Here is a 54,765-nt window from a genome sequence, read left to right as displayed (position 1 = left end):
ATGAACCTGGCAAGCCCCGACGACGCCGAGCGCGTGGAGGCGCATCTGCGCGCCGTCGGCCTGCCGACGCGGCTGGAGCAGGTTCCCGGTGCGCTTCCTGGCGCCGCGGCGCTGCTGTCCTATATTGCGCAGGACAAGAAGGTCTCGCGCGGAAGCCTCACCTTCATTCTCACGCGCGGCATCGGCCGGGCCTTCATCGCCCGCGACGTGCCCGCATCGCAAGTGCTCGCCTTTCTTGAGGAGTGTCGCCCGCAATGAACGCGGAGATCGTGATCACCGCTGGCGCCGTCCTGGTGCTGATCGTCCTGTCCTTCCTGTTCTCCGGCACGGAGACGGGCATGACCGCCATTTCGCGCGCCCGCCTGCACACGCTGGAGCGCGCCGGCGACAGCCGTGCCGGCGTCGTCGCGCAGCTGGTGGAGCGGCGCAACCGGCTGGTGGGCGCGCTCCTCATCGGCAACAACCTGGTCAACATCCTTTCCTCCGCGCTGGCCACCAGCCTGTTTCTGACGCTGTTCGGCGAGGCGGGCGTCTTCTACGCCACCCTGATGATGACGGTCCTGCTTGTCATCTTCGCAGAGATCCTGCCCAAGTCGCTGGCGCTGTCGCGGCCGGAACGCTTCTCGCTGTTCGTCTCGCCCTTCGCGCGGCTGGTGGTTCTGCTCTTCGGCGCGCTGTCTTCGGCGGCAAACGCCATCGTGCGCCTGCTGCTTGCCATTTTCGGCGTCAACCTGTCGCGCGACACCTTCCAGCTCTCGGCCCACGAGGAGCTGCGCGGCACCGTCGAGGTGCTGCACCGCGAGGGCGCCGTGGTCAAGCAGGACCGCGACCGCATGGGCGGCCTTCTGGACCTGCACGAGCTGGAAGTCTCCGACGTGATGATCCACCGCACCAACATGCGCTCCATCAACGCCGACGACCCGCCGGAAGTGGTGGTGCGCGAGATCCTCAAGAGCCCCTATACCCGCCTGCCCCTGTGGCGCGGCACGACGGAGAACATCGTCGGCGTCGTCCACGCCAAGGACCTTCTGCGCGCCCTCTACGACGTCGACCACGACGCCAGCCGCATCGACATCATGAAGGTGGCCTCCAAGCCCTGGTTCGTGCCCGACACCACGACGCTTCAGGACCAGCTCAACGCCTTCCTGCGCCGCAAGGCGCACATTGCCATCGTCGTCGACGAATATGGCGAGGTGGAAGGGCTGGTGACCCTGGAAGACATCATCGAGGAGATCGTCGGAGACATCGCCGACGAACACGACGTGGAGATGCAGGGCGTGAAGCAGGAGGCCGACGGCTCGGTGGTGGTGGAAGGCTCGGTGCCCATCCGGGACCTCAACCGCGCGCTCGACTGGGACCTGCCGGACGACGAAGCGACGACCATTGCCGGTCTCGTCATCCACGAGACCCAGACCATTCCCGAGGAGAAGCAGGCTTTCACCTTCTTCGGCAAGCGCTTCATCATCATGAAGCGGGAGAAGAACCGCATCACCCGCATCCGCATCAAGCCGGCGGTGGAGGAGGAGGCGGCGAGCCCCCGTCAATGACCGGGGTTGTGACGATCCGCGCCGCCTTTCGCCTCTGATCGGCGGATGCCGGCGGGGCACGGCGCAGCCTTCACCAACGGATGGGCTCTCCCGGCGCCGCCGGCTCGACGGCCAGCGCGTGCACACCGGCCCGCAGTTCCTCGGCCAGCGCCGCGTTCACCGCGCGGTGCCGCTCCAGCCGGCTCATCCCGGCGAAGGCGGCGCTGACGATGCGCACGCGGAAATGCGTCTCCCCCGCGCCGTCAAAGGTTTCCTCGCGCCCGCCCTCGCGATGGTGATGGCCGGCATGCAGGTGGCTTTCGTTGATGACGGCAAGCCGTTCGGGCGAGAAGGCTTGCCGGAGCTTGGTTTCGATGGCGGACTGTATGGACAATCGGGCCTCCTGGCACCATATGGGTGAGTTCCGGCATGAGCCTTTTTGGCATAATGGCTGTCAGGGACGGGTCAACCATAATCTCCGAGATATGCGGGAGAACCAGGACCTGCAGACCTCGTGCATCCGGTGCGGGAGCATTCTTCTGGGACCTGCCATCGCGCCGGTTCTCGGGATTGTGGGTCTCGTGGTGCAGACATTGTCTTGGAAAGAGCCGCTCCGTCCATGTCGATGCCACCCCACGCCGGAGCAGCCCTTTCCCAAGCGCTTGGGTTTTGCTATATTGAATTAGGTGCATGCCGACCGTTCATCGCTTCGATGGCCTGCGCGTGGTCATCTATCCGAACGATCATCGCCCCGCGCACGTTCACCTCAAGGGAGCGGACGGAGAGGCGGTGTTCGTCCTGAATTGTCCCGATGGGCCGCCTGAATTGCGTGAGAGTTTCGGATTCAACCGGTCCGAAGTGGGGCGCCTCAAAGAGGCTGTTGCGGCTGTCCTGGGCACCTTGTGCGAGGAATGGAGCAAAATCCATGGCCGTTACTGAACGAGAATTCGAGCGAGCCGAGGCGCGCATGCAGGCGCACCGAGATGCTGGCTATGCCGTTGCCGCCCGCTATGAAAAGCGCGCCGCGCGTATCCTGGTGAGCCTCAACACCGGCGTTCAGATCGCCGTGCCCGTACACCTGGTCGAGGGACTGTCCGATGCAACGGCGGAGGAATTGTCCGAGATCGAGATCAGCCCGAGCGGTCTTGGCCTGCACTGGCCAAAGCTGGATGCAGACGTATATGTGCCGGGCCTCTTGCAGGGCGTCTTCGGCTCGAAACGCTGGATGGCTCAGCAGATGGGCACCCTCGGTGGCCGCTCACGCAGCGCGGCAAAGGTTGCTGCATCGCGGAAGAACGGACGCAGCGGCGGGAGACCGCGCAAGACGATGAATGAATAAGGGGGTCCGGAGTGGCCGCAAGGATAAGGTTTGTCCTCCTGCACCTCCCGCGAACGTTGGAAACCGCCCCCAGACCGCCGCTAGGTCCATTCCCCGCAAAAAGTCAATTCTTGTTTCGCAGCGCTCAACCGCGATAATCCCCTCTGATTTGCCGTTGCAAGGTCAGGAATGAAACCGAACTCGAAATATTTCGAGAAGATCCGCATCCGCCCGGACCGCAAGCCGGAGGCCGACGCGCATGCGCCGCGCTGCCAGTGGGACGGGTGCGACCAGCCGGGCCTGCACCGCGCCCCCGTCGGCCGGCATCGGGAGGGGGAGTATTTTCGCTTCTGCTTCGAGCACGTGCGCCAATACAACAAGAATTACAACTACTTCTCCGGCCTGAAGGATTCCGAGATCGCGCGCTTCCAGAAAGAGGCGCTGACCGGCCATCGGCCGACCTGGAAGGTAGGCTCCATCGGCAGCGGACGGCCGGCCGCCGATTTCGCGCCGTTCCGCTCGGGCCACGCCGCCTACTACCGGCGCCTGGGCGACCCCTTCAACCTGTTCGGCGGCGAGCGGGCGGAGACGCGCAACGCCCATGTGCGCAGGCTCAGGCCGCTTGAGGCCAAGGCGCTGGAAACGCTGGGCCTGGACGCGAAAGCGACTGGCGCCGATATAAAGGCACGGTATAAAACGCTCGTGAAGCGCCACCATCCCGATGCGAATGGCGGCGACAGGGGTTCCGAGGCGCGCCTGCGCGAGGTGCTTCAAGCTTACCGGCTCCTGAAGCAGGCGGGTTTCTGTTAACCCCGGTCTCTGCTAAGAGGCCCCCGTTGAGAAGACAAGCGGCGCGGCATATGCCCTCCGCGCGCGCTGGAGGTATGATGAACAAGATCGACCGCGATATTGCCAACCTGCCCGATACCACGGTTTCGGTGAAGGAGACCTTCGGCTTCGACTCCGACATGGTGGTGCCCGCCTACGCGGTGGCCGACGCCCACGTGCCGGATGTCGATCCCGACTATCTGTTCGACAAGCAGACCACGCTCGCCATCCTCGCCGGCTTTGCCTACAACCGCCGCGTGATGGTTTCCGGCTACCACGGCACCGGCAAGTCGACCCACATCGAGCAGGTGGCCGCACGGCTGAACTGGCCCTGCGTGCGCATCAATCTGGACAGCCATGTCAGCCGCATCGACCTCGTCGGCAAGGATGCCATCGTGGTGAAGGAGGGCAAGCAGGTCACGGAGTTCCGCGACGGCATCCTGCCCTGGGCCTACCAGCACAATGTGGCCCTCGTCTTCGACGAGTATGACGCCGGCCGCCCGGACGTGATGTTCGTCATCCAGCGGGTGCTGGAATCCTCGGGCCGGCTGACCCTGCTCGACCAGAGCCGTGTGATCCGCCCGCATCCCGCCTTCCGCCTTTTTGCGACGGCCAACACGGTGGGGCTTGGCGATACCACCGGTCTCTACCACGGCACGCAGCAGATCAACCAGGCGCAGATGGACCGCTGGTCCATCGTCACGACGCTCAACTATCTGCCGCATGACGAGGAGGTGGCGATCGTCCAGGCCAAGGCCAAGCACTACCAGAACGCGGAAGGCCGGGAGATCGTCGGCCGCATGGTGCGCGTCGCCGACATGACGCGCTCGGCCTTCATGAACGGGGACCTGTCCACCGTCATGAGCCCGCGCACCGTCATCATGTGGGCGGAGAATGCCGAGATCTTCGGCGATGTCGGCTTTGCCTTCCGGCTCACCTTCCTGAACAAGTGCGACGAGCTGGAGCGGGCGGTGGTGGCCGAGTTCTACCAGCGCGCCTTCGGCGAGGAGCTGCCGGAATCGGCGGCCAATGTTGTGCTGAGCTAGCCTTGGGAGAGTAGGATGCACTATGAGGGCAGCTGCCACTGCGGGGCCGTGCGCTTCGAGGCGGATCTGGACCTTTCCAGACCGATCACCTGCAACTGCTCCTACTGCTCGCGCCGCGGCAGCATCCTGGTCTTCACCCCGGCGGATAACTTCACGCTGAAGACGGGCGAGGAGAAGCTGACGGAATACCGCTTCAACACGAAGACCATCCAGCATCTCTTCTGTTCCACCTGCGGAATGGAATCCTTCGCCCGTGGTCGGATGCCGGACGGCACGAGGATGGTGGCCGTCAATGTGCGCTGCCTCGAAGGCGTCGATCCCGACGGCCTTCAGACCACCCGCTACGACGGCCGCGCGAAATAGGGGACGCATTCGTGTGAGCCAGACCAACCGCAAGCCCGGACAGCCCCAGGAGGCGCCGCTCGACCCCTTCAAGCGCGCCGTGACGGTCTGCACGCGCGCCATTGCCGGCGACCATGAGCTGGAGGTTGCCTTCTCCAAGGATCGGCCGGGCCTCGCCGGCAATCGCATGCGCCTGCCCGAATTGCCGAAGCGGGCGAGCGCCGAGGCGTTGCACATCACCCGCGGCCTCAGCGATTCCATGGCGCTGCGGCATGCCCGCCACGACGCACGCCTGCACAGCCGGCTGGCCCCACAAGGCCAGCAGGCACGCGCCATCTTCGACGCAGTGGAGCAGGCACGCGTGGAATCCATCGGCGCGCGCGCCATGCGGGGTGTCTCCGACAACATCGCCGCCATGCTGGAGGACAAGTTCGCCCGCGCCAACCTGGCCGAGGTGAGCGACCGCTCGCAGGCCCCGCTCGAAGAGGCCATCGCGCTGATGGTGCGCGAGAAGCTGACCGGCCGCCCAGCGCCGAGGAGCGGCGAGCGGATCGTCGCGCTGTGGCGCGACTGGGTGGAAGAGAAGGCCGGCGGGAACCTCGACGCGCTTCTGCCCAACATCGAGGACCAGGGTGCCTTTGCCCGCGCCGTGCGCGAGCTTCTGGGCGCCATGGACATGGGCGAAGATCTGGAGGAGCACGGCCAGGACGAGGAAAGCGAGGAGGACGGCGACCAGCCCAAGGGCGAGGACACGAGCGAGGAAGGCGGCGAGGACGACTCCCAGGGCGAAAGCGCCGAGGCGGAGGAGGCCGACACCGCCGGCGACCAGAACGAGGCGGGCGAGAGCGACGCCGCCGCGACCACCGCCGAGGAGGTCTCCGACCAGGAAGACCTGGACGCCGAGACGCCGGGCGAGGCGCGCCGCCCCGAAAGCCCCTTCGACCAGGCGGTGCACGATATCGACTACCGCGTCTACACCGGCCAGTTCGACGAGGTGGTGAGCGCGGAAGACCTGTGCGACGAGGAGGAGCTGGACCGCCTGCGCGCCTTTCTCGACAAGCAGCTCGCGCATCTGCAGGGTGCGGTGGGCCGACTGGCCAACCGTCTGCAGCGCCGGCTCATGGCGCAGCAGAACCGCTCCTGGGATTTCGACCTGGAGGAGGGCGTTCTGGACACCGCGCGGCTTCCCCGCCTGATCATCGACCCGATGCAGCCGCTGTCCTTCAAGCAGGAGCGCGACACCAATTTCCGCGATACGGTGGTCACGCTGCTTATCGACAATTCCGGCTCCATGCGCGGCCGGCCCATCTCCGTGGCGGCCGCCTGCGCCGACATCCTGGCGCGCACGCTGGAACGCTGCGGCGTGAGCGTGGAGATCCTCGGCTTCACGACACGCGCCTGGAAGGGCGGGCAGGCGCGCGAGAAGTGGCTCAAGGAGGGCCGGCCCGCCAATCCGGGCCGCCTCAACGACCTGCGCCACATCGTCTACAAGTCCGCCGATGCGCCGTGGCGGCGCGCCCGGCGCAATCTCGGGCTGATGATGCGCGAGGGGCTGCTGAAGGAAAACATCGACGGCGAGGCGCTTCTGTGGGCGCACCAGCGCCTGGTCGCCCGCCCCGAGCAGCGCCGCATCCTGATGATGATCTCCGATGGCGCGCCGGTCGACGATTCCACGTTGTCGGTCAACCCCGGCAACTATCTGGAGCGCCACCTGCGCGCCGTCATCGAGCTCATCGAAACGCGCTCGCCCGTGGAACTGCTGGCCATCGGCATCGGCCACGATGTGACGCGCTACTATCGCCGCGCCGTCACCATCGTCGATGCGGAGGAGCTCGCCGGCGCCATGACGGAGCAGCTTGCCGCTCTCTTCGAGGAAGAAGGCGCGCGGCGGGGCGGACGGCGCCGCCGCGCCGGCTGACGTTGGTGCGCCGGGCCGCTCTCGTTCCCCTTTGTGCGCTGCTTGCGCTTCTCGCCGCCGGCGCGCGCACGGATGAGACAACACCCGAGACCTTCGAGGTCGCGGCCCGGCCCATCTCCCATTTCCGCATCGGCTCGGCAGAAAATCACTTCGGCCCGCTGGAGTTCGTCGGCGGGCTGGAGCTGAGCGCGCGCGCAGCCCATTTCGGCGGCTTCTCCTCCTTCCGCTTCCTGGACGGCGGCCATCGCTTCATCGGCGTCACCGACACCGGCTACTGGTTCTCCGGTTCGCTCCTGCGCGACGGCAAAGGCCGCCCCGAGGGCCTGTCCCGCTTCTCCATGGCGCCCATCCGGGACGCCGAAGGCAATGCGGCGGGCGAGAAGTGGTTCGGCGATGCCGAGGCGCTTGCGCTCCGGCACGATCGCGCCACCGTCGGTTTCGAGCGCGCCCACCGCCTGGTGGAATTCCGGCTCACGCCCGAAGGCGTGGGAGAGCGGCTCGGCACGGTGGACTTCCTCGTCCCCCCGCACGAGCTGCGCGTGAACCGCGGCTTCGAGACCATCGCCCATGCCCCGAAAGAAGGCGCGCTGGCCGGCGCGCGCGTGGCCATCACCGAGCGCAGCATCGACCGCCGGGGCAATGTCTTCGCCGCCATTCTGGAAGGCCCGCACGGGGGCGTCTTCACCGTTGCGCGCCGCGACGGCTATGACATCACCGACGGCGTCTTTCTGCCGGATGGCGACCTGCTGCTCCTCGAACGGCGCTTCTCCGTCCTCTCCGGCGTCGCCATGCGGCTGCGCCGCATCGCCGGCCGGACCATCCGGCCCGGCGGCGTGGCCGACGGCCCCGTGCTGCTGGAGGCCGACATGGGCCACCAGATCGACAATATGGAGGGGCTGGAGGTGTGGCGGCGCGCCGACGGCGCGCTGATGGTCTCGCTCATCTCCGATGACAACCACTCCATCCTGCAGCGCAATCTCTATCTGGAGTTCCGGCTGGCCGGGCACCAGGCAGGCGGGCCGCTGCCCTATCGCGCTGCCTCCGCCGGCTTGAGCACGCCGAGAAGCGCGCCATAGGGCGCAAGCATGGCAAAGCCGATGAGAAGCTTGACCGCGAAATCGCCCAGCGCCAGCGACACCCACAGCGGCACCTCCGCCCCCACGCCGAACAGCGGCACGGCAAAGGCCAGGGAGCCGTCCTCGCGCCCCAGCGCCGTATCCAGGAAGGAGAAGGTGCTGGCAAAGGCCAGCGAGAAGAAGATCACCGTGTCGAGCGCCGAGCCGGCCAGCGTCGAGACGAGCGGCGGCCGCCACCAGGCGCTGCGGCGCAACCGGTCGAAGATGGCCACGTCGAGAAGCTGCGCGGCGAGAAAGGCCGCGCCCGAGGCAAGCGCGATGCGCGGGCTTGCCAGCCACACCGACAGGATCACGGCCAGCACGAAGCCCACCAGCACCACGCGGCGCGCGGCCGCCGGCCCGAAGCGGCGGTTCGTCAGGTCGTTGACGAGAAAGGCGAGCGGATAGGTGAAGGCGCCCCAGGTGAGGATTTCGCCAAGGCCCAGATGCTGGAAGGGAAACTGGACGAGGATATTGGAGGCGACCACGATGATCGCCATGGCGGCCACGAAGGGCCAGGCTGTTGGGATGGGAGTCATTTTTTTATCCTGGGTGATGGAACCAGTGAGCGGGGCGCGTGCACCCCGCCCGGACGAAAGGGATCAGGCTTCGGCCTGCTGCGCCTGCTCGGCCAGCTTCTTGGCCACCTGCTTTTTCAGAAGCCGGGCACGCTGAGAAAGATCGTTGGACTTCGCCTTCATCAGGAAGGCGTCCAGCCCGCCGCGATGCTCCACGCTGCGCAGCGCATGGGCCGAAACCCGCAGGCGAAAGCTCTGGCCCAGCGCCTCGGACATCAGCGTGACGTCGCAGAGGTTGGGCAGGAAGCGGCGGCGGGTCTTGTTGTTGGCGTGGCTCACATTGTTGCCGCTCATCACGGCCTTGCCGGTCAGTTCACAAGCGCGGGACATCTTTCTACCTTTATCTTTCGGGCCAAGTCTCCCTGCCGCACCTTGCGGAAACGGCGCGCGGGAAGGGTTGAGGCGGCCTCGTGGGAATTGGCGCACCCCATAAAGACATTTGCCCTGCCGGTCAAGCACCGCCTTGGCGGCGTGCGTCCACACATCTGCCCAATTTGCCGCCTTTGGCTCTGGCTGAGAGGGGAAGGGACCCCGCGGCCCTCGCCGCCCATGCAGGAGAGATCAGCAAATGGCCAGGCTTTACATCCTTCCCGCCGCCCTCGCGGCCTTTCTTCTGACCGGCATGGCCCCGCCTGCCGCTGCGAAGGAGACCCACCGCACCCGCTACGACGTATCGCTGCTCGGCCTGCCGATCGGCAGCGCCGTTCTGGAAAGCCGCTTCGAGGGCCGCGCCTTCGAGATAGACGGGCGGTTCTCGAGCGTCGGCCTCGCCCGCATCTTCGAGCCCGCCGACGGCACGGTGCGCGTGCGCGGCACTGTGGAGGCGGACGCCGCAAGGCCCCGCGAATACACGCTGGCCTATACGAGCGGCGAGAAGCGCAAGACGACCGCCATCCGCTTCGACGCCGCGGGCGTGACGAAGACGGAGAACCGCCCGGCCAGCGAGCGGCACGGCAGGAGCTGGGTGCCGGTCGAGCGCCGGCATCTCCAGGGTGTGGCCGATCCGCTGTCGGCGCTGCTCCTGCCCGTGGGCGAGGCGGCGGCGGTGTGCCGCCGCACCATCCGGGTGTATGACGGGGAGACGCGCGTCGACCTCGTGCTGGAGCCGGCGGCGCAGGCACAGGCGATGGCCGGGGCCAGCGTCACCTGCCGGGCGCACTTCAGGCCGGTGGCGGGCTATCGCCGCGACCATTCCTCCATCGCCTATCTGCGCGACAGGTCGCGCATTCTCGTCGGCTTCCGAAAGGTCGAGGGGCGCAATCTCTACTCCCCCGTCGAGGCAACCATTGCAACGAAGATCGGAACGGTGCACATCAAGGCGCGCCCGATGTAGAAACGTTTCCGATGGAGGGGAGGAATGGCGCGCGCCACGTTGATCGGCTTTTCGGCAGTTGTCATGTGGGCGCTGCTGGCGCTGTTCACCGCCGCCTCGGGCAAGGTGCCGCCCTTCCTGCTCTCCGCCCTCTCCTTCGCCGTGGGCACCGGCATCGGCCTTGTGGCACGGTTCTTCTGGCCTGCCTTCCGCGGCGGCGGGGCGGTATCCCCGACGGTGTGGCTGGTCGGCATCGGCGGGCTGTTCGGCTATCACTTCCTCTACTTCACGGCGCTGCGCAACGCGCCGGCCGTCGAGGCCAGCCTGATCGCCTATCTGTGGCCGCTGCTCATCGTGCTGGGCTCGGCGCTGATGCCGGGGGAAAGGCTGGGCTGGCACCACGTGGCGGGGGCCCTTCTGGGGCTTGCCGGCACCTTTCTCATCGTCACCAGGGGCGGCGGGCTGAGCTTCGACGGCCGCTATGCGCTGGGCTATCTCGCCGCCGGCGGCTGCGCGCTCTTCTGGTCGGGCTACTCGCTGCTGTCGCGCCGCTTCCAGGCCGTGCCCACGGGCATGGTCACGTGGTTCTGCGCGGCCACGGCGGTCCTTTCCACCCTCTGCCACCTGGCGCTGGAAGAGACGGTGTGGCCGGCCGGCTTCGGCGAGTGGCTGGCTGTCCTGGGCCTCGGGCTGCTGCCGGTGGGGGCGGCCTTCTATGCGTGGGACCATGGCGTGAAGCACGGCAACATCCAGGTGCTGGGCGCCTCCAGCTATGCCGCGCCGCTCCTGTCCACCCTCATCCTCATCGCCGCCGGCCAGGCACAGCCCACCGCCAACATTCTCGCCGCCTGCCTGCTGATCACGGGCGGCGCGGCCCTTGCCGCCAAGAACATGCTGTTTGCCAGAAAGCCCGCCCTTCCCGGCGATGCCGCGGCCTGACGGCGTCAGGCGACGTCCTTGCGCTTGCGGATTTCGGCAAACACCGCCTCGTCGGTGGCATCCTCCATGCCGAGATTGCGGCGGATGACGGGATCGTGCCAGCGCAGGAACGGGTTGGTGGCCATTTCCTGCGCCAGCGTGGTGGGCAGTGTCGGCCGCCCCTCGCGCCGCAGCGCCTCGATATGCCTGACCCGCTCCTTGAGGGCGGAGTTGGTGGGATCGACCGTCAGCGCGAAGCGCGCATTGGCCAGCGTATATTCGTGCCCGCAGTAGATCACGGTTTCCAGCGGCAGGGCGACGAGCTTCTTCAACGATTCGAGCATCACCGCCGGCTTGCACTCGAACAGCCGCCCACAGCCCAGCGCGAACAGCGTGTCGGCGGTAAAGGCGACGCCGGCCTCGGCGAAATGGTAGCTGATGTGGCCGGCCGTATGCCCCGGCGTGGCGATCACCCGCGCCGCCTGCCGGCCGAGGCGCACCGTGTCGCCCTCCTTCAGCTTGCGGTCGATGCCCGGAATGCGGTCGGCCTCCGCCGCCGGGCCGGCGATGGTCAGTCCGAAGCGCTCCTTGAGCGCCAGATTGGCGGCCACATGGTCGCCATGGTGATGGGTGGTGAGAATCATGGTGGGCGTCCAGCCCGTGCGCTCCACCGCCTCCAGGATCGGCCGCTCCTCCGGCGCGTCGATCAGCGCCGTCTCGCCCGTGGCGCTGTCGTGCACCAGCACGCCGAAATTGTCGCTGCGGCACATGAACTGTTCGATCTTGAGTGTCATGGGCGTCTCCCTCGGCCTGCACGATAGGGCGGCGGGGGTGATTTGTCACCCGCCACGAGGCGTCTTGCCGTCGCCCTTCTTGGCGCTTACCGTTCGGCCCATGAACGCCGACATCGTCGATCTCAGGGCCTTCTATGCGAGCCTGCTCGGGCGGCTGGCGGAGCGTTCCATCGCCATGGCGCTGTCCTCCGTGTGGACCCGCCTGCCGGAAGAGCGGCTGGTCGGCCTCGGCTATGCCGTGCCGTGGCTGGACCGTTTCGGCGCCGATGCCGAACGCGTCTTCGCCCTCATGCCGGCGCGGCAGGGGGCAATGCGCTGGCCACCGGGCCGGCCCTCGGCCTGTGCGCTGGTCTTCGAGGAAGAGTTGCCGTTGCCCGATTCCTCGGTGGATCGGATGCTGCTCGTCCACGCGCTCGAACACGCGGAAAACCCGCAGCAGACCCTGATGGAGATCTGGCGCGTGCTCGCCCCGGGCGGCCGCCTGGTCATCGTGGTGCCCAACAGGCGTGGCCTGTGGGCGCGCTTCGAGCACACGCCCTTCGGCACCGGCCGGCCCTATTCGCGCGCGCAGCTCGTCGAGGCCCTGCGCGAGGCCAACTTCACGCCCGGCGCCTGGGCAGACACGCTGCATTTCCCGCCCGCCCGGCGGCGCTGGGTGATGCGCCTGCACCAGGTGCTCGAGCGCGCCGGCCGGCGCTTCTGGCCGCTGTTTGCCGGCGCGCTGGTGGTCGAGGCTGAAAAGCGGCTCTACCAGGGCCTGCCGGCCAGGGCACGGCGCGCCCGCCGGGCGCTGGTCCCCGTGCTCACCCCACAGGGCGCGACCGGCTTCGGCCCCGGAGCGGCCATGCCCATGAAACGGGAGGAATGACCATGTGGCACGACCGGCGGATTCTCGACCTCTTCGGCATCGACGAGCCCATCCTTCTGGCCCCGATGGCGGGTTCGGGCGGCGCACAGCTCGCCATCGCCGTCTCCCGGGCCGGCGGTCTCGGAGCGCTGCCCTGCGCCCTGCTGAGCCACGCGCAGATCCGCGCCGAGCTCGGCATCATCCGCCAGCATACCGACAGGCCCATCAATCTCAACTTCTTCTGTCACCGGCAGCCCCTGCCGGATGCCGCCGCACAGGTGCGCTGGCACAGGCGGCTTGCACCCTATTACGCGGAGTTCGGCCTCGATCCCGCGGCCGCGCCCGCCGGGCCGGGGCGCAATCCGTTTGACGAGGGGGCCTGCGAAATCGTCGAGGAGTACCGCCCGGAGGTGGTCAGTTTCCATTTCGGCCTGCCGGAGGAGGCATTGCTCGCGCGGGTGCGCGCCACCGGCGCAAGGATCGTCGCTTCGGCCACCACGGTTGCCGAGGCGCGCTGGCTGGAAGAAAAGGGCTGCGACGCAATTGTCGCCCAGGGGGCGGAGGCCGGCGGTCATCGCGGCATCTTTCTCGAAGACGATATCGCCACCCAGCCCGGCACCATGGCGCTGGTGCCGCAGGTGGTCGACGCCGTTTCCATCCCCGTGATTGCCGCCGGCGGCATCGCCGACGGGCGCGGCATCGCTGCCGCCTTCATGCTGGGCGCGGCCGGCGTTCAGCTCGGCACGGCCTATCTGCAATGTCCCGAGGCGCTCACCAGCCCGGTTCACCGGGCCGCACTCGCCGCCGCGCGCGACGACCGGACCGTGCTCACCAACGTCTTCACCGGCAGGCCCGCGCGCGGCCTGGCAAACCGCGTTGTGCGCGAGATCGGTCCCATCAGCCCGGACGCCCCGGCCTTTCCGCTCGCCACCGCTGCGCTCATGCCCTTGCGCAGGGCGGCCGAGGAGGCGGGCTCCGGCGACTTCTCGCCGCTTTGGGCCGGACAGGCCGCGGCGCTGGCAAAGCCGATGCCGGCCGGCGAATTGACGAGCAGGCTGGCGAGGGACGCGGCGGCCCTGCTGAAGGCTGCGCCGAATGCCGCCCCGGCGTGACCGCCGAGGCAAGCGGCGCCGCTCCACCGCCCGGCCGGCGTCGCATATCTCCTACGACCCGGCGGAGGGCCGAGCCGTGCCGATCTCTTCCAGATCGTAGGGCGTGGTCTGGTAGACCTGGTTGATCCAGTTGCCGAAGAGCAGGTGGGCGTGCGAGCGCCAACGGTTGAGCGGCGGGCGGGACGGATCGTCCCCGGGAAAGTATCCGTGCGGCACCTCGATCGGCGTGCCGGCGGCCACGTCGCGGTCGTACTCCTCCTTGAGCGAGGTGGAGTCGTATTCGATGTGGTTGAACATGTAGAGCCGGTTGCCCGTCGCTTCCGTGAGCAGGCAGGGGCCGGTCACGTCCGACTCCATCAGCACCTCCAGACCGCGATCCGCCGGAATGTCGGCGCGGCGGATCTCCGTCCAGCGCGAGACGGGGATGGCGAAATCGTCGGAGAAGCCGGCGAGATAGGGCGATGCCGGCGCGTTGTTGCGGTGGCGGAAGACGCCGAACGCCTTCTTCTGCAGCGTGTGCTTGGGGATGCGGTGGAAGTGCCAGGCCGCCGCCATCGCCCCCCAGCAGATGAAGAAGGAGGAGTGAACGTTGGAAGCGGTCCAGTCGAAGATGCGGGTCAGCTCCTCCCAGTAGGTGACATCCTCGTAGTCCAGAAGCTCCACCGGCGCGCCGGTGACGATGAACCCGTCGAACTTGCGCTCCATCACCTCCTCCCATGTGCGGTAGAAGGTGATGAGGTGCTCCTCCGGCGTGTTCTTGGACCTGTGGTTGCCGACGCGCACGAGGGTCAGCTCCACCTGCAGCGGTGTCGCCCCGATCAGGCGGGCGAACTGCGTCTCCGTGCGGATCTTGTTGGGCATGAGATTGAGGAGCCCGATCTGCAGCGGCCGGATGTCCTGGCGCAGCGCCGTGCGCTCGTCCATCACGGACACGCCCTCGCGCACCAGCACGTCGCGGGCGGGAAGTTGATCCGGGATCTTTATCGGCATGGAAGCGGGCTCCAAACAAAAAAACCGGCAGCGAAGGCGCGGCCGGTCTCACGAACTGCAGGTCTCGCGGCCTTTTAGCGACTTCTTTAACGTGGCTGCAAGCCGACCGGCCAAATCACCACGGTTCAGCGCGTTTTTTACGCCGTGCAACCCTTTGCGTCAATGCATTCGATGCTCTATAGCAGGCCGCCCAGTATTCGACGGAACGCTGCCATGACCTTGCCCGTTCGCCCGCAGCCCAGGCCCGGCATTCTCGACATCGCTGCCTATGTTCCCGGCCGCGAGAGCGTTCCCGGCGTTTCCAGGGTCTGGAAGCTCTCCTCCAACGAGACGCCTCTCGGCCCATCGCCGGCGGCGTTGGAGGCGATGCGCGCGGCCGCCGGCCACCTGGAGCTTTATCCCGATGGCGCGGCCACGAAGCTGCGCGAGGCGATCGCCGAGGTGCATGGGCTCAACCCGGCCAACATCCTGTGCGCCAACGGCTCGGACGAGCTTCTGGGCCTGCTGGCCCACACCTATCTAGGCCCCGGCGACGAGGGGCTCTACAGCCAGCACGGCTTTCTCGTCTACCGCATCCAGATCCTGGCCGCCGGCGCCACGCCGGTGGTGGCGAGGGAGACGGACGAGCGCGCCGATGTCGACGCGCTTCTCGCCGCGGTGAGCGAGCGCACCAGGGTCGTCTTCCTGGCCAACCCGAACAATCCCACCGGCACCTACCTGCCGGTCGAGGAGGTGCGGCGCCTGCGCGCCGGCCTGCCCGGCCATGTGCTTCTGGTGCTCGACGCGGCCTATGCCGAGTATGTGCGCCGCAACGACTACGAGGCCGGCATCGAACTGGTCTCCGGCGGCGAGAACGTCGTCATGACGCGCACTTTCTCCAAGATTTACGGCCTGGCGGGCCTGCGCATCGGCTGGATGTATGCGCCTGCCCATGTGGTCGACGCGGTCAACCGCGTGCGCGGCCCCTTCAACGTCAACACGCTGGCCATCGCGGCGGGCGCCGCCGCCGTCCGCGACCGGGCGCATGTGGAGCGCGCCGTGGCGCACAACGAGACGTGGCGCGCCTGGCTGACGCAGGAGCTCACCGCGCTCGGCCTGCGCGTCACCCCCTCCATCGGCAACTTCCTGCTCGTTCACTTCCCCGAGAATGCCGGCAGGACGGCGCAGGACGCCGATGCCTTTCTGGCCGCGCGCGGCTTTGTGCTGCGCCGGGTGGCCGCTTACGGTTTTGCCAACGCGCTGCGCATGACGGTGGGGCCGGAGGAGGCCAATCGCGGCGTGGTCGCGGCGCTGGCCGACTTCATGAGCGGGCGAGACCGTGGCTGAGCCGCTGTTCGACAGAATCGCGCTGATCGGCATTGGTCTGATCGGCTCCTCGCTCGCCCGCGTCATCCGCCGCGAGCGGCTGGCCCGGCGCATCGCCATCGCCACGCGCAGTCCCGAGACGCTGGAGCGCGCACGTGCGCTGGGCCTCGGCGACGCCTACAGCCTCGATGCCGCCGAGGCGGTGCAGGATGCCGACCTGGTGATCGTCTCCGTGCCCGTCGGCGCCTCGGGCAGCGTCGCCGAGCAGATCGCCGGCACCCTGAAGCCCGGCGCCATCCTCACCGATGCTGGCTCCACCAAGGGCTCGGTGATCCGCGCCATGGCGCCGTTCGTTCCCGAGGGCGTCCACTTCATTCCCGGCCATCCCATCGCCGGTACAGAGCATTCCGGCCCCGATGCGGGCTTTGCGGAGCTGTTCGAGCAACGCTGGTGCATCCTCACCCCGCTGCCCGACACCGACCCGCAGGCGCTGGCGCGCCTCACCAATTTCTGGGAGCGCTGCGGCTCGAAGGTGGACATAATGGACGCCGAGCACCACGATATGGTGCTGGCCATCGTCTCGCACCTGCCGCACATCATCGCCTACAACATCGTGGGCACGGCCGACGATCTGGAGACGGTGACGAAGTCCGAGGTCATCAAGTACTCCGCCTCCGGCTTCCGCGATTTCACCCGCCTTGCCGCCTCCGACCCCACCATGTGGCGCGATGTGTGCCTGCACAACCGCGAAGCCATCCTCGAAATGCTGGCCCGCTTCTCCGAGGACCTCTCGGCACTGCGCCGCGCCATCCGCTGGGGCGATGGCGAGGCGCTGTTCGCGTTGTTCGCCCGCACGCGCGACATCCGCCGCTCCATCATCGAGGCCGGCCAGGAGGTGGACGCGCCGGATTTCGGCCGTCACGTGGTGGCCCATCACCCGCAGACGCCGCAGCCCGAGGAGGGCTGAAAGGCGCCCGGGCGAAGGCGGCGCCTCGCCTATCCGACCGGCGGGATCCTGCCCACCGGCACGATTCCCACGAACACCCGGCCGCGCACGATGCGCACCGGCAACGGCACGTCGCCGAGCCCGCGGAAGACCGCCGCTGCCGCCATCAGGCCCTTGCGCGCCTGCGGAAAGACCTCGGAGACAAGCTCGGCCAGGCGCTCCGGCTTGCTCACCTTGACCGCAAGCTCTGCGTCGATCTGCCCGTCCGGGCCGATGGTCACCGGACCGGAAAGCGAAAGCTCCGGCCCGCCGCCGGCGACGGCCAGCGCCAGCTCGTGCACGGTTCCCGAGCGCCCGCGCAGGCCCGGCCACGCCCTCTCCAGAAGCAGTTCCACCCCGTCATGCAGGGTCAGATGCGCGCGCCCGTCGAAGATGAGCGGCGGCAGGCCATCCGCCAGATCGCCTTCGAGCGCCAGCGCCTCGAAGCTCACCGCCGTTTCCAGATCCGTCGCCTCCTGCGGGCGGGCATGGAACTGCAGGTCCGCAGCCGTGGCCAGCGCCATGCCCGCCTCCCCGTCGAAGATCCGCACCTGCCGCCCCTCGACGGACAGGGTCTGCGGCAGGGGACGTGCGAGGCGGGCGCTGGCGCGCAGGCTCTCCCAGCGCGCCTCCAGGGTTGCCGCAAAGGGCAGACGCAGCACCGCCGGCCCGTCGAGCTCGCCCATCACGCGCCCCGGTTGGTAGATCTGCGCGGCCGAGCGCAGCGCGCCGGCGCGCAGGGAAACGCCCTTCATGCTGTTCTCGTAGAACACGCTGCGGCAGAACAGGCCGATGCGGAAGGGATAGCCCCGTGCCTGCGGCTCCTCGCAGAAGGCCCGCACGCCCTTGCCGTTGAGCCTGGCAAGCGTTGCCTCCGCCTGCCCCTCCAGCCAGTGCGCGCCATAGTACCACGCGCCCGAATAGGCCAGCACGGCCAGCACGATGGCCGCCGCCAGCCCGGCGATGCGCCGGCCGTAGCGCGAACCCGTTCCCGTTCTTGACGTCATGGCCGTCCTCCAGTTACCCCGGCTGCCAGCGGCGCCGCGCCGGCGCACTCGAACATCAGGTGCAAATGGACGATTTTTGGGTCTTTGGCTACGGTTCGCTGATGTGGCGGCCCGGTTTTGCCCATGTGGAAACCAGGAAGGCACGGCTTTTCGGCTATCGCCGGGCGCTGTGCGTGCACTCCCATGTGCATCGCGGCACGCCCGACAGGCCGGGCCTCGTTCTGGGGCTCGACCGCGGCGGCTCCTGCATCGGCCTGGCCTTCCGGGTGCCGGGGGACCTGTCGGGCGAGGTGATCGCCTATCTGCGCGAACGCGAGCTGGTGACCAACGTCTATCTGGAGCGCCGCCTGCCGGTCCGGCTGCATGGGGGGCCGGTCGTCGAGGCGCTGGCCTATGTCGTCGACCGCACCCATCCGCAATATGCCGGCCACCTCGACCCCGAGCATGCGGCGCTGAGGGTCTCGGGCGCCGTCGGCCAGTCCGGCCGCAACGAAGAATATGTGCTCAACACGCTCGCCCACCTGAAGGCGCTGGGCATCCGCGACCATTGGCTGGAGGCGGTGGCAGCAAGGATCACCGATTCCTGGCCGGACGGGGCGGGACTCAGCTCTCCGCCACCGCGCCCCTGAGCTGCCTCAGCCGGCGCTGCGCCGTCTCCGGCAGGGGCGGCGGGTTCGGGCCTTCCGCCGCTTCCAGAAGCAGCGCGTCGCAGGCGGCTTCCGTTTCGCGGATCAGCCGCTCCTGAAACGCCTCGCGCGGGAGCCCGGGCTCGATGGGCGGCAGGAAGCGGGCACGGATGGTGCCCGGATAGCGCATGAAGCGGCGGCGCGGCCAGTAGAGCCCGGCCACATGCGCCACCGGCACCACCGGCACGTTGAGCTGTGCATAAAGCTCCACGATGCCGTATTTGTAGGCCGGTTCCGCCCCCGGCGGGCGGCGCGTGCCCTCGGGATAGATGATGAGCTGGCGGTTCTCCTTCAGGCGCTCGCGGGCGATCCGCACCGCCTGGCGCAGCGCCTTGGCGCGGCTGCCGCGGTCGATCGGGATCATGCGCATCTTGGCCACGTACCAGCCGAACAGCGGGATCCACATCAGCTCCCGCTTGAGGATGTAGAGCGCGTCAGGAATGTGGGGCAGGAAGGCGATGGTGTCCCAGAAGGACTGGTGCTTGGGCGCGATGATGCAGGGCCCCTCGGGCAGGTTTTCAAGCCCGCAGAACTCCGCCCGCGCGCCGACCAGCACCCGGTGCAGCCACAGGCTGGAGGCCGCCCATACCTTGGGCACGAACCACGCCCGTCTGCGCGGCAGCGCGAAATAGAGCGGTGTCCAGAGGATCATCTGGACGATGAGGTTCAGATAGAACGCGACATTGAACGCCAGCGAGCGGAGAAAGAGCATGCGAGGTTCCCGAAGCGACAGTGCGGATGGTCCGCAGGCCCTTTAACCCCGGGCGCGGCTCTTCGCAAAGCCCGTCGGCGAAAATCGGCACCGTTCACTGCGCGGAAGCGGTGGCGCGCACCGGCCGGGCGCGCACCTCCACGGGTTGCGGCTGCGGCTGTGCGGCGGGCAGCAGGCCGCGTGCAAGCGCGGCGGTGTATTTCACATATTCGGTGAACAGCACGCGCAGCGCGTTCGGCTTGGCAAGCCAGCTTGCGTCCCTGAGCGGCGTGTTGACCACCGGATAGGGCTGCAGGTCGGCCGCGGGCAGAAGGCGGCGCATCTCCAGAAGGCTGCGCGGCATATGGTAGTTGTTGGTCACCACGATCAGGCTGGCATAGGTGTTCGCGCCCACCCATTTGGCGCTTTCCTCGGCATTGCCGACCGTGTTCAGCGCCGCCCGGTCGATATCCACGCAGCAGTTGAAGAGCTGCCGGTCGCCGCCGATGGCAAGCCGCAGGTCGTCGCGCCGGGCGGCCGGGTGGACGCCGCTGATGAGCAGTCGCTTGGCCTTGCCCGCCTTGAGCAGGTCGAGCCCCGTTCCGATGCGCGACTGGCCGCCGGTCAGCACCACGATGCCATCGGCAGGGCGCAGCTCCTTCGGCACTTCGAGATGCGCCACATGGTCGACGAACGCGACGAAGCCCAGAAGGAAGGCAAAGCCGCAGGCGGCAAGGCATGCAGCGGCGGCGCGCACGATCCGCCACCCGCGCTGGCGCTGCGAATCAGCCCTGGCCGATATGCCCGCAATCTCGCTCATGGCGCATGATTAACCTTCAATTGCGGCGAGGGCTAGCCATGGGCCCCACGGCCGGACACAAAGCGTTACGCGCGGTCTCCGGGCGTGACTTCATGTCTCGATGCGCTTCAGATGAGCCATGACGGTGAAATGGGACGTGGCCGCCGTCAGCCCGGCAATGAGCAGCACCACCAGCGCCACGCCCAGATAGCCGGACAGGCCGATGGAAAAATTGCCGAACAGCGCCGCCGTCTGGTCGCCCTCCGGCGTGGCGACATTGCGCGAGGACCACCAGGAGAAGACGACGAAGACGATGACGGCCGCCGCCCCGCCGGCCGCCGCGCCGCGCGTTCCGGCGATCAGAAAGTGGCGACGGAACTCGCGGGCGATGAAACGTGCCTCCGCACCCACGAAATGCAGCACCTCGATCACATGCCCGTTGCCCGCCATGGCTCCGCGCGTGGCGAAGATGACGGTAAGCGCGGTGGCCGAGAGCATGAGCCCCAGCACGGCCATGCCGATGGTCACGGTGGTGCGCGCCATGGCCACCAGCCGGTCCACCCAGCCGCGATGATCGTCGAGCACGGCGCTGGGCACGGCCTCGGCCAGCTCGGCGCGCATGGCCGCGAAATCCGGCCGCTCCACCGGGTCGATGGTGACGATGACGAGCCGCGGCACGGGCAGCTCGTCGATGTCGAGCCCCGGCCCCAGCCACGGTTCCAGAAGGCGCGCGGTGGCCGCGCGGTCGACGATGGTGGCGCCGCGCACGCCGCGGTAGGAGGCGGCGACGGCGCGCGCCCGCCCCAGCGCGCCCTCCATGTCGAGCCCTTCCGCAGGCTTGATCTGGATCGTCGCCTCGCGGGCAATCTCGGTCTGCCAGGCGGCGGCGGTGTCACGCACCAGCGTCACCGCGCCCAGCGTCAGGCAGGACAGGAAGGTCATGATGGCGATGACCAGCACCATGGCACGCCCGGCGATGCTGTCGGGCGGCACGATGGGCGTCAGCCGGCGGCGCTCCAGCGTCCGCGCCGCCTGCTGCCGGATACCGGCGCTGACCGTCTCCTTCAGCCTGGCGGCGGGAAGCAGAAGTCTGGAAGCCTTGGGGCTAGTCATAGATTTCCAGCCTTCCGCCCGAAAGCACCATGCGCCGCGCATCCACCTGGTCCATCAGCCCGATGTCGTGCGTGGCGACGACGACGGCGGTTCCCATTCGGTTGAGCTCGATCAGCAGGCGCAGGAGGCGGCGCGCAAGCTGCGGATCGACATTGCCGGTCGGCTCGTCGGCAAGCAGGATGCGCGGCTGCTCGATGAGCGCGCGGGCGATGGCCGCGCGCTGCTTCTCGCCGCCCGACAGCACCGGCGGCAGCACATGCATCCGCTCGCCCAGCCCCACCCATTTGAGAAGCTCCACCACATCGGCGCGATAGCTCGCCTCCTCCCGGCCGCGCACGCGCAGCGGCAGGGCGACGTTCTCATAGGTCGTCATATGGTCGAGCAGGCGGAAATCCTGGAAGACGACACCGATGCGCCGGCGGATGTGCGGCAGCTCCTCGCGCGTGATGCGCGAGCGGTCCTTGCCGAAAATGGTGATGAGGCCGCGTGTCGGCTTGAGCGACAGGAAGAGAAGGCGCAGAAGCGTCGTCTTGCCCGTGCCCGACGGGCCGCTCAGAAACTGGAACGAGCGCTCCGGCAGGACGAAGGAAACGTCGCGGAGCACCTCCGGACCCATGCCGTATCTGAGGCCAACATTCTCGAACCGTATCACGGGGGCGCCTTGCCTGCTGTGCGTGGCGGAACCTGCCTCCGCCCATGCCGCGCCGACCTTCGGGGCGCATGGTTAACCGGCGGTTAACGGCGCCGCGAAAAGCGCGCAATGGCGAAGCGTTAACCATTTTGCTTTAGCGAAGAATGGCTGGCGGCGAAAGAACGGTTCTTCTGCGAATGCCCGAAAAGCAAAGCCCGGTGCCCATTTCGGGCGAGATCCTTGTCGAGGGGCGGCCTGCCGGCGCAGGCCCGCCGCCGCCCGCCGACATCGTGGAGGCGGAATATGAAACGCTGGCGCCCGGCCGGGAGGCCGCGCCACCGCGGGCCATGGCGGCGGTCCCGCCCGCCGGGCTCGACTGGCTGCGCCGCGGCGCGGCGCGCCCCGCGCGCCGGGGCGGCGGCGGCGCGCTGTTCTGGGCGGGCTGCCTTCTGGCCGCGGCGGGCGCTTTCTGGGTTTCGGGCGGCCATGCCGCCTTCGAGCGGCAGGCGGCCTTTCGCGCGCGGGAAGCGGCCGGCCTGCACATCGCACGGCTTGAAAGCCGCATCGAGCACGGCGGCGCGCGCGCCCTCCTCCTCATCGATGGCGAGGCGGCGAATGGCGGGGCCTCCGCCGCCCGTCTGCCCGATCTCGCCATCAATGTGCTGGACAGGAGCGGCCGCACGACCCACTATTTCCTGGGGACAAACGGCAGGCTGCTCGCGGCGGGCGAACGCTTCTCCTTCTCCGGCCGCCTCGCCGCCCCTAAGGAAGGGGTGAAGTCGGTCTCGGTGACGTTCAGGGAGTAGCGACAGCCATGCCCGTCGTGCGCGGCAAGGAAATCGAAGTTCTCTTCTCGGCCTCGGCGATTGCCCGGCGCAACCTGGAGCTTGCCAAGGAGATTGCCGCGCGCAACCACGACAACCTGCTGGTCGTGTCGATCCTCAAGGGCTCCTTCATCTTCGCGGCGGACTTGATCCGCGCCATGCACGATGCCGGCATCTCGCCGGAGGTGGAGTTCATCATGATCTCCAGCTACGGCGCCGGCACCACCAGCGGCGAGATCAAGGTGCTGCGCGACATCGACAACGACGTGAAGGGCCGCGACATCCTGTTGATCGACGACATTCTGGAGTCGGGCAGGACGCTGAAGTTCACCCGCGAGCTGATGCTCTCGCGCGGCGCCAGATCCGTCTCCATCGCCGTTCTGCTCGACAAGCGCTCGCGCCGCCAGGCAAGCCTGGAGGCCGATTTCGTGGGCTTTGAATGCCCGGACTATTTCGTGGTCGGCTACGGCATGGATGTGGCGCATGCCTTCCGCGAGCTGCCCTTCGTCGGCATCGTGAAAGGCGATGCGTGACCTTCCGCCCCTTCAGCAAACTGTTAAGAGATTGATGGCAACACTGCCGTCATGGCCAGATTGCTGATCATCGAGGACGACCCGTCCGTGCGCACCTTCACCGCCCGCGCGCTCGCCGCCGCCGGACATCAGGTCGAGACCGCCGAGGACGGCGCGGAAGGGCTGCGCAGGATCGAGGAGGCGCGGGGCGCCTTCGACCTCGTGCTCTCCGACATCAGGATGCCGGTGATGGACGGCATCGAGGTGGCGCGCGCCGCAGCCGGCGCCTATCCCGGCCTTCGCCTTCTGCTGATGACCGGCTTCGCCGAGCAGCGCGAGCGCGCCGCCGAGCTGGAGGGTACGGTGTACGGCGTGGTCAACAAGCCCTTCACCCTGGCGGAGCTGCGCGATCGCGTGGGCCGGGTGCTGGCCGCCTGAGCCTCCCTCCCAGGTAGCGGCCGGGATACCCCCGTTTCAGGCGACGATACGCCCGTTTTCGGCCGACCTACCCCCCATTCCGGGGCCGAACACCTCCCAATCGAGGCCGGAAAGCGCCGTCATGGCGCAGCCATGCTGGATGAACGGCTCCTCGTCCGGCCAGGTTTCGAAGGAAATGGCATCGGCGTGCTGGCCGCCGGCCGTCCTGGCCAGGGCGGCACGGATCTCCGGCTCCAGAATGTCGAAAGCCGCCGTTCCCTGGCCGACGATGGCCACCGGCGCGGGGTCGATCAGCGCGAACAGGCTGCCGATTCCGTAACCGATGGCCTCTGCCGCCTCGCGGAATGCCTGGCGCGCCGGCCCTTCCTCCTGCCGCGCCATGGCCGCCAGCGCCTCCATCTCGCCCGGCTCCACATCGGCGACGGGCTCTTCCATGGCGCTGCGCCCGCGCGCCCGCCGCCAGATGGCGTAGTTGCCGGCATAGGCCTCGATGCAGCCCCTTTTGCCACAGCGGCAGAGCGCGCCCTCCGGCCTGTGGATCATGTGGCCGAACTCGCCCGCCGAGGAACGGGTGCCGGTGAACAGCTTGCCGTTCAGCATCAGCCCCATGCCGATGCCGTGGGAGAGCAGGATGGCGACGAAATTGTCGCGATAGCGCCGCGGGTTGCGCCAGCGCAGCGCGGCTGCGATCATGTTGCAATCGTTCTGCACGGTCACCGGAACGCCGAAGGCGGCCTCCAGCGCGCCTCCGAAATCGAGATCGCTGTGCGGCGTGATCGGCGACCACAGCATGCGGCTGCCGGCGGCATCGGTAATGCCTTGCACGGCGACGGCGATGCGCAGGAAGTTGCCGCGTCCGGCCGAAATCTCCCGCACCGCCGAGACCGCCGCCGCAAGCAGCGCCTCGCGGCTGAGCCGCAATGTCTCCAGCCGGTGCAGCCGGCTGTCGATGACGCGGCCCCGGTAGTCGACCAGCACCGCCGACAGGCTGTTGAAGGAGAGATGGAGGCAGGCCACGGAGGCGGCTTCGGGGTCGAGCCCCAGCGCCACCTGCGGGCGCCCGCGGCGGGCCGGCGCCGCCTCCCCCTGCCCGACCTCGCGCATGATGCCCTCCTCGATGAGGTCGGAGGCGATGGCCGAGATGGTGGAGTGGCTGAGCCCGGTCTGCCGGGCAATCTCCGTGCGGGAGGGCTGGCCGGCCCGGCGCACGGCGGCAATCACCAGCGCGCGGTTGCGCTTGCGCATCTCGTCGTGGCGGATACCCGCGGTCACTCCGTCTCCTCCCTCCTGGGTGGTGCCGGCGCCCCTCGTCTCGCGCCAGCCGCCTGAAATGTCATATTGACACGGGGTTGAACGTGAGTCATTTATTTTTTCGAGGCTCGAAAAAATGGGCCTTCTACAAGCAAGCGAAACCTATGCCCCAAGCGGGCTCGGGAGGAAATCATGAGAAAAGCTGCAACCGCCCTTCTGGCGGGCCTTACGCTGTCCCTGTCGATGTCGGTATCCGCACTTGCCGAGGGCAAGGTGATCGGCGTTTCCTGGTCGAATTTCCAGGAGGAACGCTGGAAGACCGACGAGGCGGCGATCAAGGCGCAGATCGAGGCCGACGGCAACACTTACATCTCCGCCGATGCGCAGTCTTCGCCCGCCAAGCAGTTGACCGACGTGGAATCGCTCATCGCGCAGGGCGCCAACGCGCTCATCATCCTGGCGCAGGATGCCTCCGCCATCGGGCCGGCGGTTGAAAAGGCGGTCAACGAGGGCATTCCCGTTATCGGTTACGACCGCCTGATCGAGAATGCGAACGCCTTCTACCTGACCTTCGACAACAAGGAGGTCGGCCGCATGCAGGCGCGCGCCGTCTACGAGGTGCAGCCGGAAGGCAACTACGCCTTCATCAAGGGCTCCTCCGCCGACCCCAATGCCGACTTCCTGTTCGAGGGGCAGATGGAGGTTCTGCAGGAGGCGATCGATTCCGGCAAGATCAAGAATGTGGGCGAAGCCTACACCGATGGCTGGCTGCCCGCCAACGCGCAGCGCAACATGGAGCAGATCCTGACGGCCAACAACAACGAGGTGGATGCCGTCGTCGCCTCCAATGACGGCACGGCGGGCGGCGTGGTGGCCGCGCTCGAAGCCCAGGGCCTCGCCGGCAGCGTGCCGGTCTCCGGCCAGGACGGTGACCACGCCGCGCTCAACCGCATCGCGCTCGGCACGCAGACGGTCTCCGTGTGGAAGGATGCGCGCGACCTCGGAAAGGCGGCTGCCCAGATCGCCAACGCGCTGGCCGAAGGCACGGCCATGGAGGACATCGAGGGCGCCGTGAAATGGTCCGACGGGCCGAACGGCGTCGAGATGAACGCGGTCTTCCTGAAGCCGGTCCCGATCACCCGCGACAATCTCGACGTGGTGATCGACGCGGGCTGGGTGTCGAAGGACGTCGTCTGCCAGGGTGTTGCACCCGGCACGGTCGAGGTCTGCGGCTGACAGCCGGCAGGACATGACGAAGCGCCGCGGCCTGCCCACGGGCCGCGGCGTTTTCTCAATCCGACTGCGGCAGGGCAGGAGAACGGCAGAATGGCGGACGCGACGTCTCAAGCACCCTCACAAGGCGCCTCGCACGCGCAGACAGGCGCGGTGGCGCGGTTTCTCAAGGCGACAGAGCTCGACACGCGCATGCTCGGCATGCTGGGAGCGCTGGCCCTCATCTGGATCGGCTTTCATCTTCTCTCGGGCGGTCTGTTCCTCACCCCGCGCAACCTGTGGAACCTGTCCGTGCAGTCGGCTTCCGTGGCCATCATGTCCACGGGCATGGTGCTGGTGATCGTCACCCGCAACATCGACCTTTCGGTGGGCTCGCTGCTCGGCTTTGTCGGCATGGTGATGGGCGTCACCCAGGCCGAGATCCTGCCCGACATTCTGGGCTTCGGTCATCCCGCCATCTGGCTCGTGGCCCTTGCCGTGGGCGTGCTGACCGGTGCGCTGATCGGCGCGCTGCACGGCTACATCATCGCCTTCCTCGGCGTGCCCGCCTTCATCGTCACGCTGGGCGGACTTCTGGTATGGCGCGGCGCCGCCTGGTGGGTGACGAGCGGCCGCACGGTCGCGCCCATGGATGCCACCTTCCGCCTAATGGGCGGCGGGCCGGACGGCGCAATCGGCGCCTTCTGGAGCTGGGTGGTGGGCCTTGCCGCCTGCGCGGCGATCATCCTTCTGCTGATCCAGGGCCGCAGGCAGCGACGGAAGTTCAACTTTCCGCTGCGCCCGCTCTGGGCAGAGGCCTTTCTCGGCATCGTCGGCAGCGCGCTCGTTCTGGGCGCCGTGGCGGTGGCCAATTCCTATCCCTGGCCCATCGGCATCGTGCGGCGCTATGCCGAGGCCAACAACATCGTCATTCCCGAGGGCGGGATGTTCATCGCCCACGGCATCGCCATTCCGGTGCTGATGGCGCTGGGCGTCGGCGTGGTCATGACGTTCCTGACCCTGCGCACGCGCTTCGGCCGCTATGTCTTCGCCATTGGCGGCAACCCGGAGGCGGCCGAGCTGGCCGGCATCAACACCCGCTGGGTGGTGATGAAGATCTTCATCCTGATGGGGGTGCTGGCCTCGATTTCCTCCGCCATCACGACGGCCCGCCTCAACGCGGCGACCAATGCGGCCGGCACGCTGGACGAGCTGCTGGTCATCGCCGCCGCCGTCATCGGCGGCACCTCGCTCGGCGGCGGCGTGGGCACGGTGGCCGGCGCCATGATCGGTGCCGTGCTGATGCAATCGCTGGCCTCGGGCATGGTGCTTCTGGGCATCGACACGCCGTTGCAGAACATCGTGGTCGGCGCGGTGCTGGTGCTGGCCGTGTGGCTGGACACGCTCTACCGCAGGCGCGTGAAATAGGGAGGAGACCATGGCAGACAAGACACCGCTCGTGGAGATGAAGAACATCTCCATCGCCTTTGGCGGCATCCACGCCGTGGAGGATGTCTCGGTCGAGCTCTTTCCCGGAGAGGTGGTGGCGCTCGTCGGCCACAACGGCGCCGGCAAGTCGACGCTGATCAAGATCCTCTCCGGCGCCTACAAGCGCGATTCGGGAGAGATCTTCGTCAACGGCGAAAGGGCGCAGATCGCCAACCCGCGCGACGCCAAGCGCTATGGCATCGAGACGATCTACCAGACGCTGGCGCTCGCCGACAATGTGGACGCGGCTGCCAACCTCTTCCTCGGCCGCGAGCTGATGACCCCGTGGGGCACGCTCGACGACGTGGCCATGGAATCGGAGACGCGCAAGGTGATGGGGCGGCTCAACCCGCGGTTCCAGCGCTTCAAGGAGCCGGTCAGCAAGCTTTCGGGCGGGCAGCGCCAGTCCGTGGCCATTGCCCGCGCCATCTATTTCAACGCACGCATCCTCATCATGGACGAGCCGACGGCGGCGCTCGGACCCCAGGAGACGGCGCAGGTCTCCGACCTGGTGCGCCAGCTCAAGAAGGACGGCATCGGCATCTTCCTCATCAGCCACGACATCCACGACGTCTTCGATCTGGCCGACCGGGTGGTGGTGATGAAGAACGGCCAGGTGGTGGGCACGGCGCGCCCCGGCGAGGTGACGGAGGACGACGTGCTGGGCATGATCATCCTGGGCAAATGCCCGCCCGGCGCCACGCCCGGCCCCGGCGCACTGCAGGTGGCCGCCTGAGGCGGCCGGCGGGCGCTTTCCCCCGGCTATGACCCGTCCATCGGCGCGCGCATGCGCGCTGGGGCGGCAGCGGCCCTGCGGCCGCTGTATTCGGCCAGCCAGATGCCGCAGAAGACCAGCGCCATCGCCACCGCATGATGAAGCTGGAACGTCTCGCCCAGGATGAGGATCGACAGCAGCGTGCCGAAGATCGGCACCAGATTGACGAACAGCCCGGCACGGTTCGCGCCGATGAGCTCATTGCCGCGAATGAAGAAGACCTGCGACAGGATGGACGGGAAAAGCGCGGTATAGGCAACGATCGCCCAGCCGCGCGCATCCGGCAGGAGGAGACGGCCGCTCGCATGTTCCCAGGCGAGAAAGGGCAGCGAGGCCAAAAGCGCCGAGGCGGCCAGCACGGCGATGGTGCTCAGCCAGTGGATCTGCGGCTTGAAGCGCAGCAGCACCGTGTAGAGGCCGTAGGCCAGGACGGCGAGCATCATCAGCAGATCGCCGACATTGATGTCGAGGCCCGTCAGGCGGCGAAGGTCGCCATGGCTGGCCGTCAGCGACACGCCGAGAAGCGACAGCACGAAGCCGGCGAGCTGCAGCCTTGTCGCCCGCACCTTGAACAGGCAGAAGTTGAGCGCGATGATGGCCATCGGAATGGCCGCCTGCTCGATCGAGACGTTGACGGCGGAGGTGAAGGTGAGCGCGCTGTACATGGAGGCGTTGAACAGGGTGAAGCCCAGCATGCCGAGGAACATGAGAAGCGGCAGGTTGGCCTTCACCAGCGGCCAGTCGCGGCGCAGCGGCTTCCACGCCAGCGGCAACAGGATGGCGAGCGCCAGTGCCCAGCGCAGGAAGGTGAGCGCGAAGGGCGAGACGTGGCCCACCGCCAGCTTGCCGGCCACCGCATTGCCGCCCCAGAAGAGCGTGGTGAGCAGAAGAATGGCATAAGCCCTGTTTTGATGCATGAGCGCGTCCCGCCGGCCGTCGAACCAGCCCGACGCAATAGCCGCTTCGCCGGCCCGCGTAAATCGACAGCGGCGAGAGGGCCTCGGCAGCCCTGGATCCGGGGAACCGCAAAGGGGGGTCGCATCGCCGCCCGCATGACGGTATAGAGCCCAGGGTTTGACACGATCAGCGGGTGTGCCCGGCGCACCCGGCCAGGAAGGATGCACGCATGGCAAATGTTGTGGTCGTCGGCTCGCAGTGGGGCGACGAGGGCAAGGGAAAGATTGTCGACTGGCTGTCGGAGCGCGCCGACGTGGTGGTGCGCTTCCAGGGCGGCCACAATGCCGGCCACACGCTGGTGATCGACGGGGTGAGCTACAAGCTTTCCCTGCTTCCCTCCGGCGTGGTGCGGCCCGGCAAGCTTTCGGTGATCGGCAATGGCGTCGTCTTCGATCCGCATGCCTTCGTCGCCGAGGTGGAGCGCCTGAAGGAACAGGGCGTCGCGGTGACGCCCGAGAACCTGAAGATTGCCGAGAACACGGCTCTCATCCTGTCGCTGCATCGCGAGCTCGACGGTTTTCGCGAGGATGCGGCCTCCAACTCCGGCACCCGCATCGGCACGACGCGGCGCGGCATCGGGCCGGCCTATGAGGACAAGGTGGGCCGGCGCGCCATCCGCGCGCTGGACCTTGCCAATATGGAGACGCTGCCGGCGAAGGTGGACCGGCTTCTCACCCACCACAACGCGCTGCGCCGCGGGCTGGGCCATGCCGAAGTCGGCCACGCCGCGGTGATGGAGGAACTGTCCTCGGTGGCCGACAAGGTGCTGCCCTTCGTCGACCGCGTGTGGAAGGTGCTGGACGATGCGCGCCGGGCCGGGCGGCGCATCCTCTTCGAGGGCGCGCAGGGCACCATGCTCGACATCGACCACGGCACCTATCCCTTCGTCACCTCCTCCAACACGGTGGCCGGCCAGGCCGCCACCGGCTGCGGGCTGGGGCCGGGCGCCGTCGACTATGTGCTGGGCATCACCAAGGCCTATACGACCCGCGTCGGCGAGGGCCCCTTTCCCACCGAGCAGGACAACGACATCGGCGCATTCCTCGGCACGCAGGGCCACGAGTTCGGCACGGTGACGGGGCGCAAGCGGCGCTGCGGCTGGTTCGACGCGGTGCTGGTGCGCCAGGCGGTGGTGGCCAATGGCATGAACGGCATCGCGCTCACCAAGCTCGACGTGCTCGACGGGCTTGACGAGGTGAGGGTGTGCACCGGATACAGGCTCGACGGACAGACGATCGACTATCTGCCGGCCAGCCAGGGCGCGCAGGCCCGGCTCGAGCCGATCTACGAGACCCTGGAGGGCTGGAAGGAGACGACGCGCGGCGCACGCAGCTGGAACGACCTGCCGGCGCAGGCGGTGAAATATGTGCGCCACATCGAGGAGCTGATCGGCGCGCCGGTGGCGCTTCTGTCCACCAGCCCGGAACGGGAGGACACGATCCTGGTCACCGACCCCTTCCAGGACTAGCGCGGAGAGGGGAAAAAACGCTAAGGCTTTGAATCTACGAATTGATCCTTCAGAAGGCGATTCCATTGTTCAGGGCCATGCTGTAGAGTCACCACAATTTCGTGCATGGTGCGGTGAATCTCGGGCGGCGAGAGGGCAGAAGCGGACAGTTAAGGCATGGCGGATTTTGCTGCGGTTTTGCGCAAGACGATCGGCGCTCTGAAGGAGAACACCCCCGACGCACGGGCAAGGGTCTACGAGAAGGCACGCGCCACCATCGAGGCCAAGCTGGCCGCCGTGTCTCCGCCGCCGCCGCCGGAGCTTGCCGCACGGCAGAAGAGGCTTCTGGAAGAAGCCATCGAAACGGTGGAGGCCGAGTTTGCCGCCCCGCCGCAGGCCGAGACGCCGGCGGCGGAGGCCGAACCCCAGGAGACATGGCCGCAGGAGACATGGCCGGAGGCCCCGCAGGAGACGGCGCAGGAGGCGCCTGCGGTCGAAGATGCGTCCGAACCCGCCGCGCGGTCCCGCGAGCCGGCGCCCGACGAGGAGCAGGCGGGCGCGGACATCCCTGCCCCGGCGCAGGATGAGCCCGAACCGGCGGCCGCCGAGCCCGAACCCGCCGCATGGTCCTATGAGCCGTTGCCCGCCCAAGAGACGCGGGAGGCGGAGGCGCCAACCCCGCAGGACGAGGAACCGGACCTGCACGCCGATGCAGCCGCGCCGGCCTGGCCCGATTACGAGACGGCTGCCGGCCAGCCCGAACCCTTCTCCGAGGCGGCGGAGCGGCTGGCGGAACCGGCGGAGGAGGAGACCTTCGGCGCAGACGAGGCGGCCACGCCCGAGCGGCGCCGGAGAGGCGGGCTGGTGGCGCTGGTGCTGCTGGTTCTGCTGCTTGGCGCGGCCGCTGCGGGCGGCTGGTTCTACCGCGATGATCTTGCGCGACTCGCCGGCCATGAAGGTTTCGAGCAGATGATGGTGCAGGACGGGGATACGGCGGCACCGCCCGAGGAGGAGGAGGCGCAGGAGACGGCGCGCGTGGAGCCCGAGGCGCCGGTCCGCGAGCAGCCCCAGGCGGCAGCGCCGGAAAGCACTGCGCAATCCGACAAGTTCACCCAGCGCCTGCTGCCGGATGGAAGGGAGGTCGACCCCGGCCCCGCCGGCGGCGAGGCCGGCCCGGGCGAAGGCACCTCCATCGCCGCCGCCACCCAGGACGGAGAGGCCGCGCAGGCGGAAGGCGCCCAGAACGGCCAGGCCCTGCCCGTCGGGCAGAAGGCGTTCTTCTACGAGGAGCGCACCAGCGCCTCCCAGGGCTCGGCCGAGACGGGCACCGTGGTCTGGTCGATCGTCGAGGAGTCGCCCGGCAACGACCTGCCGCCCGAACCCACCATCCAGGCCGAGGCGCGGATTCCCGAGAAGGACCTGCAGCTCAAGATGACCATCCGGCGCAATGTCGACCAGTCGCTGCCGGCCAGCCACATCATGGAGCTGATTTTCCTGACGCCCGACGACTTCGCCGAGGGCGGCGTCGACAATGTGCTGCGGGTGACGATGAAACGCACCGAGCAGGACACGGGCAACCCGCTGCTGGGCATTCCCGCCAAGATCGCGGACGGCTTCTTTCTGGTGGCGTTGAGCGACAGCCCGGCCGACGTGCAGGCCAACACCCTGCTGATGCGGCGGCAGAGCTGGATCGACATCCCGATCGTCTATTCGTCGGGACGCCGCGCCCTCATGACGCTGGAAAAGGGCGTGCCCGGCGACCGGATCTTCAACGAGGCGCTGGCTGCCTGGCAGAGGGCATCGAGCGGATAGGAGCCGCCCGGCGGGAGCGCGATGCGGCCGTCAGGCGGCCGCACCCTCCCCTTCGCTGCGGGCGGCAAGGGTGGCCTGGGCCTGCTTCCGCGCCGAAGCCTTCACCGCCTCCTGCACCTTTTCAAAGGCGCGCACCTCGATCTGGCGCACCCGCTCACGGCTGATGTCGAACTCGCTGGAGAGCTCCTCCAGCGTCAGCGGCTCGTCGGAAAGCCGCCGCGCCTCGAAGATGCGGCGCTCGCGCTCGTTGAGCACCTCCATCGCATCCTCCAGCATGCGGCGGCGCTGTTCGAGCTCGTCCTGCTCGACCAGCATATCCTCCTGGTTGTCATGCTCGTCCACCAGCCAGTCCTGCCATTCGCCGGACTCGCCTTCCGTGGCGCGGATGGGCGCGTTGAGCGAGGCATCGCCGGACAGCCGGCGGTTCATGGAGATCACCTCCTCCTCGCTCACATTCAGCCTGGTGGCGATTTCGGTGACCTGCTCGGGGTTGAGATCGCCCTCGTCGAGCGCCTGAATCTTGCCCTTCACCTTGCGCAGGTTGAAGAACAGGCGCTTCTGATTGGCCGTGGTGCCCATCTTCACCAGGCTCCACGAACGCAGGATATATTCCTGAATCGCTGCCTTGATCCACCACATGGCATAGGTGGCCAGCCGGAAGCCACGCTCGGGCTCGAACTTCTTGACGGCCTGCATAAGGCCGACATTGCCCTCGGAGATCACCTCGCCGATGGGCAGGCCGTAGCCGCGATAGCCCATGGCAATCTTCGCCACGAGTCTCAGATGGCTGGTCACCAGCTTGTGCGCAGCGTCGGGGTCGCCATGCTCGCGATAGCGCTTCGCAAGCATGTACTCCTCTTCCGGCTGCAGCATGGGAAAACGGCGGATTTCCTCGAGATAGCGGGTAAGACCACCTTCCCCCGAAACAACACTCGGCAATGTCTGGGCCATGACAGCACCCTCCTCATCTTCTGTATCGTCCCCTGTCTTAGGCGGACAGAAAGGCACGGCCGCATCAGCGCGCACCGCGCCACGTGGTTATATAGGAACAAATTCCGAAAGGCAAAACCTTCTGCTTCCGGTCAACAAATCGTGACCGCTTCCGGCCGGCGACTCTGTACCATTCTTCGGCTACAAACGGGTCTTCAGCTACAAACGGGAGAAGCGCTCGATCAGTTCCGCCATGTCGGCCGGAACCGGCGCCTCGAAACGCATTATATCCCCGGTCTCGGGATGGCGGAAGGCCAGAAGGCGCGCATGCAGCGCCTGGCGCGGAAATGCCGCAGCCATTTCCGCCAGCGGCGGCGGCAGGCGCCGCGCCTTGGTTCGGAAGGCCCGGCCATAGGCGGGGTCTCCGATGACCGGATGGCCGATATGCGCCATATGGACACGGATCTGGTGCGTTCGCCCGGTTTCGAGCCGGCATTCGACAAGGGCGGCAATTCCTTCCCGCCCATAGCGCTGCAGAACCCTGTAGTGGGTCACGGCAGCGCGGGCATCGGGGCGGCCCTCGGGCACCACCGCGCGCAGCGTCCGGTCGTGCACGGAGCGGCCGAGCGCCGCCTCGATGGTGCCCGAGCTGCGCGGCGGCACGCCCCACACCAGGGCCACATAGGCGCGCTCCAGATCGCCGTTGCGCCCATGATCGGCGAACGCCTCGGCAAGCGCCCTGTGGGCGCGGTCGGTCTTGGCCACCACCATGACGCCGCTCGTCTCGCGGTCGAGCCGGTGCACGATGCCCGGCCGGCGCACGCCGCCGATGCCCGACAGCGAGTCGCCGCAATGGTGGATGAGGGCATTGACCAGCGTGCCGGTCCAGTTTCCCGGCCCCGGATGCACGACAAGCCCGGCCGGCTTGTCGACAACGATCAGCGCCGCATCCTCATACAGAATATCGAGCGGGATGGGCTCGCCCTCCGGCGCCGGCGCTTCTGCCGCAGGCAGCGCAATCCGGTAGCGCTCGCCGGCGGCGACCTTGCGCTTCGGCTCGGTGACGGCCTGGCCGTCGAGCGCCACGGCCCCGGCGCGCACCAGGGCCTGCACGCGGCTGCGCGAAAGCCCGGGCGCCAGCGCCTCGGCCAGCCACTGGTCGAGCCGCCGCCCCGCCGCCGCGGCCTCCACGGTCAGCTCTTTCAATTCCCCGCCGGCTTCGCTATCAGGAGCGCTCATTTCCGACACGTCCTGCGACAGAGGATCCGATGGCCGCGCCGGCACAGCCGCAAGAGACCGACGAAGACAAGCCGCTGGACCCGGCGGCCGAGCGCGTGCGCCGCAAGCTCGTGCGTTTCATGGGCATCAACCTCGCCATCCTGTTCGCGGCGGTTATGGCGGTGGTTGTCGCCCTTGTCTACAAGTCGATGGCGCCGGCCGAGAATGGCGAGGCCCGCAGCCCCGCCGCACTTCCTGCCGAGGCGCTGTCCGGGGAAATCCTCCTGCCGGCGGGCGCGCGCATCCTCTCCCACGCCATCTCCGGCAACCGTCTGAGCCTGCATCTGCGGCTTGCCGCCGGCGGCGAGGCCATGCTCGTCTACGACATGGCCGAGGGCCGGCCTGTCGGCCGCTTCACCATCGTCCACGACGTGCCATGAACGCCGCACCCGCCCGCCGCATCGCGCTGACGACGCTGGTGGTGCGCGACTATGACGAGGCCATTGCCTGGTACCGCGACAAGCTGGGCTTCGCCCTTCTGGAGGACAAGCCTCTTGCCGAACGCGGCAAGCGCTGGGTGGTGATGGGGCCGCAGGAGGCGGGCGGCGCCTGCCTCCTGCTGGCGCGGGCAGACACGGCCGCAAGCCGTGCCGCCATCGGCCGCCAGGCGGGCGGCCGCGTCTTCCTCTTTCTCTATACCGACGACTTCTGGCGGGATTACCACGCCATGCGCGAGAACGGCGTCGCCTTCCGCGAGGCGCCGCGGGAGGAGGACTACGGCACCGTTGCGGTGTTCACCGATCTCTACGGCAATCCGTGGGACCTCCTGCAGCCGGCAGACAAGATTGTTTGAGCAAGTGCTCTCACCCCTGTTGCATTTGCCGGCAATCCCGATTATATCGCGCCCACGAAAGATGCTCCCATCGTCTAGCGGTCTAGGACGCCGCCCTCTCACGGCGGAAACAGGGGTTCGAGTCCCCTTGGGAGTGCCATTGTCTTGCACCGCTTCATTGCTTTATCGGTTCTCCACATCCAGTGCCGCATCTCGCCTGTTGGTTGTGGAAGCGGGGTTGTGTTTGTGCGTCTCCTCTGGCTAACATTGCACGTTCCCGATGTGCAGGAGGGGTCATGCCGCACAAGTTCAAAATCGTCAGCCGCAAGGACGACCAGTTTGGCGTCCAGTTTCTCTACAACTCCGAGATCATGGTCTGGTCGGAGAGCTACAAGGCCAAGTCGAGCGCCAAGAACTGCATCGATTCGATCAAGCGGAATGCACCCGGCGCACCGATTGTCGATCTGACCAAGGACGAGAGCGGATCGGGCTACCGGTTCGAGATCGCCGGCTCGAAGAACGGCGAGTTCTTCACCCGCTTTGTGGCCTCCAATGGCGAGACGATGGTGCGATCGGAGACCTATACCGACAAGCGCAACGCCATCAACTGCGCCGAAAGCATCGCCAAGAACGCCCCTGACGCCCCCGTCGAGGACGAATCCTAGGCGCCCATGCCGGCCTGCGTGGTGCCGCTTGCGCACCACGGCGCGTGAAGAGGCGCCCGCGGGCGCCTTTTCGATGTGTGCGTCCGGCCGCCCTGTCCCGCCCCTGTTAGGCCGCCGTTAAGCTTAGCCAATCGTTAAGGCTTGGCTGGCATAGTCCGCAGCCGGGGGTTTGCGAGAGGACTGTCTTTTGGGGGTGAAGGGCACAGACGCTTCGGCCGGGCACGGCCCCGATGGCGCGCACGTCCCAATGCACGGCGACAAGGCAAGGGCGCAGGCCGACCGTGCGGGCTTTTCCGGCCGGGAGATGGGCGAGCTGCTGCGGCTCGCGGCGGAATGGTTCTGGGAAACCGACGAGGAGCTGCGGCTCACTTGGCTTTCGGAGGGTTTCGAAGCGGCCACCGGCATGAAGCCGCAACATCTCATCGGGCGCACGCGCCTCGATGCGGCAAAGGCCGTGGCCAACAACAAGGAAGGCATCTGGGGGCCGGCGCCGCATCTGGCCGCGATCGCCGCACGCCAGCCCTTCAGCAATCTCGTCTTCGAGACGGCGGGGGCAGACGGGGAGCGGCGCTGGATCTGCGCCAGCGGCATGCCGTATTTCAGGGAGGACGGCAGTTTTGCCGGCTATCGCGGCTTCGGCCATGACGTCAGTCGCCTCTTTTCCGAGATGGGGACGTCGATTGCCGCCGTGGAGCAATGGAAGCTCGCCCAGGCCGTGCTCGACGGGCTTCCCAGCCCCATCTTCGTGAAGGATGCCAATCTCGACTTCGTGCTCGTCAACAGGGCCTTTGCCGGACTCTTCGGGGTCGAGCCGCGCGACATGATCGGCCGCAAGGGCGGCGATTTCGTCTCGCCCGAGGAGGCCGCCCTCTTTGAAGCCTCCGAGAGACAGGTTCTGGAGACGGGCGAGGACTACACGACCGAGGAGGACTTCGAGTTCAGGGGCATCGGCCGCAGCCGCATCGTGCGCAAGAACCGGGTGCACCTGCAGAACGGCCGCGACTACGTGGCCTGCACGATCTTCGACGTCTCCGACCTCAAGCGCCGCGAGCGCGATGCGCAGGAAGCGCGCGCCCGGCTGGCCGACGTTCTGGAGACGCTTCCTGCCGGCGTCGTCATCTACGACCGGGAAGACCGCTTCGTGCTGGCCAACAGGAAGATCCACGACGCCCTGCCTGCCCTGGTGCCGGCCATGCAGCCCGGCAGGCCGCTGCGCGAAGCGCTGGCGCTGGCGCACGAGGCCGGCTATTTCCGCGACAGCGGGGACCCGGCGCTCGACGGGCTCTACGACCGCGATCCCCAGGCCTGGATCGACGCCTATGCCGCCCGCTACCGGGAAAGGCACCGCATCAGCGAGCGGCGCAACCCGGACGGCCGCTGGTTCAAGGTTTTCGACACGCGCACCGACGACGGCACCTTCATCGGCGTTCGGGTGGACATTACCGAGCTGAAGGAAAGGGAGCACGCGCTGCAGGAGAGCATGCGCGAGAACGAGGTCTTCCGCAACCTCATCGACAACGTTCCCGTCGCCATCTACGCCAAGCGGCCGGACCTCAGGCTGATGTATGTCAACAAGGGGTGGTCGGACCTGGTGGGCGTGTCGCGCGAGGAGGCGATCGGCAAGACCGATATGGAACTTTTCGGCGAGCAGGGCGAAGCCTTCACGGAAGGGGACCTCGCCGTGCTGCGCTCCGGCCAGTGCCAGGAGGTGGAGGAGACCTTCACCCTCCCGGATGGCAGCGTGCGCCACCAGGTTGCCCGCAAGAACGCGCTGGTCGCCTCCGACGGCTCGCTCTATCTGATCGGCTCGACGAGCGACATCACGGAGCTGAAGCGCCGCGAGGAGGAGCTGCGCATCGCTCAGGAAAAGGCGGTCGCTGCCGACCGGGCCAAGTCGGAATTTCTCGCCAACATGAGCCACGAGATCCGCACTCCGATGAACGGCGTGCTGGGCATGGCGGAGCTTCTGGCCAAGACGGAGCTGACGGAGAAGCAGAGAACCTTCATTGACATCATCGTCAAGTCGGGCAATGCGCTTCTGACGATCATCAACGACATCCTGGACTTCTCCAAGATCGACGCCGGCCGCCTGGTGCTCGACCCGCAGCCCTTCAAGCTGGCCGAGGCGGTGGAGGACGTTGCCACGCTCGTCAGCCCGCGCGCCAGGGAGAAGGACCTGGAGATGATCGTGCGCATCGATCCCTCGCTGCCCGAGACCTTCATCGGAGACGCCGGACGCATCCGCCAGATCGTCACCAATCTTCTGGGCAACGCCGTCAAGTTCACCGACCATGGCTATGTGATGGTGGACGTGACGGGCGAGACCGCAGAAGGACGCACGCGGCTGAAGGTCGAGGTGAGCGACAGCGGCATCGGCATTCCGCAGGACAAGCTGGAGCTCATCTTCGACAAGTTCAGCCAGGCCGACACCTCCTCCACCCGCCGCCACGAGGGCACGGGGCTGGGCCTTGCCATCACCTCGCGGCTGGTGGCGATGATGGGCGGCGAGATCGGCGTCGAAAGCACGGAGGGCGAAGGTTCCACCTTCTGGTTCACCCTGACGCTGCCCAATGCCGAGGAGGACGCGCACATCAAGGTCGCCCCGCGCGACGTGACGGGCGCCCGCGTGCTGGTGGTCGACGACAACGCCATCAACCGCACCATCCTGACCGAGCAGATGGCCCATTGGGGCTTTGACGCCTGTGCGGCCGAAAGCGGCGAGGAGGGGCTGAGGGTGCTGGAGGAGGCCGCGCGACTGGGCATCCAGGTGGACTGCGCGGTGGTGGACTACCAGATGCCGGGCATGACCGGCCTGGACATGGCGCGCGCCATCCGCGCCAACCCGGCCATCGCCGGCACGCCGCTCGTCTTCCTGAGCTCCGTGGACCAGTCGGTGCCCACCGCCAGCGCCCGCGCGCTGGCCATCGAGGCCCAGCTCGTCAAGCCGGCGCGCGCCGCCTGTCTTCTGGAAACGATCGTCCACACGATCCAGAAACACCGCTCCGGCGCCGCCGTCAGCGCACCGCAAGCCGAAGCGGAAGCGGAAGCAGAAGCAGAAGAGCCGGACATGGGCGAGAGCAGCGAGGCTGTGCTGGCCCCGCAGCCGGCCGCGGACGACGACGCGACCCATGGCATCGACGTGCTGGTGGCCGAGGACAACGAGGTCAACCAGCTCGTCTTCAGCCAGATCCTGGACGAGAGCGGCTATTGCTACAGGATCGTCAACAACGGCCGCCTCGCCGTCGAGGCGTACCGCAAGCTCAATCCGCGGCTGGTGCTGATGGATGTTTCCATGCCCGAGATGAACGGGCTGGAGGCGACCGGCGCGATCCGCCGCTTGGAGGAGGAAGGCCGACCGCGCGTTCCCATTGTCGGCGTGACCGCCCACGCGCAGAAGGGCGACCGGGAGCGCTGTCTGGAGGCCGGCATGGACGACTACCTTTCGAAGCCGATCAGCCCCCGGACCCTGCTCGAGAAGATCGGGCGCTGGGCGGGGCGCGGAAAGAAGGCGCAGCCGGCGACGGCATGAGCGCGCCCGGCGCGGAGCAGCCCGCAAAACCACTGGAAAACTTAATCTCCATGACACGAAACTGTCATCCAACTGTTACATAGGGCCGTTATTGCCACTCCCGTCGCCCTCTTGGCGGCACATCGAATTCCGAACAGGGAGTAGCCCTTATGAAAAAGATCCTTCTTTCGGCATCTGCCACGGCGCTCGCCGTTGCGGCCTCCGCGGGTGTTGCCGCCGCGCGCGATCAGATCCGCATCGTCGGCTCGTCCACCGTGTTCCCCTACACCCAGGCGGTGGCGGAAGAATTCGGCAACGCGACGGACTTCCCCGCGCCGGTGACCGAGTCCACCGGCACCGGCGGCGGCATGCAGATCTTCTGCGGCGGCGTGGGCGTCGACTATCCCGACATCACCGGTGCCTCCCGCGCCATGAAGGAGAGCGAATACAAGCTCTGCCTGGAGAACGGCGTCGACAGCGTCACCGAGGTGCAGATCGGCTCTGACGGCCTGTCCATCGCCCATTCCGTCGAGGGGCCGGAGATAGACCTGACCAAGGCGCAGATCTTCCAGGCGCTGGCCGCGGAAGTCGAAGTGGATGGCAAGATCGTGGCCAACCCCTACACGCGCTGGAACCAGATCGACCCCTCGCTGCCCGATAGCGAGATCACCGTGTTCGGCCCGCCCCCGACCTCCGGCACGCGCGATGCCTTCGTCGAGCTGGTGATGGAGGAAGGCTGCGAACAGTTCCCCGCCATCGAGGCGCTCGAGGGCGACCGCAAGGACGAGGTCTGCAAGCGCATGCGCACCGACGGCCCCTTCGTCGAGGCCGGCGAGAACGACAACCTGATCGTGCAGCGCCTGCAGGCTGACCACAACGCCCTCGGCATCTTCGGCTACTCCTTCCTCTACGAGAACCAGGACACGCTGAAGGCGGTGGCGGTCGAAGGCGTGAAGCCGACGCCCGAGACCATTGCCGACGAGAGCTACACGGTCTCCCGTCCGCTCTTCTTCTACGTCAAGAACGCCCATCGCGGCGTCATCCCGGGCCTTCAGGAGTTTGTCGAGGAGTATGTCTCCGAGGAGGCGATGGGCCCCGGCGGCTATCTCGAGGAGCGCGGCCTCATCCCGCTCTCCGACGAGCGTCGCGAGGAGGTCCGCAACGCGGCCATCGAAGGCAAGAACCTGACCCGCTACACGCAGTAACGCACACAATGGCCGGGCCGCGCGGAACACCGCGCGGCCCGCACGCATGAAACCCAACGCAGCCGAAAACGGATGTAGGCAGCCGTGACCGGATACCTGTTCCTCGCAATCCTGGCCCTGTCGCTCATCGCCTTCTATGTCGGGCGCTCGACGGCGGGCCGGTTCGTCGCCGCGCATGGGGCGGAGGTCCACTCGCGTCCGATCTATCACGGAGCCTTCGCCGCGGTTTGGGTCGGCCTGCCTGCCCTCGTGCTCGTCGTGTTCTGGCTGCTGTTCCAGGACGGTGTGATCGACCGGCTGCTCATCGCCTCGCTGCCGGAAAGCATGAAGCAGGGCGCCTCGCCGTCCCAGCTTTCCCTCTATCTCAGCGAGATCAAGAACGTCGCCTCCGGGCGCATCTTCACCGAACCCTCACCAGAGATCAGCGCCGCCGCCGAACGCTATCAGCGCTGGCAGGCAATCGCGCAGTGGGCGATGGTGGTGGTGGCGCTGTCGGTTTCCGCGCTGGCGCTCTACATGGCCCGCACGCGTATGGCGCCGCAGTTTCGCGCCCGCCAGAACTTCGAGCGCGCCCTCGACATCGTGATGATCCTGTCGGCGGCTGTGGCGATCATCGTCACCCTCGGCATCATCGTGTCGCTCACCTACGAGGCGATCCAGTTCTTCCGCCTGGTGCCGCCCCACGAATTCTTCTTCGGGCTCAACTGGGAGCCGCAGATCCCCATCCGCGAGGACCAGGTAGCCGGCACGGGAGCCTTCGGCGCCGTGCCCGTCTTCACCGGCACGCTGCTGATCGCCGCGATCGCCCTCCTCGTCGCCATCCCCGTCGGGCTGTTCTCCGCCATCTATCTCGTCGAGTTCGCCGACGAGCGCGTCCGCGGCATCATCAAGCCCGTTCTGGAGATCCTGGCCGGCGTGCCGACCGTGGTTTACGGCTTCTTCGCCGTACTCACCGTGGCGCCGGCCATCCGGCAGGCGGGCGGCATGATGGGCATCGCCATCTCGCCCAATTCCGCGCTGGCTGCCGGCGGCGTGATGGGCATCATGATCATTCCCTTCATCTCCTCGCTGTCGGATGACGCGCTGCGCGCCGTGCCCCAGTCGATGCGCGACGGCTCCTTCGCCATGGGGGCCACGAAGGCGGAAACCGTGACGAGGGTTCTGCTGCCGGCCGCCCTGCCCGGCATCGTCGGCGGCATCCTCCTGGCCGCCAGCCGCGCCATCGGCGAGACGATGATCGTCGTCATGGCCGCCGGTCTGACCGCGACGCTGACGGCCAACCCGCTGGAGGGCGTGACCACGGTGACGGTGCAGATCGTCACGCTGCTCATCGGCGACACGGCCTTCGACAATCCCAAGACGCTTTCGGCCTTCGCACTGGGGCTCGTCCTGTTCGTCGTCACGCTGTGCCTGAACGTGCTGGCGCTGCGCATCGTGCGCCGCTACCGCGAGAAATACGAGTAGACCCATGTCCGAGACGACCGCCACCGCCCCCAAGCCCTTCGACTGGTCCTCGCCGGAGGCGATGGCCAAGCGCAAGCGGCGCTATGCCGCCGACCGCCGCCTGCGCCTCTACGGGCTCGTTTCCATCCTCGTCGCGATCGGCTTGCTCGGCATCCTCATCGCTTCGCTGGTCGTGACGGGCTACAGCGCCTTCGTGCAGACGAAGATTGCCGTCGAGTTCACCGCCGATCCCGAGAATGTGCCGGCGGAAGATCCCGGCGCCGGTAACTTCCGTGCCGTGGTTTCCAACGCCGTCCAGGCGCTCTTCCCCGAGATCGAGAACCGGCGCGAGCTGCGCACGGCCTCGAAGATCCTGTCGAACGGCGCCACCACCATTGTGCGCAACCATGTGATTGCCAATCCCGGGCTCGTGGGACAGACCTTCACGCTCGAAGTCCCTGCCTCTGACCCCTTCGACCAGCTCAACAAGGGCGTGATCGACCGCAACCTGCCCGAGGACCGCCGCCGCGTCTCCGACGCCGAGATCGAGCTTTTCGAATCGCTGGAGGCCCGCGGTCTGGTCTCGACACCGTTCAATTGGGGGCTGTTCTTCAACGCCGACAGCCGCTTCCCGGAGCTTGCGGGCCTGGCCGGCGCCGTGGTGGGCTCCTTCTATGCGCTTCTTGTCTGCTTCCTCATCTCCTTCCCCGTCGGCATCGCCGCGGCGATCTATCTGGAGGAGTTCGCGCCCAAGAACCGCTGGACCGACCTCGTGGAGGTGAACATCAACAATCTGGCGGCGGTTCCGTCGATCGTCTTCGGCCTGCTGGGCCTGGCCGTCTTCATACAGGTGTTCGGCCTGCCCCGCTCGGCGCCGCTGGTGGGCGGCATGGTGCTTTCGCTGATGACGCTGCCCACCATGATCATCGTCACCCGCGCCGCCCTGAAGTCGATCCCGCCGTCCATCCGCGAGGCGGCACTCGGCATCGGCGCCTCCAAGCATGAAGTCATTCTGCACCACGTCCTGCCGCTGGCGCTGCCGGGCATCCTGACCGGAACCATCATCGGCCTGGCACAGGCGCTGGGCGAGACGGCGCCGCTTCTGCTGATCGGCATGAACGCTTTCTTGACCTCGCCTCCCGGTGGTATCATGGACCCGGCCACGGCCCTGCCGACTCAGATCTTCATTTGGGCGGACAGCCCGGAACGCGGCTTTGCCTCGCGCACATCGGCGGCAATTCTGGTTCTTCTGGGCTTCCTGATTTTCATGAACGCGGTGGCCATCTACCTCCGGCAACGGTTTGAACGTCGCTGGTGAACGGAGCTTGAGGGATATGAACATGCTGACAGATGCAGCCGTCGAGGCGGTGCTTACAGAAGCGCCGAAGGAAACCTTGAAGATGCGGGGCAGCGGGGTGAACGTCTTCTACGGCGAGAAGCAGGCGCTGTTCGACGTCAATCTCGACATCCGGGAAAACCAGGTGACGGCGCTGATCGGCCCTTCGGGCTGCGGCAAGTCCACCTTCCTGCGCTGCCTCAACCGGATGAACGACACGATCGACATCTGCCGCGTGAACGGCGAGATCACGCTCGACGGGGAGGACATCTACGATCCCCGGATCGACGTGGTGGAGCTGCGCGCGCGCGTGGGCATGGTGTTCCAGAAGCCCAACCCCTTTCCGAAGTCGATCTATGAAAACGTCGCCTACGGGCCGCGCATCCACGGCCTGGCCTCCACCAAGAGCGAGTTCGACGCCATCGTGGAGACCAGCCTGCAGAAGGCCGGCCTCTTCAACGAGGTAAAGGATCGCCTGCACGAGCCGGGCACCGGCCTTTCCGGCGGCCAGCAGCAGCGCCTGTGCATCGCCCGCGCCATCGCCGTCTCGCCCGAGGTCATCCTCATGGACGAGCCGTGCTCGGCGCTCGATCCCATCGCCACCGCCAAGGTGGAAGAGCTGATCGACGAGCTGCGCGAGAACTACACGATCGTCATCGTCACCCACTCGATGCAGCAGGCCGCCCGCGTCTCGCAGCGCACGGCCATGTTTCACCTGGGCCATCTCGTGGAGGAAGGGCCGACGGACAAGATCTTCACCAACCCGGACGACAAGCGCACCCAGGACTACATCACCGGGCGGTTCGGCTGATCGGCCCTCCGTGCCGGCGCATCACAAGGAGCAGATTCCATGGCCGAGCACATCGTCGCCTCCTTTGACGAGGAACTCGAGCATATCGACCGGCTGCTGCGGGACATGGGCGAGCTGGCGGGGTCCATGACCCAGGCCGCCACCCGCGCGCTGCTGGCCTCCGACACGGCCCTGGCGCAGCGTGTCATCTCCGACGACACCATCATGGATGCCAAGCAGGGCGAGCTCGACGAGCGGGCCATCACCCTGATCGCCAAGCGCCAGCCCATGGCGCAGGATCTGCGCACCGTGGTGGGCGCCATCCGCATGGCTTCGGACCTGGAGCGCATCGGCGATCTGGCCAAGAACATCGCTAAGCGGGTGGGCGCCGTCGGCCAGAGTGCAGCGCCGCGGCGCCTGTCGCACTCGATCGACACCATGGCGTCCATGGTGCTCCATCAGGTCAGGGCGGTGATCGAACACTATGTGGCGCGCGACGCCCAGGCCATGGTCTCCCTGCGCGACGAGGACGAGAAGATCGACATCCACTACACCTCCGTCTTCCGCGAGCTTCTGACCTACATGATGGAGGATCCGCGCAACATCACCGCCTGCACGCATCTGCTGTTCTGCGCCAAGAATCTGGAGCGGGTGGGCGACCATGTGACCAACATCGCCGAGAATGCCTATTACATCCTGACCGGCGAGCAGCTTCCCGTGCAGCGTCCGAAGCTGGACGAGACCCAGATGACGGCCGAATCATAACGCTTGCGGAGGGTGTGCGCATGATCGCTCCGAAAATCATGGTGGTGGAAGACGACGAGCCGCTGTGCGTGCTGCTGCGCTACAATCTGGAGGCCGAGGGCTATCAGGTCGAGGTGATCACGCGCGGCGACGAGGCGGAGATCCGGTTGCAGGAAAGCGTGCCGGACCTCCTCGTGCTCGACTGGATGGTGCCGGCGGTCTCCGGCATCGAGCTGTGCCGCAGGCTTAGGATGCGGGCGGAGACGGAGCGCCTGCCCATCATCATGCTGACGGCGCGCGGCGAGGAGGGCGACCGTGTGCGCGGGCTCTCCACCGGCGCCGACGACTATCTGGTCAAGCCGTTCTCCACGCCGGAGTTCATCGCCCGCGTGAGGGCGCTCCTGCGCCGTGCCAAGCCGGAGGTCCTGTCCACCGTGCTCAAGGTGGGCGACATCGTGCTCGACCGGGAGTCGCACCGCGTCTACCGGCGCAAGAACGAGATCCGGCTGGGCCCTACCGAGTTCCGCCTGCTCGAATTCATGATGCAGCATCCCGGCCGCGTCTTCACCCGCGCCCAGCTTCTCGACAATGTGTGGGGAGAGACGATCTATATCGACGAGCGCACGGTGGACGTGCATGTCGGGCGGCTGCGCAAGGCCGTCAACCAGGGCCGTCTGCCCGATGTCATCCGCACCATCCGCGGCGCGGGCTACGCCATCCGCGAGGCATAGGAAGACTCAGGGTCGAGGTCAAAGGAAAAGCAGAGGCCCGCGGCACGTGCCGCGGGCCCTTTCTTGTGTGGGTTGGGCCGGCCTTCAGAAGTCCATGCCGGCGCCGGCCGGCGCCTGATTGCTTTCCTTCTTCGGGCGCTCGGCCACCATGGCCTCGGTGGTGATCAGGAGCCCGGCCACGGAGGCGGCATCCTGCAGCGCGGTGCGCACCACCTTCAGCGGGTCGACGATGCCCATGGCGAAGAGATCGCCATACTCGCCGGTCTGCGCGTTCCAGCCATAGCCGAAGTCGGACTTCTCGCGCAGGCGGCCGACGATGATGGAGCCTTCCTCGCCCGCATTGGCGGCAATCTGGCGCACCGGCGCCTCGATGGCGCGGCGCACGATGTTCACGCCCACCTTCTGGTCGCTGTTGTCCACCTCGACATTGTCCAGCGCCTTGACGGCCCGCAGAAGCGCCACGCCGCCGCCCGGCAACAGGCCCTCCTCGACCGCCGCGCGCGTGGCGTGCAAGGCGTCGTCCACGCGGTCCTTGCGCTCCTTCACCTCGACCTCGGTCGAGCCGCCGACGCGGATCACCGCGACGCCGCCGGCCAGCTTCGCCAGCCGCTCCTGCAGCTTCTCGCGGTCATAGTCGGAGGTGGTCTCCTCGATCTGCGCCTTGATCTGGGCGACGCGGCCCTGGATTTCCTCCTTGGAACCGGCGCCATCCACGATCGTGGTGTTTTCCTTCTCCACCACCACCTTCTTGGCGCGGCCCAGCATGTCGAGCGTGACGTTCTCGAGCTTGATGCCGAGATCCTCGGAGATGGCGGTGCCGCCGGTCAGGATGGCGATGTCCTGCAACATGGCCTTGCGGCGGTCGCCAAAGCCCGGCGCCTTGACGGCGGCAACCTTCAGACCGCCGCGCAGCTTGTTGACCACCAGGGTCGCCAGCGCCTCGCCTTCCACGTCCTCGGCGATGATGAGCAGCGGCTTGGAGGACTGCACCACGCTCTCCAGAACCGGCAGCAGCGCCTGCAGGTTGGACAGCTTCTTCTCGTGGATCAGGATGTAGGGCTCGTCGAGCTCGACGCGCATCTTCTCCTGATCGGTGATGAAGTAGGGGGAGAGATAGCCGCGGTCGAACTGCATGCCCTCGACCACCTCGAGCTCGGTCTCGGCGGTCTTGGCCTCCTCGACGGTGATCACGCCGTCATTGCCCACCTTCTCCATGGCCTGTGCAAGGAAGCGACCGATCTCCTTGTCGCCATTGGCGGAAATGGTGCCGACCTGGGCGATCTCGTCATTGCGGGTGACCTTGCGCGCATTCTTGCGCAGCTCTTCCACCACCGCATCGACGGCCTTGTCGATGCCGCGCTTCAGGTCCATCGGGTTCATGCCGGCGGCAACCGCCTTGGCGCCTTCCTGCACGATGGCCTGGGCCAGAACGGTGGCCGTGGTCGTGCCGTCGCCGGCAAGGTCGTTGGTCTTCGAGGCCACCTCGCGCACCATCTGCGCGCCCATGTTCTCGAACTTGTCCTCAAGCTCGATCTCCTTGGCGACGGTCACGCCGTCCTTGGTGATGCGCGGCGCGCCGAACGACTTGTCGAGCACGACATTGCGGCCCTTGGGCCCGAGCGTGACCTTCACCGCATTGGCGAGAATATCGACGCCCCTGAGCATGCGCTCGCGCGCGTCGGAATGGAATTTTACATCCTTGGCAGCCATATCAACACTCCTCGACAGATGTCACCGATCTCAGGCCCCCTCAGGCAGCCTTGCGCGCCGAGGCCTCTTCCTCGACGATGCCCAGCACGTCGCTTTCCTTCATGATGAGAAGGTCCTCGCCCTCCAGGCGAATCTCCGTGCCGGACCACTTGCCGAAGAGAATGCGGTCGCCGACCTTGACCTCCAGCGGCACGATCTCGCCGTTCTCGGCGCGCGCGCCGGGACCCACGGCCAGAACCTCGCCCTGCTGCGGCTTCTCTTTCGCGGTGTCGGGAATGATGACCCCGCCTGCCGTTTTCTCCTCCGCCTCGATGCGGCGGACAAGCAGGCGGTCATGCAAAGGACGGAACTTCATGTCTTCCTCCTAAAAGACGGCGATTGAAGCACCTTCCACGCCGGCCTTTGCGGCATCCGGCGTGGTACGCGGCCCGTTGCGGCGCCGCGCGCCCAAGATTTGGTCGCGCCATCGGCGCCGTTCAAGAGGTGGAGAGCAAAAATTTAGCACTCTCTTGCAGGGAGTGCTAACGCGCCGGCCAAAGGCGGTTTCCGGCCGCCTGCCGGGGCTGCCGGGGACCGCAGGAGGCGCGGCGCACCATGGATCCCGTGTTGCACCGGATCTGCTACTGAATGTCCAGCAGGCGCTCCAGATAGCGCCGTTCCAAATCCGGGCTCAGCGCATCGCCCAGCCGGCGGCGGATGGCGTCGAGGATCTCGCGCGCGCGCTGCCTGTCGATCTCGTCCGGCACATCGACGGTATCGCCGAAGTCCGGCCCCGTGGTCGCGCGCGGGCGGCCCAGCGGGTCGCGCCCGGCCTGGTCCTGGCGTCCGCCCTCCTGGCCGGGCCCCTGCTGGCCACGCATGGCCTGCTGCATCTGGTTCATCATGTCCTGCGCGCCCCGCCTGAGCGCCTCCAGCGCCCGACCCTGCTCGCCCACGGCGCGCTCGCCCCGGCCCTGGCCCAGCGATTGCTCGGCCTCGCCCATGGCCTCGCCGGCCTCACCGAACCCCTCGCCGGGGCGGATGCCCAGCCCTTCCAGCGCCTCCATCAGCGCCTGCAGGTCGTCTCTCAGGCCGCCCTGCCCCTGCTGCAGGCCGCGCAGCGCCTCGGCGAGTTCGCCGGGCGACATGCCGCCCTGCCCCTGGCCTTCCTCGCCCTGCTGGCCCGGCTGTCGGCCTTCCTGGCCCGGCTGGCCGCGGCGGAACTGGTCGAGGCGAAACGTCTCGTTCATCAGCTCCTGCTGGCGGCGCATGATCTCGCCCAGCCGATCCATCTGCTGGCGCATCTCGGACTGCTGGCCACCGCCCTGGCCGGGCTGCGGCCGCATGGCCTGCAGGTTGTTCATCATGGTCTCGAGCTGCGAGAGCAGGTCGCGCGCCTGGTCACGGGCGCCGGACTTGGCCAGATCCTCGATCTCGTCGAGCATACGCTCCAGATCGCTGCGTCGCATCGGCTCGCCGCCCTGGCTCTCGGCGAAATCGCGGTTTCGCAGCGCCCGCTCGGCAAACTCGCGCAGGTAGTCCTGCATCGCCGCGCGCAGCTCGTCCATCAGCCGCTCGATCTCCTCGTCGCTGGCGCCGTTTTCCAGCGCCTGCCGAAGCGCTTCCTGCGCCTGGCGCAGCCGCCGCTCGGCAGCCGTCAGGTCGCCATCCTCGATGATGAGCGCGATCTCCCACAGGTCCTCGACCACGCCGCGCAGCGCCTCGTCGTCACCGGCCGTGCCGAGACGCGAACGCACCGCGGAGATGAGCAGGAAATGGGAAGGCTCGTCGAAGGTCTCCTCCGGCCACAGCAGAAGCGCATCCATCAGCGCCTGCACGCGCCGCTGCCGGCCGGCGTCGAGCGCCAGCATGCGCCGCTGTTCGATCAGCGCCCTGGCAAGCGGATTGGTGAAGGGGCGCTGCGGCAGCAGAAACGTCTTGGTCTCGCTTTCGCCTGTCTGACCGGCCGCATCGGTGGCCGACAGGGTGAGCGTGACCGTCTCTCCCGCCCAGGGGTGTCGAGTCAGGTCGCGCGCCGTCCTGGCAGCCCCATCCTGACTGCCGCGGCGCGGCAGGGAAAGCGGCAGCTCCGGCGCCTCGAAGAGGGGGCGCGCCTCCCGCGCCGGCGTGGCAAGGGCAAGGTGCCCCTCGGCCTTCACCGCGCCATAGTCGTCCTCGATCTCGTAGGCAAGCTCCAGCGCCCCGTTCACGGCGCGCCCGGGCTCGCCGGCGAAGCGAATGCGGGGCGGCGTGTCGGGCACGACGGAGAACTGCCAGCGCGCCATCTCCAGGCCGCCATCGGAAAGGCTGACCGTGCCGGCGCCCGAAAGCATCTGCGAGAAGCTGAGGGCGGCACCGGCCGCCTGCGCGGGCCCCTCGGGCGCGATGGCATGTGCGCCGCCGCCCGCATCGATGAAGGACAACGTCTCCTCGCCCGAGCCGCCACTCACCCGCACCGCCATGATGCTGTTCTGCGGCACGGTGAAGGCCTGTCGCTCGCGATTGGCGTCTGCGGTCAGAAAGATCGGTGCCCGACCCGTATAGGCAGGCGGCGTGACCCAGGCATCGATGCGTGCCGGTGCTGCCGGCGTCGCCGCCGGTGGCTGGAAGGCATCGGCGATGCGCCCGCCATAGGGGCCCGTGGAATAGGCGAGCGCCGTGACGAACAAGAGCGCCGCCAGGGCGCGCAGTCCCCAGGGATCGCGGCGGGGAACCGAGGTCTGCGGCAGGTCGCCATGCAGGTGGCCCAGCCGCTCTGCCATGCGCTTCTGGTGTTCGCGCCACAGCGCGGCGGAAAAGGCATCCTCGGCGCCGGCCAGCCGGTCCGACTGCGCAGAGACGGGCGCGTGTTCGAGCTGGTTCGCCCGCTCGATGCGCCGGTCGATCTCGCCTGCCGACGGCGCGCGAAACAGCCGGAGCGGCCATACTGCGGCGAGCCCGCAAATCCCGAAAAGCGCCAGCAGGGCAAGACGGCCCCAATCGGGCAGCAGGCGGAAGACGCCGAACCAGGCAAGGCTCAGGAACAGGCTTGCCACCACCACCAGCGGCAGGGCAAGCGGCCACAGGCGCTCGACCAGCATGGCGCCGCGAACGACGGTACGCGTGCGTCCGAGCCTGGCGATCAGCCCCGCCCGCGCATGATCCGCTTGTGATTGCTCGGCCATACCAGATCCATCCCGCCGGACGACCGCCCGATGCGGCGCGTCCCGCGTGTCGCACCATAACACCACAAAGACGGCGATGACGAGGCACAACAGGCCGAACCGCCCGCAGGCCCGATCACGACCGCGTTAACGGGGCCCGTTGCTATTTGCGGTCCACCGCCCCCACATCGAGCAATGGCGAGGCGTCGATGGCGCCGGCATTCAGCATCGCGCCCACCCGCTCCAGCGCGGCGACGATCATCGCCTGCTCCCAGTCCGGCAATGCCTCGAACTGCTGGGAGAAGGTGCGCTGCAGCGGATCGGGCGCCGCCTTGAGCATCTCAAGCCCGGCCTGTGTGGGCGCCACCCAGACGACGCGGCGGTCCTGCTCGCCGCGCGTGCGCGTCACCAGGCCCCGCGCTTCCAGCTTGTCGACGAGCGAGGTGGCCGTCGCCTGCCCGACGCCGGCCCGCGCTGCAATGTCCTTCGGGGTCAGGCGGCCGGCGGCAGCAACGATCTCCAGCACGATGAGCTGCGGCGTCGTCAGCCCCGTGGCGCGCGCCAGCGTGCGGGCGTTGAGCTCCGTCGCGCGCAGGATGCGCCTGAGCGCGATGAGACTGGTTTGGGTGCGGTTTTCCATGGGCAGCGCTTTGCCGAGATGAAGGAGATACCTTGATAGCAGAAAAAATATGATTTGATTAGCGAATGAATTTTGAGCGAAAAATCAGACAGAAAGCCCGCCTTTTGCCGAATGGCAACGAAAATTTATACGCTCAGCTGTTGAAATATCCTTCGCCTATCATAATATCCGGCCCGCCAGGAGAGGAGAGCAATGCAGAGCGAAAAGATACAGCTTGTCCGAAAACGATCCGACGAAATCACGTTCCGCGCGCCGCGCACCGAAGACGGCACAGCCGTGTGGCGCCTCATCAGGTCCTGCGAGCCCCTCGACGAGAACTCCCTTTACTGCAATCTGCTTCAGTGCGACCATTTCAGCGATACCTGCGTGGTCGCCGAGCGCCGGGCAGACGGCGCCGTCGTCGGCTGGATTTCCGGCTACCTGATGCCGGACGACGATTCGATCCTGTTCGTCTGGCAGGTCGCCGTGGATGAAAGCGTGCAGGGTCAGGGCATCGCCAAGAGAATGCTTTCGGCGCTTCTCGCCCGCCGCGCCTGCGCCGGCGTGCGCACGCTCAAGACGACGATCACCCCCGACAATGCGGCTAGCTGGGCGCTGTTCAGGTCTTTTGCCCGCAGCCAGGGCGCGGAGCTGAAGGACGCGCCCTATTTCCGCAAGGACCGGCATTTCGACGGGGCGCACGCCACCGAGCATATGGTGACGATCCTGCTGCCGGAGGAGGCGCTGAGCGCCGCCTGATCGAGGCCCGACGCCACGTCGCCACCCGGCATCCATCCAACCCGAAGGGAAAACCATGACGACCGTACCAACGGACGATAAGGCCATCTTTGAACGACGCGAGTCGGCTGCGCGCAGCTACTGCCGCAGTTTCCCGACCGTGTTCGACAAGGCGAGAGGTTCGATCCTCGCCGACAGCGACGGACGCGAGTATATCGACTTTCTGGCCGGCTGCTCCACGCTCAACTACGGGCACAACGATCCCGACATGAAGGCAGCGCTGGTCGAGCACATTGCCGGCGACGGCGTGGCGCACGGGCTCGACATGCACACCCGCGCCAAGGCCGACTTCCTGGAAGCCTTCGAGCGCATCATCCTGAAGCCCCGCGGGATGGACCATCGGCTGATGTTCATGGGGCCGACAGGCGCCAATGCCGTGGAGGCGGCTCTCAAGATCGCCCGCAAGGTGACGGGCCGCACCAATGTCGTGGCCTTCACCAACGGGTTCCACGGGGTGACGCTCGGGGCGCTCGCCGCCACCGGCAACGGCTATCATCGCGGCGGCGCCGGCCTGCCGCTGTCGGGCGTCACGCGCATGCCCTTCGAGGGCGCGATGGGCAAGGACGTCGATACCGCCGACCTGTTGAACCGCATGCTGGCCGAGCCCTCCAGCGGCATCGAGCCGCCGGCGGCGTTCATCCTGGAAACGGTGCAGGGCGAAGGCGGGCTCAACGCCGCCTCCCGCCAGTGGGTGCGCCGCATCGCCGAGATCGCCCGCGCCCATGGCGCGCTTCTCATCATCGACGACATCCAGGCGGGCTGCGGCCGCACCGGCCCCTTCTTCTCCTTCGAGGAGATGGGCATCGCGCCGGACATCGTGACCATGGCCAAGTCGCTGTCGGGTTTCGGCCTGCCCTTCGCCGCCCTGCTGGTGAAGCCGGAACACGACGTGTTCGGCCCGGCCGAGCACAACGGCACGTTCCGCGGCAACAACCATGCCTTCGTGACTGCGCGCGTGGCGCTGGAGAAGTTCTGGAGCGACGGCCGCTTTCAGGAAACGGTGCTGGACAGCGCCGCCTATCTGAAATCGCGGCTGGAAGACATCGCCCGATACCTTCCCGGCGCGCGCCTCAAGGGCCGCGGCATGATGCTTGGCATCGACGTCGGCTCCGGCGCGCTGGCGGAAGAGATCTGCACGCGCTGTTTCGACCGCGGCCTCGTCATCGAGACTTCCGGCGCCCATGACGAAGTGGTCAAGGTGCTCGCCCCGCTGACCATCGACCGCGAGACCTTCGCGCGCGGCCTCGACATTCTCGAAGCGGCGGCGCGCGAGATTGCCCAGTCCACCAGGATCGCAGCGGAGTAAGCCCATGATCGTGCGTGACCTGAACCAGATGAAGAACAGCGAGCGTCACATCTTCTCCGACGGCTGGGACAGCGTGCGGCTGCTTCTGAAGTCGGACGGGATGGGCTTTTCGTTCCACATCACCACCATCCACGCCGGCGCCGAGCTTGCGATGCACTACAAGAACCACCTCGAAAGCGTCTATTGCATGGAGGGCACCGGCACCATCGAGGATTGCGCCACCGGCGAGGTCCATCAGATCAGGCCGGGGGTGGTCTACGCGCTCGACAAGCATGACAAGCACATCCTGCGCGCCGACAGGGACGCGCCGATGGTCATGGCTTGTGTCTTCAATCCCCCGGTCACGGGCAACGAGGTTCACCAGGACGACGGCTCCTACGCGCTGGAGGCCGAGTCGGCATGACGTGAACGCCGACGGAACCGAAAGAAGAAGGAGAACGAAGAATGTCTGCCATTACGGAACCGACCGAACGAAGACAGGACCCCTATCCCAGCCGCCTGCCCGAGGAGCGCTGGCTGCCGCGCCAGGACAAGACGGTGTGGAGCCAGTGGCGCCCCGACGCGCCGCTCACCGCGCAGCAGGCCGACCAGTTCGACCGGGACGGCTTTCTGGTGCTCAAGGACCTTTTCACGCCGGAAGAGGTGAAGGCGCTGATGGCCGAATCGGCGGCGCTGCGCGGCGGCGAGCGCACCTTGATGGAAGGCAGCGTGATCACCGAGCCGGGCTCGGACGAGGTGCGCACCGTCTTCAGGCTGCCGGAGCAGAGCCCGCTGTTCGACCGGCTGGCCAGAGACCGCCGCATTGCCGGCATCGCCCGCTTCCTGCTTGGGGATGAGGTCTACATCCACCAGTCGCGCCTCAACTACAAGCCGGGCTTCACCGGCAAGGAGTTCTACTGGCACTCCGATTTCGAGACGTGGCACGCCGAGGACGGAATGCCGCGCATGCGCGCCGTCTCCGCCTCGCTGCTGCTTACAGACAATGACGCCCTCAATGGCCCGCTCATGCTCATGCCGGGCTCGCACAAGACCTTCATCGCCTGTGCGGGCGAAACGCCGGAGGACAACCACAAGTCCTCGCTCAAGAAGCAGGAAGTGGGCGTGCCCTCCCATGCGGCCCTCACCAAGCTTGCCGCCGAGCACGGCATTCACGCAGCCACGGGCAAGGCAGGCACGCTGGTGCTGTTCGACTGCAACACGATGCATGGCTCGAACGGCAACATCACGCCGT

Annotated in this window: 56 protein-coding genes, 1 tRNA gene and 1 riboswitch (2 of these 58 only partly in view); of the genes, 39 read left to right on the top strand and 18 right to left on the bottom strand. The window is 67.4% G+C overall.

What is annotated here, in order from left to right:
- Both aroB and NYR58_RS06300 read left to right on the top strand, forming a co-directional pair.
- Nucleotides 1-258: the 3' end of a 3-dehydroquinate synthase gene (aroB, locus tag NYR58_RS06305; protein WP_261519637.1), read on the top strand. 867 nt of this gene lie to the left of the window's left edge; 258 of the gene's 1,125 nt are visible here — the last part of the coding sequence; the start codon falls outside the window, past its left edge; it ends in the stop codon at nt 256-258.
- Nucleotides 255-1,547, top strand: a complete 1,293-nt coding sequence (locus NYR58_RS06300) for an HlyC/CorC family transporter (RefSeq protein ID WP_261519636.1) — start codon at nt 255-257, stop codon at nt 1,545-1,547. Before aroB ends, NYR58_RS06300 begins: the two co-directional genes overlap by 4 nt.
- A gap of 70 nt (nt 1,548-1,617) precedes the next feature.
- Here NYR58_RS06300 and NYR58_RS06295 read toward each other — a convergent pair whose 3' ends face one another.
- Nucleotides 1,618-1,920 (bottom strand): BolA family protein, encoded by a 303-nt coding sequence (locus NYR58_RS06295; RefSeq protein WP_261519635.1) that lies wholly within the window; start codon nt 1,918-1,920, stop codon nt 1,618-1,620.
- 296 nt (nt 1,921-2,216) lie between these two features.
- On the opposite strand from NYR58_RS06295, the gene NYR58_RS06290 reads away from it, so the two are divergent.
- The 7 genes from NYR58_RS06290 (at nt 2,217) to NYR58_RS06260 (ending at nt 8,054) form a co-directional block, all read left to right on the top strand.
- Entirely contained in the window at nt 2,217-2,465 is a 249-nt protein-coding gene (locus tag NYR58_RS06290) for a DUF4160 domain-containing protein (RefSeq protein WP_261519634.1), read from the top strand.
- Nucleotides 2,452-2,865 carry a DUF2442 domain-containing protein gene (locus NYR58_RS06285; RefSeq protein WP_261519633.1) on the top strand — a complete coding sequence of 138 codons (414 nt, stop codon included), beginning with the start codon at nt 2,452-2,454 and terminating at the stop codon, nt 2,863-2,865. The genes NYR58_RS06290 and NYR58_RS06285 overlap by 14 nt, the downstream gene beginning before the upstream one ends.
- Nucleotides 2,866-3,033: 168 nt before the next feature.
- Entirely contained in the window at nt 3,034-3,654 is a 621-nt protein-coding gene (locus NYR58_RS06280) for a J domain-containing protein (protein WP_261519632.1), read from the top strand.
- A gap of 77 nt (nt 3,655-3,731) precedes the next feature.
- Nucleotides 3,732-4,718, top strand: a complete 987-nt coding sequence (gene cobS / locus NYR58_RS06275) for a cobaltochelatase subunit CobS (protein WP_261519631.1) — start codon at nt 3,732-3,734, stop codon at nt 4,716-4,718.
- A 15-nt stretch (nt 4,719-4,733) separates the two neighbouring features.
- Nucleotides 4,734-5,081 (top strand): GFA family protein, encoded by a 348-nt coding sequence (locus tag NYR58_RS06270; RefSeq protein ID WP_261519630.1) that lies wholly within the window; start codon nt 4,734-4,736, stop codon nt 5,079-5,081.
- A 13-nt stretch (nt 5,082-5,094) separates the two neighbouring features.
- Nucleotides 5,095-6,978, top strand: coding sequence for a cobaltochelatase subunit CobT (gene cobT, locus NYR58_RS06265; protein WP_261519629.1), 1,884 nt, complete (start codon nt 5,095-5,097; stop codon nt 6,976-6,978).
- A 5-nt stretch (nt 6,979-6,983) separates the two neighbouring features.
- Complete coding sequence (locus tag NYR58_RS06260; protein WP_261519628.1) at nt 6,984-8,054, top strand: esterase-like activity of phytase family protein; 1,071 nt, start codon at nt 6,984-6,986, stop codon at nt 8,052-8,054.
- Here the strand turns inward: NYR58_RS06260 and NYR58_RS06255 are convergent.
- Complete coding sequence (locus NYR58_RS06255) at nt 8,006-8,632, bottom strand: VUT family protein (protein WP_261519627.1); 627 nt, start codon at nt 8,630-8,632, stop codon at nt 8,006-8,008. The genes NYR58_RS06260 and NYR58_RS06255 overlap by 49 nt on opposite strands.
- A gap of 63 nt (nt 8,633-8,695) precedes the next feature.
- On the bottom strand, nt 8,696-9,001 hold the full coding sequence (gene rpmB, locus NYR58_RS06250; protein ID WP_261519626.1) for a 50S ribosomal protein L28: 306 nt from the start codon (nt 8,999-9,001) through the stop codon (nt 8,696-8,698).
- Between the two features lie 238 nt (nt 9,002-9,239).
- Here rpmB and NYR58_RS06245 point away from each other — a divergent pair, with 238 nt between their 5' ends.
- Together NYR58_RS06245 and yddG are read left to right on the top strand one after the other, a co-directional pair.
- Nucleotides 9,240-10,004 carry a DUF3108 domain-containing protein gene (locus NYR58_RS06245; protein ID WP_261519625.1) on the top strand — a complete coding sequence of 255 codons (765 nt, stop codon included), beginning with the start codon at nt 9,240-9,242 and terminating at the stop codon, nt 10,002-10,004.
- A 24-nt stretch (nt 10,005-10,028) separates the two neighbouring features.
- The gene (gene yddG / locus NYR58_RS06240; protein WP_261519624.1) at nt 10,029-10,922 is read left to right on the top strand and encodes an aromatic amino acid exporter YddG; all 894 of its coding nucleotides are present in this window, start codon (nt 10,029-10,031) and stop codon (nt 10,920-10,922) included.
- Nucleotides 10,923-10,927: 5 nt separating this feature from the next.
- Here yddG and gloB read toward each other — a convergent pair whose 3' ends face one another.
- A complete protein-coding gene (gene gloB, locus NYR58_RS06235) occupies nt 10,928-11,695 on the bottom strand; it encodes a hydroxyacylglutathione hydrolase (RefSeq protein WP_261519623.1) in 768 nt (255 codons plus the stop codon).
- Between the two features lie 100 nt (nt 11,696-11,795).
- On the opposite strand from gloB, the gene NYR58_RS06230 reads away from it, so the two are divergent.
- Together NYR58_RS06230 and NYR58_RS06225 are read left to right on the top strand one after the other, a co-directional pair.
- Nucleotides 11,796-12,563: a class I SAM-dependent methyltransferase gene (locus tag NYR58_RS06230; RefSeq protein WP_261519705.1), complete on the top strand. Its 768-nt coding sequence runs from the start codon at nt 11,796-11,798 to the stop codon at nt 12,561-12,563.
- A gap of 2 nt (nt 12,564-12,565) precedes the next feature.
- Nucleotides 12,566-13,654, top strand: a complete 1,089-nt coding sequence (locus NYR58_RS06225; RefSeq protein ID WP_261519704.1) for an NAD(P)H-dependent flavin oxidoreductase — start codon at nt 12,566-12,568, stop codon at nt 13,652-13,654.
- 51 nt (nt 13,655-13,705) lie between these two features.
- On the opposite strand, the gene metA is transcribed toward NYR58_RS06225, so the two are convergent.
- Nucleotides 13,706-14,644 carry a homoserine O-acetyltransferase MetA gene (gene metA / locus NYR58_RS06220; protein WP_261519622.1) on the bottom strand — a complete coding sequence of 313 codons (939 nt, stop codon included), beginning with the start codon at nt 14,642-14,644 and terminating at the stop codon, nt 13,706-13,708.
- A gap of 54 nt (nt 14,645-14,698) precedes the next feature.
- A riboswitch (SAM riboswitch) is annotated at nt 14,699-14,776 on the bottom strand.
- Nucleotides 14,777-14,857: 81 nt separating this feature from the next.
- Between metA and hisC the strand changes: the two genes are divergently transcribed.
- Both hisC and NYR58_RS06210 read left to right on the top strand, forming a co-directional pair.
- Nucleotides 14,858-15,970 carry a histidinol-phosphate transaminase gene (hisC, locus tag NYR58_RS06215; protein WP_261519621.1) on the top strand — a complete coding sequence of 371 codons (1,113 nt, stop codon included), beginning with the start codon at nt 14,858-14,860 and terminating at the stop codon, nt 15,968-15,970.
- Nucleotides 15,963-16,916, top strand: a complete 954-nt coding sequence (locus tag NYR58_RS06210; RefSeq protein WP_261519620.1) for a prephenate/arogenate dehydrogenase family protein — start codon at nt 15,963-15,965, stop codon at nt 16,914-16,916. Before hisC ends, NYR58_RS06210 begins: the two co-directional genes overlap by 8 nt.
- A gap of 29 nt (nt 16,917-16,945) precedes the next feature.
- Here NYR58_RS06210 and NYR58_RS06205 read toward each other — a convergent pair whose 3' ends face one another.
- The gene (locus tag NYR58_RS06205) at nt 16,946-17,941 is read right to left on the bottom strand and encodes a DUF2125 domain-containing protein (protein WP_261519619.1); all 996 of its coding nucleotides are present in this window, start codon (nt 17,939-17,941) and stop codon (nt 16,946-16,948) included.
- A 65-nt stretch (nt 17,942-18,006) separates the two neighbouring features.
- Between NYR58_RS06205 and NYR58_RS06200 the strand changes: the two genes are divergently transcribed.
- Nucleotides 18,007-18,570, top strand: coding sequence for a gamma-glutamylcyclotransferase (locus NYR58_RS06200; protein ID WP_261519618.1), 564 nt, complete (start codon nt 18,007-18,009; stop codon nt 18,568-18,570).
- On the opposite strand, the gene NYR58_RS06195 is transcribed toward NYR58_RS06200, so the two are convergent.
- From NYR58_RS06195 to ftsE, 4 genes are all read right to left on the bottom strand, one after another.
- Nucleotides 18,545-19,339 carry a lysophospholipid acyltransferase family protein gene (locus NYR58_RS06195; RefSeq protein ID WP_261519617.1) on the bottom strand — a complete coding sequence of 265 codons (795 nt, stop codon included), beginning with the start codon at nt 19,337-19,339 and terminating at the stop codon, nt 18,545-18,547. The genes NYR58_RS06200 and NYR58_RS06195 overlap by 26 nt on opposite strands.
- 94 nt (nt 19,340-19,433) lie before the next feature.
- Complete coding sequence (locus tag NYR58_RS06190) at nt 19,434-20,138, bottom strand: YdcF family protein (RefSeq protein ID WP_261519616.1); 705 nt, start codon at nt 20,136-20,138, stop codon at nt 19,434-19,436.
- 90 nt (nt 20,139-20,228) lie between these two features.
- Complete coding sequence (locus NYR58_RS06185; protein WP_261519615.1) at nt 20,229-21,230, bottom strand: cell division protein FtsX; 1,002 nt, start codon at nt 21,228-21,230, stop codon at nt 20,229-20,231.
- Nucleotides 21,223-21,882 carry a cell division ATP-binding protein FtsE gene (ftsE, locus tag NYR58_RS06180; RefSeq protein WP_261519614.1) on the bottom strand — a complete coding sequence of 220 codons (660 nt, stop codon included), beginning with the start codon at nt 21,880-21,882 and terminating at the stop codon, nt 21,223-21,225. Before ftsE ends, NYR58_RS06185 begins: the two co-directional genes overlap by 8 nt.
- 176 nt (nt 21,883-22,058) lie before the next feature.
- On the opposite strand from ftsE, the gene NYR58_RS06175 reads away from it, so the two are divergent.
- From NYR58_RS06175 to NYR58_RS06165, 3 genes are read left to right on the top strand one after another with little or no spacing between them, the layout of a single operon-like run.
- Nucleotides 22,059-22,667, top strand: a complete 609-nt coding sequence (locus tag NYR58_RS06175) for a hypothetical protein (protein ID WP_261519613.1) — start codon at nt 22,059-22,061, stop codon at nt 22,665-22,667.
- A gap of 8 nt (nt 22,668-22,675) precedes the next feature.
- Complete coding sequence (gene hpt / locus NYR58_RS06170; RefSeq protein ID WP_261519612.1) at nt 22,676-23,218, top strand: hypoxanthine phosphoribosyltransferase; 543 nt, start codon at nt 22,676-22,678, stop codon at nt 23,216-23,218.
- A gap of 51 nt (nt 23,219-23,269) precedes the next feature.
- Nucleotides 23,270-23,635 (top strand): response regulator, encoded by a 366-nt coding sequence (locus NYR58_RS06165; protein WP_261519611.1) that lies wholly within the window; start codon nt 23,270-23,272, stop codon nt 23,633-23,635.
- Between the two features lie 36 nt (nt 23,636-23,671).
- Here the strand turns inward: NYR58_RS06165 and NYR58_RS06160 are convergent, their stop codons facing one another.
- On the bottom strand, nt 23,672-24,907 hold the full coding sequence (locus NYR58_RS06160) for an ROK family transcriptional regulator (protein ID WP_261519610.1): 1,236 nt from the start codon (nt 24,905-24,907) through the stop codon (nt 23,672-23,674).
- A 171-nt stretch (nt 24,908-25,078) separates the two neighbouring features.
- Between NYR58_RS06160 and xylF the strand changes: the two genes are divergently transcribed.
- The 3 genes from xylF to NYR58_RS06145 all read left to right on the top strand — a co-directional run bounded on the left by xylF (nt 25,079) and on the right by NYR58_RS06145 (nt 28,322).
- Nucleotides 25,079-26,122: a D-xylose ABC transporter substrate-binding protein gene (gene xylF, locus NYR58_RS06155; RefSeq protein ID WP_261519609.1), complete on the top strand. Its 1,044-nt coding sequence runs from the start codon at nt 25,079-25,081 to the stop codon at nt 26,120-26,122.
- Nucleotides 26,123-26,212: 90 nt separating this feature from the next.
- Nucleotides 26,213-27,526: a sugar ABC transporter permease gene (locus NYR58_RS06150; protein ID WP_261519608.1), complete on the top strand. Its 1,314-nt coding sequence runs from the start codon at nt 26,213-26,215 to the stop codon at nt 27,524-27,526.
- A gap of 10 nt (nt 27,527-27,536) precedes the next feature.
- The gene (locus tag NYR58_RS06145) at nt 27,537-28,322 is read left to right on the top strand and encodes an ATP-binding cassette domain-containing protein (RefSeq protein ID WP_261519607.1); all 786 of its coding nucleotides are present in this window, start codon (nt 27,537-27,539) and stop codon (nt 28,320-28,322) included.
- Nucleotides 28,323-28,348: 26 nt separating this feature from the next.
- Here NYR58_RS06145 and NYR58_RS06140 read toward each other — a convergent pair whose 3' ends face one another.
- Complete coding sequence (locus NYR58_RS06140) at nt 28,349-29,278, bottom strand: DMT family transporter (RefSeq protein ID WP_261519606.1); 930 nt, start codon at nt 29,276-29,278, stop codon at nt 28,349-28,351.
- 209 nt (nt 29,279-29,487) lie between these two features.
- Between NYR58_RS06140 and NYR58_RS06135 the strand changes: the two genes are divergently transcribed.
- Nucleotides 29,488-30,786, top strand: a complete 1,299-nt coding sequence (locus NYR58_RS06135; RefSeq protein ID WP_261519605.1) for an adenylosuccinate synthase — start codon at nt 29,488-29,490, stop codon at nt 30,784-30,786.
- A 156-nt stretch (nt 30,787-30,942) separates the two neighbouring features.
- The gene (locus NYR58_RS06130) at nt 30,943-32,577 is read left to right on the top strand and encodes a hypothetical protein (RefSeq protein WP_261519604.1); all 1,635 of its coding nucleotides are present in this window, start codon (nt 30,943-30,945) and stop codon (nt 32,575-32,577) included.
- 30 nt (nt 32,578-32,607) lie between these two features.
- Here NYR58_RS06130 and rpoH read toward each other — a convergent pair whose 3' ends face one another.
- Nucleotides 32,608-33,528 carry an RNA polymerase sigma factor RpoH gene (rpoH, locus tag NYR58_RS06125; RefSeq protein ID WP_261519603.1) on the bottom strand — a complete coding sequence of 307 codons (921 nt, stop codon included), beginning with the start codon at nt 33,526-33,528 and terminating at the stop codon, nt 32,608-32,610.
- Nucleotides 33,529-33,726: 198 nt separating this feature from the next.
- Entirely contained in the window at nt 33,727-34,746 is a 1,020-nt protein-coding gene (locus NYR58_RS06120; RefSeq protein WP_261519602.1) for an RluA family pseudouridine synthase, read from the bottom strand.
- A gap of 29 nt (nt 34,747-34,775) precedes the next feature.
- Between NYR58_RS06120 and NYR58_RS06115 the strand changes: the two genes are divergently transcribed.
- The 11 genes from NYR58_RS06115 to phoB all read left to right on the top strand — a co-directional run bounded on the left by NYR58_RS06115 (nt 34,776) and on the right by phoB (nt 45,979).
- Complete coding sequence (locus NYR58_RS06115; protein ID WP_261519601.1) at nt 34,776-35,165, top strand: fimbrial protein; 390 nt, start codon at nt 34,776-34,778, stop codon at nt 35,163-35,165.
- Complete coding sequence (locus NYR58_RS06110) at nt 35,162-35,578, top strand: VOC family protein (RefSeq protein WP_261519600.1); 417 nt, start codon at nt 35,162-35,164, stop codon at nt 35,576-35,578. Before NYR58_RS06115 ends, NYR58_RS06110 begins: the two co-directional genes overlap by 4 nt.
- A gap of 63 nt (nt 35,579-35,641) precedes the next feature.
- Nucleotides 35,642-35,717: transfer RNA gene (locus NYR58_RS06105), tRNA-Glu, on the top strand.
- Nucleotides 35,718-35,853: 136 nt separating this feature from the next.
- Entirely contained in the window at nt 35,854-36,222 is a 369-nt protein-coding gene (locus tag NYR58_RS20570; protein WP_261519599.1) for a YegP family protein, read from the top strand.
- Between the two features lie 247 nt (nt 36,223-36,469).
- Nucleotides 36,470-39,751 carry a PAS domain-containing hybrid sensor histidine kinase/response regulator gene (locus NYR58_RS06095; RefSeq protein ID WP_261519598.1) on the top strand — a complete coding sequence of 1,094 codons (3,282 nt, stop codon included), beginning with the start codon at nt 36,470-36,472 and terminating at the stop codon, nt 39,749-39,751.
- Between the two features lie 149 nt (nt 39,752-39,900).
- Nucleotides 39,901-40,935, top strand: a complete 1,035-nt coding sequence (locus tag NYR58_RS06090) for a PstS family phosphate ABC transporter substrate-binding protein (protein WP_261519597.1) — start codon at nt 39,901-39,903, stop codon at nt 40,933-40,935.
- Between the two features lie 84 nt (nt 40,936-41,019).
- Complete coding sequence (gene pstC / locus NYR58_RS06085) at nt 41,020-42,399, top strand: phosphate ABC transporter permease subunit PstC (RefSeq protein ID WP_261519596.1); 1,380 nt, start codon at nt 41,020-41,022, stop codon at nt 42,397-42,399.
- A gap of 4 nt (nt 42,400-42,403) precedes the next feature.
- Nucleotides 42,404-43,696 (top strand): phosphate ABC transporter permease PstA, encoded by a 1,293-nt coding sequence (pstA, locus tag NYR58_RS06080; protein ID WP_261519595.1) that lies wholly within the window; start codon nt 42,404-42,406, stop codon nt 43,694-43,696.
- A 16-nt stretch (nt 43,697-43,712) separates the two neighbouring features.
- A complete protein-coding gene (pstB, locus tag NYR58_RS06075; protein WP_261519594.1) occupies nt 43,713-44,525 on the top strand; it encodes a phosphate ABC transporter ATP-binding protein PstB in 813 nt (270 codons plus the stop codon).
- Nucleotides 44,526-44,564: 39 nt separating this feature from the next.
- Nucleotides 44,565-45,269, top strand: a complete 705-nt coding sequence (phoU, locus tag NYR58_RS06070; protein ID WP_261519593.1) for a phosphate signaling complex protein PhoU — start codon at nt 44,565-44,567, stop codon at nt 45,267-45,269.
- Between the two features lie 20 nt (nt 45,270-45,289).
- A complete protein-coding gene (gene phoB, locus NYR58_RS06065) occupies nt 45,290-45,979 on the top strand; it encodes a phosphate regulon transcriptional regulator PhoB (protein WP_378074696.1) in 690 nt (229 codons plus the stop codon).
- An 84-nt stretch (nt 45,980-46,063) separates the two neighbouring features.
- Here phoB and groL read toward each other — a convergent pair whose 3' ends face one another.
- The 4 genes from groL to NYR58_RS06045 form a co-directional block, all read right to left on the bottom strand.
- Nucleotides 46,064-47,689, bottom strand: coding sequence for a chaperonin GroEL (gene groL / locus NYR58_RS06060; RefSeq protein ID WP_261519592.1), 1,626 nt, complete (start codon nt 47,687-47,689; stop codon nt 46,064-46,066).
- Nucleotides 47,690-47,729: 40 nt separating this feature from the next.
- Entirely contained in the window at nt 47,730-48,044 is a 315-nt protein-coding gene (gene groES, locus NYR58_RS06055; protein ID WP_261519591.1) for a co-chaperone GroES, read from the bottom strand.
- A 265-nt stretch (nt 48,045-48,309) separates the two neighbouring features.
- Nucleotides 48,310-50,832 (bottom strand): TIGR02302 family protein, encoded by a 2,523-nt coding sequence (locus NYR58_RS06050; RefSeq protein WP_261519590.1) that lies wholly within the window; start codon nt 50,830-50,832, stop codon nt 48,310-48,312.
- A gap of 142 nt (nt 50,833-50,974) precedes the next feature.
- A complete protein-coding gene (locus tag NYR58_RS06045) occupies nt 50,975-51,451 on the bottom strand; it encodes a MarR family winged helix-turn-helix transcriptional regulator (RefSeq protein WP_261519589.1) in 477 nt (158 codons plus the stop codon).
- A gap of 192 nt (nt 51,452-51,643) precedes the next feature.
- Between NYR58_RS06045 and ectA the strand changes: the two genes are divergently transcribed.
- The 4 genes in view from ectA to thpD are tightly spaced (at most 55 nt apart) and all read left to right on the top strand, a layout consistent with a single transcriptional unit that may run on beyond the window.
- Nucleotides 51,644-52,189 (top strand): diaminobutyrate acetyltransferase, encoded by a 546-nt coding sequence (gene ectA / locus NYR58_RS06040; RefSeq protein ID WP_261519588.1) that lies wholly within the window; start codon nt 51,644-51,646, stop codon nt 52,187-52,189.
- 55 nt (nt 52,190-52,244) lie between these two features.
- Nucleotides 52,245-53,534, top strand: coding sequence for a diaminobutyrate--2-oxoglutarate transaminase (gene ectB / locus NYR58_RS06035; protein ID WP_261519587.1), 1,290 nt, complete (start codon nt 52,245-52,247; stop codon nt 53,532-53,534).
- 4 nt (nt 53,535-53,538) lie between these two features.
- Nucleotides 53,539-53,937 carry an ectoine synthase gene (locus tag NYR58_RS06030; protein ID WP_261519586.1) on the top strand — a complete coding sequence of 133 codons (399 nt, stop codon included), beginning with the start codon at nt 53,539-53,541 and terminating at the stop codon, nt 53,935-53,937.
- A 41-nt stretch (nt 53,938-53,978) separates the two neighbouring features.
- On the top strand, nt 53,979-54,765 hold the 5' portion of the coding sequence (gene thpD / locus NYR58_RS06025; protein ID WP_261519585.1) for an ectoine hydroxylase. It continues 146 nt past the right edge of the window; the window shows 787 of its 933 coding nt (coding positions 1-787); the start codon lies at nt 53,979-53,981; the stop codon falls past the right edge of the window.

The organism is Chelativorans intermedius (assembly GCF_025398255.1).
Lineage (GTDB): Bacteria > Pseudomonadota > Alphaproteobacteria > Rhizobiales > Rhizobiaceae > Chelativorans > Chelativorans intermedius.
This window is presented reverse-complemented; position numbering and strand designations above follow the sequence as displayed.

Excerpts from the sequence above, each read along its gene's own strand:
- NYR58_RS06300 (WP_261519636.1), top strand. The coding sequence starts at position 255 with ATGAACGCGGAGATCGTGATCACCGCTGGCGCCGTCCTGGTGCTGATC.
- NYR58_RS06290 (WP_261519634.1), top strand. The coding sequence starts at position 2,217 with ATGCCGACCGTTCATCGCTTCGATGGCCTGCGCGTGGTCATCTATCCG.
- NYR58_RS06285 (WP_261519633.1), top strand. The coding sequence starts at position 2,452 with ATGGCCGTTACTGAACGAGAATTCGAGCGAGCCGAGGCGCGCATGCAG.
- NYR58_RS06280 (WP_261519632.1), top strand. The coding sequence starts at position 3,034 with ATGAAACCGAACTCGAAATATTTCGAGAAGATCCGCATCCGCCCGGAC.
- cobS (WP_261519631.1), top strand. The coding sequence starts at position 3,732 with ATGAACAAGATCGACCGCGATATTGCCAACCTGCCCGATACCACGGTT.
- NYR58_RS06270 (WP_261519630.1), top strand. The coding sequence starts at position 4,734 with ATGCACTATGAGGGCAGCTGCCACTGCGGGGCCGTGCGCTTCGAGGCG.
- NYR58_RS06255 (WP_261519627.1), bottom strand. The coding sequence starts at position 8,632 with ATGACTCCCATCCCAACAGCCTGGCCCTTCGTGGCCGCCATGGCGATC.
- rpmB (WP_261519626.1), bottom strand. The coding sequence starts at position 9,001 with ATGTCCCGCGCTTGTGAACTGACCGGCAAGGCCGTGATGAGCGGCAAC.
- NYR58_RS06245 (WP_261519625.1), top strand. The coding sequence starts at position 9,240 with ATGGCCAGGCTTTACATCCTTCCCGCCGCCCTCGCGGCCTTTCTTCTG.
- yddG (WP_261519624.1), top strand. The coding sequence starts at position 10,029 with ATGGCGCGCGCCACGTTGATCGGCTTTTCGGCAGTTGTCATGTGGGCG.
- gloB (WP_261519623.1), bottom strand. The coding sequence starts at position 11,695 with ATGACACTCAAGATCGAACAGTTCATGTGCCGCAGCGACAATTTCGGC.
- NYR58_RS06230 (WP_261519705.1), top strand. The coding sequence starts at position 11,796 with ATGAACGCCGACATCGTCGATCTCAGGGCCTTCTATGCGAGCCTGCTC.
- NYR58_RS06225 (WP_261519704.1), top strand. The coding sequence starts at position 12,566 with ATGTGGCACGACCGGCGGATTCTCGACCTCTTCGGCATCGACGAGCCC.
- metA (WP_261519622.1), bottom strand. The coding sequence starts at position 14,644 with ATGCCGATAAAGATCCCGGATCAACTTCCCGCCCGCGACGTGCTGGTG.
- hisC (WP_261519621.1), top strand. The coding sequence starts at position 14,858 with ATGACCTTGCCCGTTCGCCCGCAGCCCAGGCCCGGCATTCTCGACATC.
- NYR58_RS06205 (WP_261519619.1), bottom strand. The coding sequence starts at position 17,941 with ATGACGTCAAGAACGGGAACGGGTTCGCGCTACGGCCGGCGCATCGCC.
- NYR58_RS06200 (WP_261519618.1), top strand. The coding sequence starts at position 18,007 with ATGGACGATTTTTGGGTCTTTGGCTACGGTTCGCTGATGTGGCGGCCC.
- NYR58_RS06195 (WP_261519617.1), bottom strand. The coding sequence starts at position 19,339 with ATGCTCTTTCTCCGCTCGCTGGCGTTCAATGTCGCGTTCTATCTGAAC.
- NYR58_RS06190 (WP_261519616.1), bottom strand. The coding sequence starts at position 20,138 with ATGAGCGAGATTGCGGGCATATCGGCCAGGGCTGATTCGCAGCGCCAG.
- NYR58_RS06185 (WP_261519615.1), bottom strand. The coding sequence starts at position 21,230 with ATGACTAGCCCCAAGGCTTCCAGACTTCTGCTTCCCGCCGCCAGGCTG.
- NYR58_RS06175 (WP_261519613.1), top strand. The coding sequence starts at position 22,059 with ATGCCCGAAAAGCAAAGCCCGGTGCCCATTTCGGGCGAGATCCTTGTC.
- hpt (WP_261519612.1), top strand. The coding sequence starts at position 22,676 with ATGCCCGTCGTGCGCGGCAAGGAAATCGAAGTTCTCTTCTCGGCCTCG.
- NYR58_RS06165 (WP_261519611.1), top strand. The coding sequence starts at position 23,270 with ATGGCCAGATTGCTGATCATCGAGGACGACCCGTCCGTGCGCACCTTC.
- xylF (WP_261519609.1), top strand. The coding sequence starts at position 25,079 with ATGAGAAAAGCTGCAACCGCCCTTCTGGCGGGCCTTACGCTGTCCCTG.
- NYR58_RS06150 (WP_261519608.1), top strand. The coding sequence starts at position 26,213 with ATGGCGGACGCGACGTCTCAAGCACCCTCACAAGGCGCCTCGCACGCG.
- NYR58_RS06145 (WP_261519607.1), top strand. The coding sequence starts at position 27,537 with ATGGCAGACAAGACACCGCTCGTGGAGATGAAGAACATCTCCATCGCC.
- NYR58_RS06140 (WP_261519606.1), bottom strand. The coding sequence starts at position 29,278 with ATGCATCAAAACAGGGCTTATGCCATTCTTCTGCTCACCACGCTCTTC.
- NYR58_RS06135 (WP_261519605.1), top strand. The coding sequence starts at position 29,488 with ATGGCAAATGTTGTGGTCGTCGGCTCGCAGTGGGGCGACGAGGGCAAG.
- NYR58_RS06130 (WP_261519604.1), top strand. The coding sequence starts at position 30,943 with ATGGCGGATTTTGCTGCGGTTTTGCGCAAGACGATCGGCGCTCTGAAG.
- rpoH (WP_261519603.1), bottom strand. The coding sequence starts at position 33,528 with ATGGCCCAGACATTGCCGAGTGTTGTTTCGGGGGAAGGTGGTCTTACC.
- NYR58_RS06120 (WP_261519602.1), bottom strand. The coding sequence starts at position 34,746 with ATGAGCGCTCCTGATAGCGAAGCCGGCGGGGAATTGAAAGAGCTGACC.
- NYR58_RS06115 (WP_261519601.1), top strand. The coding sequence starts at position 34,776 with ATGGCCGCGCCGGCACAGCCGCAAGAGACCGACGAAGACAAGCCGCTG.
- NYR58_RS06110 (WP_261519600.1), top strand. The coding sequence starts at position 35,162 with ATGAACGCCGCACCCGCCCGCCGCATCGCGCTGACGACGCTGGTGGTG.
- NYR58_RS20570 (WP_261519599.1), top strand. The coding sequence starts at position 35,854 with ATGCCGCACAAGTTCAAAATCGTCAGCCGCAAGGACGACCAGTTTGGC.
- NYR58_RS06095 (WP_261519598.1), top strand. The coding sequence starts at position 36,470 with ATGCACGGCGACAAGGCAAGGGCGCAGGCCGACCGTGCGGGCTTTTCC.
- NYR58_RS06090 (WP_261519597.1), top strand. The coding sequence starts at position 39,901 with ATGAAAAAGATCCTTCTTTCGGCATCTGCCACGGCGCTCGCCGTTGCG.
- pstA (WP_261519595.1), top strand. The coding sequence starts at position 42,404 with ATGTCCGAGACGACCGCCACCGCCCCCAAGCCCTTCGACTGGTCCTCG.
- pstB (WP_261519594.1), top strand. The coding sequence starts at position 43,713 with ATGAACATGCTGACAGATGCAGCCGTCGAGGCGGTGCTTACAGAAGCG.
- phoU (WP_261519593.1), top strand. The coding sequence starts at position 44,565 with ATGGCCGAGCACATCGTCGCCTCCTTTGACGAGGAACTCGAGCATATC.
- phoB (WP_378074696.1), top strand. The coding sequence starts at position 45,290 with ATGATCGCTCCGAAAATCATGGTGGTGGAAGACGACGAGCCGCTGTGC.
- groL (WP_261519592.1), bottom strand. The coding sequence starts at position 47,689 with ATGGCTGCCAAGGATGTAAAATTCCATTCCGACGCGCGCGAGCGCATG.
- groES (WP_261519591.1), bottom strand. The coding sequence starts at position 48,044 with ATGAAGTTCCGTCCTTTGCATGACCGCCTGCTTGTCCGCCGCATCGAG.
- NYR58_RS06050 (WP_261519590.1), bottom strand. The coding sequence starts at position 50,832 with ATGGCCGAGCAATCACAAGCGGATCATGCGCGGGCGGGGCTGATCGCC.
- NYR58_RS06045 (WP_261519589.1), bottom strand. The coding sequence starts at position 51,451 with ATGGAAAACCGCACCCAAACCAGTCTCATCGCGCTCAGGCGCATCCTG.
- ectA (WP_261519588.1), top strand. The coding sequence starts at position 51,644 with ATGCAGAGCGAAAAGATACAGCTTGTCCGAAAACGATCCGACGAAATC.
- ectB (WP_261519587.1), top strand. The coding sequence starts at position 52,245 with ATGACGACCGTACCAACGGACGATAAGGCCATCTTTGAACGACGCGAG.
- NYR58_RS06030 (WP_261519586.1), top strand. The coding sequence starts at position 53,539 with ATGATCGTGCGTGACCTGAACCAGATGAAGAACAGCGAGCGTCACATC.